Annotated in this window: 53 protein-coding genes and 1 pseudogene (1 of these 54 running past the window's edge); 29 read left to right on the forward strand and 25 right to left on the reverse strand. The window is 74.0% G+C overall.

Annotation, left to right across the window (positions count from 1 at the left end; all coding sequences use genetic code 11):
- Window position 1 precedes the first annotated feature (1 nt).
- The gene (locus tag AC07AL_RS14430; RefSeq protein WP_478317578.1) at window positions 2-484 is read left to right on the forward strand and encodes a GNAT family N-acetyltransferase; all 483 of its coding nucleotides are present in this window, start codon (window positions 2-4) and stop codon (window positions 482-484) included.
- 14 nt (window positions 485-498) lie between these two features.
- Here AC07AL_RS14430 and AC07AL_RS14435 read toward each other — a convergent pair whose 3' ends face one another.
- Window positions 499-2,565: an MDR family MFS transporter gene (locus AC07AL_RS14435; RefSeq protein ID WP_478317579.1), complete on the reverse strand. Its 2,067-nt coding sequence runs from the start codon at window positions 2,563-2,565 to the stop codon at window positions 499-501.
- 229 nt (window positions 2,566-2,794) lie between these two features.
- On the opposite strand from AC07AL_RS14435, the gene AC07AL_RS14440 reads away from it, so the two are divergent.
- Entirely contained in the window at window positions 2,795-4,264 is a 1,470-nt protein-coding gene (locus tag AC07AL_RS14440; RefSeq protein ID WP_363630566.1) for an MFS transporter, read from the forward strand.
- 27 nt (window positions 4,265-4,291) lie between these two features.
- Here the strand turns inward: AC07AL_RS14440 and AC07AL_RS14445 are convergent, their stop codons facing one another.
- Complete coding sequence (locus tag AC07AL_RS14445) at window positions 4,292-5,161, reverse strand: ABC-2 transporter permease (RefSeq protein WP_478317580.1); 870 nt, start codon at window positions 5,159-5,161, stop codon at window positions 4,292-4,294.
- Complete coding sequence (locus AC07AL_RS14450; protein WP_363589109.1) at window positions 5,158-6,069, reverse strand: ABC transporter ATP-binding protein; 912 nt, start codon at window positions 6,067-6,069, stop codon at window positions 5,158-5,160. Before AC07AL_RS14450 ends, AC07AL_RS14445 begins: the two co-directional genes overlap by 4 nt.
- Window positions 6,070-6,201: 132 nt before the next feature.
- Between AC07AL_RS14450 and AC07AL_RS14455 the strand changes: the two genes are divergently transcribed.
- Complete coding sequence (locus AC07AL_RS14455) at window positions 6,202-7,392, forward strand: sensor histidine kinase (RefSeq protein WP_478317581.1); 1,191 nt, start codon at window positions 6,202-6,204, stop codon at window positions 7,390-7,392.
- Window positions 7,389-8,129 carry a response regulator transcription factor gene (locus AC07AL_RS14460; RefSeq protein ID WP_363630561.1) on the forward strand — a complete coding sequence of 247 codons (741 nt, stop codon included), beginning with the start codon at window positions 7,389-7,391 and terminating at the stop codon, window positions 8,127-8,129. The genes AC07AL_RS14455 and AC07AL_RS14460 overlap by 4 nt, the downstream gene beginning before the upstream one ends.
- An 11-nt stretch (window positions 8,130-8,140) precedes the next feature.
- Here the strand turns inward: AC07AL_RS14460 and AC07AL_RS14465 are convergent, their stop codons facing one another.
- The 4 genes from AC07AL_RS14465 to AC07AL_RS14480 form a co-directional block, all read right to left on the reverse strand.
- On the reverse strand, window positions 8,141-8,980 hold the full coding sequence (locus AC07AL_RS14465; protein WP_363589115.1) for an SAM-dependent methyltransferase: 840 nt from the start codon (window positions 8,978-8,980) through the stop codon (window positions 8,141-8,143).
- A gap of 129 nt (window positions 8,981-9,109) precedes the next feature.
- A complete protein-coding gene (locus AC07AL_RS14470) occupies window positions 9,110-9,871 on the reverse strand; it encodes a hypothetical protein (RefSeq protein WP_363589117.1) in 762 nt (253 codons plus the stop codon).
- Window positions 9,872-9,991: 120 nt separating this feature from the next.
- Entirely contained in the window at window positions 9,992-11,005 is a 1,014-nt protein-coding gene (locus AC07AL_RS14475; protein WP_478317582.1) for a DUF1648 domain-containing protein, read from the reverse strand.
- Complete coding sequence (locus AC07AL_RS14480) at window positions 11,002-11,349, reverse strand: GntR family transcriptional regulator (protein ID WP_363589121.1); 348 nt, start codon at window positions 11,347-11,349, stop codon at window positions 11,002-11,004. The genes AC07AL_RS14475 and AC07AL_RS14480 overlap by 4 nt, the downstream gene beginning before the upstream one ends.
- Before the next feature lie 136 nt (window positions 11,350-11,485).
- Between AC07AL_RS14480 and AC07AL_RS14485 the strand changes: the two genes are divergently transcribed.
- The 5 genes from AC07AL_RS14485 to AC07AL_RS14505 all read left to right on the forward strand — a co-directional run bounded on the left by AC07AL_RS14485 (window position 11,486) and on the right by AC07AL_RS14505 (window position 18,276).
- Complete coding sequence (locus AC07AL_RS14485) at window positions 11,486-13,885, forward strand: sensor histidine kinase (RefSeq protein WP_478317583.1); 2,400 nt, start codon at window positions 11,486-11,488, stop codon at window positions 13,883-13,885.
- Between the two features lie 287 nt (window positions 13,886-14,172).
- Window positions 14,173-14,727: a universal stress protein gene (locus AC07AL_RS14490; protein ID WP_400806037.1), complete on the forward strand. Its 555-nt coding sequence runs from the start codon at window positions 14,173-14,175 to the stop codon at window positions 14,725-14,727.
- Between the two features lie 3 nt (window positions 14,728-14,730).
- A complete protein-coding gene (locus AC07AL_RS14495; RefSeq protein WP_363631936.1) occupies window positions 14,731-15,147 on the forward strand; it encodes a hypothetical protein in 417 nt (138 codons plus the stop codon).
- Between the two features lie 383 nt (window positions 15,148-15,530).
- Complete coding sequence (locus tag AC07AL_RS14500; RefSeq protein WP_400985074.1) at window positions 15,531-17,102, forward strand: APC family permease; 1,572 nt, start codon at window positions 15,531-15,533, stop codon at window positions 17,100-17,102.
- Between the two features lie 115 nt (window positions 17,103-17,217).
- The gene (locus tag AC07AL_RS14505; protein ID WP_478317584.1) at window positions 17,218-18,276 is read left to right on the forward strand and encodes a Clp protease N-terminal domain-containing protein; all 1,059 of its coding nucleotides are present in this window, start codon (window positions 17,218-17,220) and stop codon (window positions 18,274-18,276) included.
- 190 nt (window positions 18,277-18,466) lie between these two features.
- On the opposite strand, the gene AC07AL_RS14510 is transcribed toward AC07AL_RS14505, so the two are convergent.
- The 3 genes from AC07AL_RS14510 to AC07AL_RS14520 are packed head-to-tail and all read right to left on the reverse strand — an operon-like array spanning window position 18,467 to window position 20,231.
- Window positions 18,467-18,856: a roadblock/LC7 domain-containing protein gene (locus AC07AL_RS14510; RefSeq protein ID WP_063350516.1), complete on the reverse strand. Its 390-nt coding sequence runs from the start codon at window positions 18,854-18,856 to the stop codon at window positions 18,467-18,469.
- A complete protein-coding gene (locus AC07AL_RS14515; RefSeq protein ID WP_363587513.1) occupies window positions 18,853-19,875 on the reverse strand; it encodes a DUF4388 domain-containing protein in 1,023 nt (340 codons plus the stop codon). The genes AC07AL_RS14510 and AC07AL_RS14515 overlap by 4 nt, the downstream gene beginning before the upstream one ends.
- The gene (locus tag AC07AL_RS14520; RefSeq protein WP_363587515.1) at window positions 19,872-20,231 is read right to left on the reverse strand and encodes a hypothetical protein; all 360 of its coding nucleotides are present in this window, start codon (window positions 20,229-20,231) and stop codon (window positions 19,872-19,874) included. The genes AC07AL_RS14515 and AC07AL_RS14520 overlap by 4 nt, the downstream gene beginning before the upstream one ends.
- Window positions 20,232-20,372: 141 nt before the next feature.
- Here AC07AL_RS14520 and AC07AL_RS14525 point away from each other — a divergent pair, with 141 nt between their 5' ends.
- A complete protein-coding gene (locus tag AC07AL_RS14525) occupies window positions 20,373-20,738 on the forward strand; it encodes a hypothetical protein (protein WP_363587517.1) in 366 nt (121 codons plus the stop codon).
- 368 nt (window positions 20,739-21,106) lie between these two features.
- Here AC07AL_RS14525 and AC07AL_RS14530 read toward each other — a convergent pair.
- From AC07AL_RS14530 to AC07AL_RS14540, 3 genes and pseudogenes are all read right to left on the reverse strand, one after another.
- A pseudogene (locus tag AC07AL_RS14530) lies at window positions 21,107-21,237 on the reverse strand (IS630 family transposase); the annotation flags it as partial.
- A 14-nt stretch (window positions 21,238-21,251) separates the two neighbouring features.
- The gene (locus AC07AL_RS14535; RefSeq protein ID WP_363587519.1) at window positions 21,252-21,668 is read right to left on the reverse strand and encodes a DUF3592 domain-containing protein; all 417 of its coding nucleotides are present in this window, start codon (window positions 21,666-21,668) and stop codon (window positions 21,252-21,254) included.
- A gap of 145 nt (window positions 21,669-21,813) precedes the next feature.
- Window positions 21,814-22,050, reverse strand: a complete 237-nt coding sequence (locus AC07AL_RS14540) for a DUF397 domain-containing protein (RefSeq protein ID WP_363631944.1) — start codon at window positions 22,048-22,050, stop codon at window positions 21,814-21,816.
- 364 nt (window positions 22,051-22,414) lie between these two features.
- On the opposite strand from AC07AL_RS14540, the gene AC07AL_RS14545 reads away from it, so the two are divergent.
- Window positions 22,415-22,852, forward strand: a complete 438-nt coding sequence (locus tag AC07AL_RS14545) for a hypothetical protein (protein ID WP_363631946.1) — start codon at window positions 22,415-22,417, stop codon at window positions 22,850-22,852.
- A gap of 204 nt (window positions 22,853-23,056) precedes the next feature.
- On the opposite strand, the gene AC07AL_RS14550 is transcribed toward AC07AL_RS14545, so the two are convergent.
- The 4 genes from AC07AL_RS14550 to AC07AL_RS14565 form a co-directional block, all read right to left on the reverse strand.
- Window positions 23,057-24,319 (reverse strand): NAD(P)/FAD-dependent oxidoreductase, encoded by a 1,263-nt coding sequence (locus AC07AL_RS14550; RefSeq protein WP_478317585.1) that lies wholly within the window; start codon window positions 24,317-24,319, stop codon window positions 23,057-23,059.
- 142 nt (window positions 24,320-24,461) lie between these two features.
- Window positions 24,462-24,893 (reverse strand): nuclear transport factor 2 family protein, encoded by a 432-nt coding sequence (locus AC07AL_RS14555; RefSeq protein WP_363587527.1) that lies wholly within the window; start codon window positions 24,891-24,893, stop codon window positions 24,462-24,464.
- 6 nt (window positions 24,894-24,899) lie between these two features.
- Window positions 24,900-25,703, reverse strand: a complete 804-nt coding sequence (locus AC07AL_RS14560) for an MBL fold metallo-hydrolase (protein WP_363587529.1) — start codon at window positions 25,701-25,703, stop codon at window positions 24,900-24,902.
- Between the two features lie 117 nt (window positions 25,704-25,820).
- The gene (locus AC07AL_RS14565; RefSeq protein WP_363587531.1) at window positions 25,821-27,101 is read right to left on the reverse strand and encodes an MFS transporter; all 1,281 of its coding nucleotides are present in this window, start codon (window positions 27,099-27,101) and stop codon (window positions 25,821-25,823) included.
- Between the two features lie 169 nt (window positions 27,102-27,270).
- Here AC07AL_RS14565 and AC07AL_RS14570 point away from each other — a divergent pair, with 169 nt between their 5' ends.
- The 4 genes from AC07AL_RS14570 (at window position 27,271) to AC07AL_RS14585 (ending at window position 31,576) form a co-directional block, all read left to right on the forward strand.
- Window positions 27,271-28,368 carry a DUF5937 family protein gene (locus AC07AL_RS14570; protein ID WP_478317586.1) on the forward strand — a complete coding sequence of 366 codons (1,098 nt, stop codon included), beginning with the start codon at window positions 27,271-27,273 and terminating at the stop codon, window positions 28,366-28,368.
- Window positions 28,369-28,451: 83 nt separating this feature from the next.
- Window positions 28,452-29,309, forward strand: a complete 858-nt coding sequence (locus AC07AL_RS14575) for a PhzF family phenazine biosynthesis protein (protein ID WP_363631950.1) — start codon at window positions 28,452-28,454, stop codon at window positions 29,307-29,309.
- An 83-nt stretch (window positions 29,310-29,392) separates the two neighbouring features.
- A complete protein-coding gene (locus AC07AL_RS14580; protein ID WP_478317587.1) occupies window positions 29,393-30,661 on the forward strand; it encodes a phosphotransferase in 1,269 nt (422 codons plus the stop codon).
- Window positions 30,662-30,670: 9 nt separating this feature from the next.
- The gene (locus AC07AL_RS14585; protein WP_478317588.1) at window positions 30,671-31,576 is read left to right on the forward strand and encodes a LysR family transcriptional regulator; all 906 of its coding nucleotides are present in this window, start codon (window positions 30,671-30,673) and stop codon (window positions 31,574-31,576) included.
- On the opposite strand, the gene AC07AL_RS14590 is transcribed toward AC07AL_RS14585, so the two are convergent.
- The 3 genes from AC07AL_RS14590 to AC07AL_RS14600 all read right to left on the reverse strand — a co-directional run bounded on the left by AC07AL_RS14590 (window position 31,557) and on the right by AC07AL_RS14600 (window position 34,351).
- On the reverse strand, window positions 31,557-32,741 hold the full coding sequence (locus AC07AL_RS14590) for an MFS transporter (protein ID WP_478317589.1): 1,185 nt from the start codon (window positions 32,739-32,741) through the stop codon (window positions 31,557-31,559). The genes AC07AL_RS14585 and AC07AL_RS14590 overlap by 20 nt on opposite strands.
- 132 nt (window positions 32,742-32,873) lie before the next feature.
- Window positions 32,874-33,137, reverse strand: a complete 264-nt coding sequence (locus AC07AL_RS14595; protein WP_363587543.1) for a ferredoxin — start codon at window positions 33,135-33,137, stop codon at window positions 32,874-32,876.
- Window positions 33,134-34,351 carry a cytochrome P450 gene (locus tag AC07AL_RS14600; protein WP_363587545.1) on the reverse strand — a complete coding sequence of 406 codons (1,218 nt, stop codon included), beginning with the start codon at window positions 34,349-34,351 and terminating at the stop codon, window positions 33,134-33,136. The genes AC07AL_RS14595 and AC07AL_RS14600 overlap by 4 nt, the downstream gene beginning before the upstream one ends.
- Before the next feature lie 622 nt (window positions 34,352-34,973).
- Here AC07AL_RS14600 and AC07AL_RS14605 point away from each other — a divergent pair.
- The 3 genes from AC07AL_RS14605 to AC07AL_RS14615 all read left to right on the forward strand — a co-directional run bounded on the left by AC07AL_RS14605 (window position 34,974) and on the right by AC07AL_RS14615 (window position 37,218).
- Complete coding sequence (locus tag AC07AL_RS14605) at window positions 34,974-36,059, forward strand: S-(hydroxymethyl)mycothiol dehydrogenase (RefSeq protein WP_363587547.1); 1,086 nt, start codon at window positions 34,974-34,976, stop codon at window positions 36,057-36,059.
- 73 nt (window positions 36,060-36,132) lie between these two features.
- On the forward strand, window positions 36,133-36,762 hold the full coding sequence (locus AC07AL_RS14610; protein WP_400806008.1) for an MBL fold metallo-hydrolase: 630 nt from the start codon (window positions 36,133-36,135) through the stop codon (window positions 36,760-36,762).
- A gap of 54 nt (window positions 36,763-36,816) precedes the next feature.
- A complete protein-coding gene (locus AC07AL_RS14615) occupies window positions 36,817-37,218 on the forward strand; it encodes a pyridoxamine 5'-phosphate oxidase family protein (protein ID WP_063350534.1) in 402 nt (133 codons plus the stop codon).
- Window positions 37,219-37,239: 21 nt separating this feature from the next.
- Here AC07AL_RS14615 and AC07AL_RS14620 read toward each other — a convergent pair whose 3' ends face one another.
- The 3 genes from AC07AL_RS14620 to AC07AL_RS14630 form a co-directional block, all read right to left on the reverse strand.
- Complete coding sequence (locus tag AC07AL_RS14620; RefSeq protein ID WP_478317590.1) at window positions 37,240-38,148, reverse strand: phosphotransferase family protein; 909 nt, start codon at window positions 38,146-38,148, stop codon at window positions 37,240-37,242.
- Window positions 38,149-38,278: 130 nt separating this feature from the next.
- On the reverse strand, window positions 38,279-38,563 hold the full coding sequence (locus AC07AL_RS14625) for a mycothiol transferase (protein WP_478317594.1): 285 nt from the start codon (window positions 38,561-38,563) through the stop codon (window positions 38,279-38,281).
- A 153-nt stretch (window positions 38,564-38,716) separates the two neighbouring features.
- Complete coding sequence (locus AC07AL_RS14630; RefSeq protein WP_478317591.1) at window positions 38,717-40,381, reverse strand: serine/threonine-protein kinase; 1,665 nt, start codon at window positions 40,379-40,381, stop codon at window positions 38,717-38,719.
- A 239-nt stretch (window positions 40,382-40,620) separates the two neighbouring features.
- On the opposite strand from AC07AL_RS14630, the gene AC07AL_RS14635 reads away from it, so the two are divergent.
- On the forward strand, window positions 40,621-41,175 hold the full coding sequence (locus tag AC07AL_RS14635; RefSeq protein WP_478317595.1) for a TetR/AcrR family transcriptional regulator: 555 nt from the start codon (window positions 40,621-40,623) through the stop codon (window positions 41,173-41,175).
- A 203-nt stretch (window positions 41,176-41,378) separates the two neighbouring features.
- Entirely contained in the window at window positions 41,379-42,491 is a 1,113-nt protein-coding gene (locus tag AC07AL_RS14640) for an agmatine deiminase family protein (protein WP_478317592.1), read from the forward strand.
- On the opposite strand, the gene AC07AL_RS14645 is transcribed toward AC07AL_RS14640, so the two are convergent.
- A complete protein-coding gene (locus AC07AL_RS14645; RefSeq protein ID WP_363587559.1) occupies window positions 42,488-43,096 on the reverse strand; it encodes a TetR/AcrR family transcriptional regulator in 609 nt (202 codons plus the stop codon). The genes AC07AL_RS14640 and AC07AL_RS14645 overlap by 4 nt on opposite strands.
- Window positions 43,097-43,302: 206 nt before the next feature.
- On the opposite strand from AC07AL_RS14645, the gene AC07AL_RS14650 reads away from it, so the two are divergent.
- Window positions 43,303-44,502 carry an agmatine deiminase family protein gene (locus AC07AL_RS14650; protein WP_363587561.1) on the forward strand — a complete coding sequence of 400 codons (1,200 nt, stop codon included), beginning with the start codon at window positions 43,303-43,305 and terminating at the stop codon, window positions 44,500-44,502.
- A 137-nt stretch (window positions 44,503-44,639) separates the two neighbouring features.
- Here AC07AL_RS14650 and AC07AL_RS14655 read toward each other — a convergent pair whose 3' ends face one another.
- The gene (locus AC07AL_RS14655; protein WP_363587563.1) at window positions 44,640-47,759 is read right to left on the reverse strand and encodes a phosphocholine-specific phospholipase C; all 3,120 of its coding nucleotides are present in this window, start codon (window positions 47,757-47,759) and stop codon (window positions 44,640-44,642) included.
- A 268-nt stretch (window positions 47,760-48,027) separates the two neighbouring features.
- Here AC07AL_RS14655 and eccB point away from each other — a divergent pair, with 268 nt between their 5' ends.
- The 8 genes from eccB to AC07AL_RS14695 form a co-directional block, all read left to right on the forward strand.
- The gene (gene eccB, locus AC07AL_RS14660) at window positions 48,028-49,506 is read left to right on the forward strand and encodes a type VII secretion protein EccB (protein ID WP_363587565.1); all 1,479 of its coding nucleotides are present in this window, start codon (window positions 48,028-48,030) and stop codon (window positions 49,504-49,506) included.
- Between the two features lie 105 nt (window positions 49,507-49,611).
- A complete protein-coding gene (locus AC07AL_RS14665; protein WP_400472581.1) occupies window positions 49,612-49,923 on the forward strand; it encodes a hypothetical protein in 312 nt (103 codons plus the stop codon).
- 41 nt (window positions 49,924-49,964) lie between these two features.
- Entirely contained in the window at window positions 49,965-50,261 is a 297-nt protein-coding gene (locus AC07AL_RS14670) for a hypothetical protein (protein WP_363587569.1), read from the forward strand.
- 21 nt (window positions 50,262-50,282) lie between these two features.
- Entirely contained in the window at window positions 50,283-50,648 is a 366-nt protein-coding gene (locus AC07AL_RS14675) for a hypothetical protein (RefSeq protein WP_363587571.1), read from the forward strand.
- Between the two features lie 89 nt (window positions 50,649-50,737).
- A complete protein-coding gene (locus AC07AL_RS14680; protein WP_478317593.1) occupies window positions 50,738-53,143 on the forward strand; it encodes a hypothetical protein in 2,406 nt (801 codons plus the stop codon).
- Window positions 53,144-53,289: 146 nt separating this feature from the next.
- Window positions 53,290-53,742, forward strand: coding sequence for a YbaB/EbfC family nucleoid-associated protein (locus AC07AL_RS14685; protein WP_363587575.1), 453 nt, complete (start codon window positions 53,290-53,292; stop codon window positions 53,740-53,742).
- Window positions 53,735-54,037, forward strand: coding sequence for a hypothetical protein (locus tag AC07AL_RS14690; protein ID WP_363587577.1), 303 nt, complete (start codon window positions 53,735-53,737; stop codon window positions 54,035-54,037). Before AC07AL_RS14685 ends, AC07AL_RS14690 begins: the two co-directional genes overlap by 8 nt.
- Before the next feature lie 76 nt (window positions 54,038-54,113).
- On the forward strand, window positions 54,114-55,785 hold part of the coding region annotated (locus AC07AL_RS14695; RefSeq protein WP_478317596.1) for a WXG100-like domain-containing protein (this coding region is incomplete at its 3' end). Its footprint extends 6,330 nt past the window's final position; 1,672 of 8,002 annotated nt are visible.

The following is a 55,785-nucleotide window of genomic DNA, read 5'->3' on the forward strand; positions in this document are numbered from 1 at the left end:
ACTGCGCCGGCTCGGCTCCGACGACTGGGTGCTCTGGCGCGAGCTGCGCCTGGCCGCGCTGACCGAGGCGCCGTACGCCTTCGGCTCCACCCTGGCGGACTGGCAGGGCGCCGGCGACCACGAGGCCCGCTGGCGCTCCCGCCTGGAGATCCCCGGCGCCCTCGACCTGGTCGCGGTGCTGGACGGCCGCCCGGTCGCGATGGCCAGCGGAGTCCCGGCCGACGAGGGCGGGGCGGTCGCCGAGCTGATCTCCCTGTGGGTCGGCCCGGCGGCGCGCGGCCGGGGCGTGGGGGACCGGCTGATCGGCGCGATCGCCCGCTGGGCCGCCGAGCAGGGGTTCACCACCCTCAAGCTGGCGGTGAACCCCGACAACGACGCGGCCATCGCCCTCTACCACCGCAACGGGTTCGCCGAGACCGACGAGCCCGGCGACCTGATGGCCGACGGCGTGCGGCGCGAACTGATCCTGGCGAGGAAGCCCTAGGTCCTGGCGGCGGCCTAGGTTCGCGCCGCGTCCTTCGAACGCGCGTGGGCCGGAAGGCCGTTGGCGAGGTCCTCGACCATCAGGCGCCAGGCGATGGCGGTCGCCGCGGTGCGCAGCTGGGGGCTGCGCGGGCGGCCGGCGTCGGCGTCCAGCCGGGCGTTGAGCCAGTCCGACCAGGCCTGGGCGAGGACGCGAACCTCCTGGGAGCCGGTCTCGGTGGGGGAGAGTCGGTCGCCGTCGCGGGTGAGGTAGCCCTCGGCGGCCATCCGGTCGAAGACCGGCTCCAGGACCTCGGGCGGCACCCGCTTGCGGGCGGCGATGAGGTCCAGGGAGGCCTGGCCGACGGCCTTGGTGTGGCCGGCGACCTCCATCAGCGCCCAGGCCCCGGCCAGGTCGACCCGGGTGTCGGCGTCGTCGACGATCGAGCGGACGGTGTCGAGGTCCACGCCGCGCACGAGCTTGCCGACGGCGTACTCCAGGTGCGGGTCGGAGTCGCTGGTGGTCGGCTGGGCGAAGCCCTCGCCCATGTCGGTGGAGCCGGCCCGGGCGGTGTCCCGCAGCTGCACCTGCTTGAGGAAGAGCGCGACCACGAACCCGACCAGGGCGACCGGCACCGTCCACAGGAACACGGTGTGCAGGGCGTCGGAGTAGGCCTGGACGATCGGGGCCGCCTGCGCGGCGGGCAGCCGGTGCAGGCCCTGCGGGCTCTCGGCGGCCCGGGTGAGCAGCGCCGGGTCCGCGCCGGTGAGGCGGGCCGAGGAGGCCACGCCCTGGGCGAGTTCGGTCTTGAGGCTGTTGGCGTAGATGGTGCCGAACACGGCGGTGCCGAAGGAGCTGCCGATGGTGCGGAAGAAGGTCACCCCGGAGGTGGCGGTGCCGAGGTCCGCGTAGTCGACGGTGTTCTGCACGGCGATGGTGAGCACCTGCATGCTCAGCCCGATGCCGACGCCGAGCACGAACATGTAGAGGGAGGCGAGCGCGGTGCCCGTGCCGGGTTCGAGCCGGGAGAGCAGGTAGAGGCCGACGGCCATCACCAGGGTGCCGACGATCGGGAACACCCGGTACCTGCCGGTCTTGCTGACGGCGTTGCCGCTGGCGATCGAGGCGAGCAGCAGCCCGATCACCATCGGCAGCGTCCGCACGCCGGAGACGGTCGCCGAGTCGCCGTCGACGTACTGCAGGAAGGTCGGCAGGAAGGTCAGCGCGCCGAGCATCGCGAAGCCGACGATGAAGCTGAGCACCGAGCAGACCGCGAACACCGGGTTCCGGAACAGCCGCATCGGCAGCATCGGTTCGACGGCCCTGCTCTCCACCCAGCAGAACAGCCCGAGGGCGACGGCGCCGCCGGCGAACAGGGTGATGATCACCCCGGAGCCCCAGGCGTACTCGTTGCCGCCCCAACTGGTCGCCAGGATCAGTGCGCTGGCGCCGATCGCGACCAGTGCGATCCCCAGGTAGTCGATCACCGGGCGCACTGCCGAGCGCACCGAGGGGATGGTCCGGGCGGCCGCGATCACCACCAGGATCGCGATCGGCACGTTGACGTAGAACGCCCAGCGCCAGGACAGGTGGTCGGTGAACAGCCCGCCCAGCAGCGGCCCGATCACCGTCGCCACGCCGAACACCGCGCCGATCGCGCCCTGGTACTTGCCGCGCTCGCGCAGCGGGATGACGTCCGCGATCAGCGCCATGGCCGTCACCATCAGGCCGCCCGCGCCGATGCCCTGGAGCGCCCGCCAGGCGATCAGCAGCGTCATGTTGGTCGCCAGGCCGCAGAAGAACGAGCCGGTGATGAAGACGACCGCCGAGATCTGGAAGAGCAGCTTGCGCCCGTACAGGTCACCGAACTTGCCGGCCAGCACGGTGGCCACCGTCTCGGCCAGCAGGTAGGCCGTCACCACCCACGACATGTGCGCGGCCCCGCCGAGGTCCGCGACGATGGTGGGCAGCGCGGTGCCGACGATGGTCTGGTCGAGCGCGGCCAGCAGCATGCCGAGCACGATGGTGCCGAAGACGACGTTGCGCTGCCGGGCGTCCAGCACCGGCGGGGCGGTCGGCGGGGTTTCGGTGGCGGCGTTCATGTCCTCAGCCTCCGGGGCGCCGGGGGAGGCCGCGATCGGGTTCGGCCGTCCGGGTGAGCGGCGGCGCGGGCGGCGCAGCCCGGCTGGCGGCTCCGGGGCCGCGCCGTCCACGATGGCCGTTCGGAGGGGGGCCGCGCGCGGCGGGCGGGCAGCCGGACCGGGATGCCGGACGACGGCCGGCCGCCGGACGCGAAGCCAGACGACCGCCGGACGCCCGGAAGGTGCTCCCATGACGGCCCAACCCCCGTGCAGCACCCCGGAACAGCAGCCCGGCGCCTCCGCCGCGGGCCGGCGGGCCGAGGCGCGGCGCTGGCGGGCGCTGACGGTCTGCCTGGTCGCCGGGTTCATGACGCTGCTGGACGTCAGCATCGTCAACGTCGCCCTGCCGACCGTGCGGGCCGGGCTGCACATGTCCGACAGCGGCCTGCAGTGGGTGCTCAGCGGCTACGCGCTCGCCTTCGGCCTGGTGCTGGTCCCGTCCGGGAGGCTCGGCGACGCCCGCAGCCGCCGGGCCGTCTTCCTCACCGGGCTCGCCCTGTTCACCGCGGCCAGCGCGCTGGCCGGGGCGGCGCAGAACCAGGAGTGGCTGGTGCTGGCCCGGCTGTTCCAGGGCGCGGCCGGCGGGGTGCTGGTGCCGCAGGTCTCCGGCTTCATCCAGGTCCTGTTCCAGGGGGCCGAACGCGGCCGGGCCTTCGGCGCGCTCGGCGCCACCATCGGTCTGTCCACCGCCGTCGGCCCGCTGCTGGGCGGCCTGCTGATCCACCTGTTCGGCCCGCAGAACGGCTGGCGCTGGGTGTTCCTGGTCAACCTGCCGATCGGCGTGGCCGCCCTGCCCATCGCCTACCGGCTGCTCCCGCCGCCCCCGCCGGCGGCCTCGCGGGCCGGGCACCGGGACTTCGACCCGGTCGGGGTGCTGCTGCTCGGTGCCGGGACGGTCGCGCTGCTGCTGCCGTTCGTCCAGGCGCAGCAGTGGCACGGCTCGACGCGCTGGCTGCTGCTGCCGCTGGCGGCGGTGCTGCTGGGGGCCTTCGTGGGCTGGGAGCGGTACTACGCGCGGGGCCGGGAGCCGCTGGTGAGCATGGCGCTGTTCGCGGTGCGCCCGTACGCGGCGGGAGTGGCGCTGTCGCTGGTGTACTTCGCCGGGTTCACCGCGATCTTCTTCATCTTCACGCTCTACCTCCAAGCGGGCCTGCACTACTCGGCGCTGACGGCGGGCCTGGCGGTCACGCCGTTCGCGGTGGGCTCGGGCGTGTCCGCGGCGATCGGCGGACGGCTGGTGCACCGGCTCGGCCGCCGGCTGGTGCTGCTCGGCCTGGTGCTGGTGCTGGTCGGCCTGCTGGCCTCGGCCCTGGCGGTGCAGCTGTGGTCGGGGTCGGCGATCGGCTGGGCGACGGTGGCGCCGCTGCTGGTCGCCGGGGTGGGCAGCGGGCTGGTGATCGCCCCGAACCAGACCCTGACCCTCCAGCGGGTGCCGATCGCCCGGGCGGGCAGCGCCGGCGGCGTCCTGCAGACCGCCCAGCGGGTCGGCTCGGCGGTCGGCATCGCCATCGTCGGCTCGGTCTTCTTCGCCCACGCCCAGGGCCCGCACCCGGACTGGGCGCTGGCCTTCCAGCTGGGCGTGACGGTCGCGGCGGGCCTGGTCCTGGCGGCGCTGCTGGTGGCGCTGGCGGATGTGGCGGCGGGCCGCCGCGACGGGTGAGCACCGCTCCCGGCGCCGGACGGCGGGTCAGTGGTCGCGGCGCTGGACGACGGCCACGGCGACCACCACCGAGGCGAGCGCCCAGAGCGCGAACGTGGCCCAGGATCCGGCGACGGTGGCCGGGTGCGCCGAGGGCAGCGAGTGGGTCAGGTCGACCTGGGCCAGCCGGCGCCAGGCCTGGAGCGGCATGGCGTGCAGGAGGTCGGCCGACCAGCGGTAGCGCTCGTTGAAGAACGCCGGCAGGAAGAACAGCACCAGGACGGTGCCCACCACGGCTCCGGCGGTGTGCCGGATCAGCGCGCCGAGGGCGAATCCGGCGAGGGCGCAGACCGGGGCGAACAGGGCGGCGGCCGCGACGAAGCGCAGCGCGGCGGGGTCGGTGACGGAGACGCCGATGTGCGTGTCGGCGAGGACCGCCTGGCAGGCGCCGAAGGAGACGCCCGCGGTGACGGCGCCGTAGCCGAGCATGACCGCGGTCAGTACGCAGGCCTTGGCGGCGATCACGGCCCGGCGGTCCGGGACGGCCACCAGCGTGGTGCGGATCAGCCCGCTCGCGTACTCGCCGACCAGGACGAGCGCGCCGACGCTGCCCGCGACGATCATCACGACGTCGGCGGCGATCATGGTGAAGGAGTCGCCGAGCGCGACCTGCAGCATGGTCGCCGGATCGCCGTCGCCGACGGTGTAGTGGTCGTAGGTGTACCGGGCCGCCTTGAGGTTGGCGGCGATGACGAACAGGGCGCTCAGGCCCAGCACCCAGACGGTCGAACGCAGGGACCAGAACTTGATCCACTCGGCGGCGAGCAGGTCGCCGAAGCGGGCGCGCGGCCGGGGGAGGGGCCGGGGACGGGACTGGGGGTGGGGGCGGGACTGGGGGGCGGTGGTCGCGGTGCTCATCGGGGCTCTCCGGCCTGGTAGTCGACGCTGTCGGCGGTCAGTTCCATGAACGCCTCCTCCAGGGAGGCGGCACGGGTGGTCAGGGTGTGCAGCAACAGGCGCTGCTCCAGGGCGAGTTCGCCGATCCGGGTGGCGTCCAGGCCGGTCACGGCGAGCGCGCCGTCCGGGCCGGGGCGGACGGTGGCGCCCGCGGCGGTCAACACGGCCGCCAGCCGGTCGGGTTCGGCCGCCCGGACGGTGACGCCGGTGCGGTCGGCCCGGGCGGAGAACTCCGCCAGGCTCTCGTCCGCGATCAGCCGGCCCCGGCCGATCACCACCAGCCGGTCGGCGGTGTGCTCCATCTCGGCCATCATGTGGCTGGAGACGAAGACCGTCCGTCCCTCCTCGGCGAGGCGGCGGAACAGGCCGCGCACCCACAGCACGCCCTCCGGGTCGAGGCCGTTGAGCGGCTCGTCGAACAGCAGCACCGGCGGGTCGCCGAGCAGCGCGCCGGCGATGCCGAGCCGCTGCTTCATGCCCAGCGAGTAGCCGCCGATCCGGCGCCCGGCGGCCTTGGTGAGCCCGACTTCGTGCAGCACCTCCTCGACCCGCGCGGCCGGGATCGCGTTGGCGCGGGCCAGCGCCCGCAGGTGGGCCGCGCCGGTGCGCCCGCCGTGGACGTCGCCCGCGTCGAGCAGGGCGCCGACGTCGCGCAGGCCGCGCGTCCGCGCCCGGAACGGGCGGCCGTCGACGGTGGCGGTGCCGCCGGTCGGGTCGTTGAGGCCGAGGATCAGCCGCAGGGTGGTGGACTTGCCCGCGCCGTTCGGGCCCAGGAAGCCGGTCACATGGCCGGGCCGGACGGTGAAGGTGAGGCGTTCGACGGCGGTGGTGCGGCCGTAGCGCTTGGTCAGCTCGGTGACTTCGATCATGGGCTCCACGGTGCCGGGCGGGGCCGGGCCGCCGCATCGGACCGGCGCTGACACCGCGGGCCCCGGCTGTCACCCCCGGTCGTACAACCACGGTCCGATGACGGCGATTCAGGCCGCCGATACGATCTTCGTATGCTTGCGACGCCCTCTCCGCCCCTGTTCCGGCGCATTCCGCCCGAGGTCTGGGTCGGGCTCGCCTGGTGCGTGGCCGCCGCCTACCCCGCCGTCCTGCTCGGCGGCAACGCCCGGTACCACGGCGGGGCCGCCGCCCACGGCGGACTGGCCTTCACCCTGGCCACCACGGTGGTGGCCTTCGCCGGCGCCGCGCTGGTGCGCCGCCTTCCGGTGCTCGCGGTCGCCCTGCTGTTCGTCGCCGCCTTCACGGAGACCGACGGCTGGGCCGCCGACACCCAGGTGCCGCCGGCCTCCCTGCTGGCCGTGGACGTCGCGCTCTGCCTGATCACCGCCACCCGGCCGCGCCGCAGCTCGCGGACCGCGTTCGCGCTGGTGATGAGCCTGCTCGTGCTGCACATCGGCCTGGTGCACGGCAACACCGTCGGCATCTTCACCGGCACCCACATCGGCTCCGCCGACGGCGCCGCGCTGCTCGCCCTGGTCGCCTGGCTGGTCGGCCGCTCGATGCGGCAGAACCGCGAGCACGCCCGGGCGTTGAGCACCCGGGCGGCCACCGAGGCCGTCACCGCCGAACGGCTGCGGATCGCCCGCGAGATGCACGACACCGTCGCCCACACCATCGGCATCGTCGCGCTCCAGGCCGGCGCCGCCCGCCGGGTCATCGACACCCGCCCGGAACGGGCCAAGCAGGCGCTCGGCGAGATCGAGAACGCCGGCCGGGACACCCTGGCCGGGCTGCGCCGGATGCTCGTCGTGCTGCGCCAGGCCGACGGCGAGACGTCGGCGACCACCCCTCAAGGTCTGGCGAACCTCGACCGGCTGGCCGCCGCGACCACCGCCGCCGGCGTCCGGGTCGAGGTCCGGCGGCGGGGCGAACAGGGCCCGCTGCCACCGGAGATCGACCTCTCGGCGTTCCGCGTCATCCAGGAGTCCGTCACCAACGTGGTGCGGCACGCGGACACCCGCTCCTGCGAGGTCCTGGTCGACCGCCGCACAGCGGGTGAGGTGGCCGTGGAGATCACCGACCGGGGCCGCGGCACCGGCACCGACCGGGGCGGGGGCTTCGGCCTGGCCGGGCTGCGCGAACGGGTCGGCCTGCTGGACGGCGAGTTCGAGGCCGGGCCGCGCCCCGAGGGCGGCTTCCGGGTCGCCGTCCGACTGCCGATCCCCGGGGAGGTGACCGCATGACCCGCGTCCTGCTGGTCGACGACCAGCCGCTGGTCCGGGCCGCGCTGGAGATGGTCATCACCGAGACCGCCGACGTCGAGGTGGTCGGCGAGGCCGGCACCGGTGCCGAGGCCGTCCGGCTGGCCGGTGAACTGCGGCCCGACGTCGTCGTGATGGACCTGCGGATGCCCGGTATGGACGGCATCGAGGCCACCCGCCTGATCACCGGCGGCGGTGGGCCGACCAGGGTCGTCGTGCTCACCACCTTCGACGACGACGACCACGTGTACGCGGCGCTGCGCGCCGGGGCGTCCGGCTTCCTGGTCAAGGACATGGCGCTGGACGACATCCTCGCCGCCGTCCGGGTGGTGGCCGCCGGGGACGCCCTGATCGCACCGAGCGTCACCCGCCGGCTGATCTCCTCCTTCGCGGACCAGCGGCCGGCCCCGGGCCCGGCGGCGGCTTCGGGCCCGGCCGCCGCGTCACCGACCGCCGCGTCACCGACCGGTGCGCCGGTGCAGGCCCCCGCGCCGACACCGGCCGCCCGGCGGCTGGGCGCGATCACCGGCCGGGAGCGGGAGATCCTCACCCTGGTCGGCCGGGGCCTGTCCAACACCGAGATCGCCGCCGAACTGGTCCTCAGCATCGCGACCGTGAAGACCTACATGACCCGGCTGCTCGCCAAGCTCGACGCCCGCGACCGGGTCCACCTCGTCATCCTGGCCTACGAGGCGGGCCTGGTCGTCGTCCCCGGCTGACGTCGGCAGGCTCAGCGCTTGATCGCCACGCCCGCGTACATCGCGATGTCCTGGTCGCGGATCGGCGCGGCCCCGGCGTCCGGGCGCCAGTGGTGGACCAGGGTGACGCCGGGGTCGAGGAGGTCGTAGCCGTCGAAGAAGGCCGCGGTCTCCTTCTGGTCGCGGATCTGCAGCGGGATGCCGCGCGCGTTGTACTCCCGGCCGACGCCGCCCACGCCCACCGGGTCGGTGTCCCCGGTGAACACGGTCAGGGCGAGGAAGCTGCCCGGTGCCAGGGCGTCCATGAAGCGGCGCACGATGCCCTGCGGGTCGTCCTCGTCGAGCACGAAGTGGACGATGGCGATCAGCGACAGCGCCACCGGCTGGGAGAAGTCGAGGACCTCGCGCAGCCGGGGGTTCTGGATGATCGACTCCGGGTCGCGGAAGTCGGCGTCCACGTAACAGGTGCGGCCCTGCGACGTGCTGGACATCAGGGCCCGCGCGTGGGTGAGCACGATCGGGTCGTTGTCGACGTAGGCGACCCGCGCGTCCGGGGCGATCGACTGGGCGATCTCGTGGACGTTGGGCGAGGTGGGGATGCCGGTGCCGATGTCCAGGAACTGCCGGACGCCGTACTCCTCGGTGAGGTGGCGGACGGCGCGCTGCATGAAGTCGCGGGTGGTGCGCATGGAGATCGGCAGCGACGGCCAGGCCTGCACCGAGGCGTGCGCGGCGACGCGGTCCGCCTCGAAGTTGGTCTTGCCGCCGATGAGGTAGTCGTAGACCCGCGCCGAGTGCGGTACGTCCATCCGCAGATCCACCGACGGGTACTCCTCCTGCGGACCGCGCCCTGCCCGGACCTCGTTCGACATGCTCGTCCTCCCGTTGCTGGGGTTCCGTCACCGGCCGCCCTGGTGGCGGGCCTTGGTGCGCATGGTAACGGTGTTTCGGGACGACAAGATGACTATCTCTTGGGGTTAAGGTCCCCTTGAGGACGCATCCTAGGGCTGGGCCGCCGGGCTGCCGGTGGCCGGGGAGCCGCTCTGCCCCGGGAGGAGCGGATGGTGTCCGTACGATCGACCGGCGGCGGCGAGTTCGAGCGCGGCGCCGGTCCAGGCGGCACCGAAGGCCCAGGTCGAGAACCACTCGCACAGGTACAGCGGGCGGACGGCCCAGTCCGTGCCGACGCCGGCCACCCCGGCGACGACGGCGAGCAGCAGGAGCACCAGGATCAGCACCCCGGCCGCCAGGTAGGCCCGGCTGACCCAGGACGGCTGGGTGGAGCGCGGGTTGCGGAAGGAGTAGACGCAGAACATCGCCAGCACGAAGAGCAGCAGTCCGGCGAAGGCGTAGTGCAGCAGGCCGACCGCGCTCTGGAACGCGGTGGCGCCCTGCGGCGCGGTCGGGCACAGGGCGACCCCGAGCGCGAACACGCCGGCGGCGGTGCTCCAGCGGTCGTCCCGGCGGTCGAAGCGGTAGCAGATCAGGAACACCCCGAGCGCGCACAGGCCGCCCACGAAGAGGTTCCGGGTGCTGGTGTAGTACGAGCCGCTCATCGAGGCCGGCCAGAATCCCGCCGTGCTCTGGCCCCTGAGCTCGGCGAACAGCCAGTTCCCCAGGGGTAGTGCGAGCGGCAGCAGGATGCCGATCAGTCCGACGCCGAGTCGTAGGAAGGTGATGGTCCGTTCGTCCTGGTTGGTGCCTCCCCGGGCGTCGACCGCGTCGCGCTCCGGGTCTTCCGCCGTCCGCCGTTCGTGGGTCACGGACGCCTCCTTGCCCTCTGCACTTATGAGCAGCTGTCAGCTGGTGTACCCACGGTGCGGCCCCTGTCCACACCACCGGAACGGGCGGTTTGAAGACGGGCCCCAGCGGCGTGACGGGGGTCAGCCGGTGGGACTGGCGGACCTGGCGATGAGGGAGTTGAGCAGGGCCGCGCCGCGCTCGGCGTCGTCGACGCTCACGGCGAACTCGCGCCCGCGCCGGGTGCGGACCACCAGGCAGACGCCGCGGCGCAGCATCACGGTGGTGCCGAGGCCGTTGACGCGGTAGCCCCAGCCACCGGCCTGGGCGGGGGTGCGCAGCTCGGCGCGGGCCGAGTCGAGGTCGGCGGGGGACCAGCGCCGGCTGGGCCAGCCGAACGGGCCGAAGCCGACGGACAGGCCCTGCGCGGTCACCCGGGCCTTGACCGAGGCCGAGCACAGGACGATGGGGGAGGTGGTGACGAACGGCACGACCGTCGCCCAGCTGAACCCCATCAGCCCGCTGGCCGGGGCCAGCACGCCGACCAGCGCGCCCAGGGCGAGGACGGAGGCGCCCAGTTGCAGCCACGGGTTGGCGGCCTGGGAGAGCCAGACCAGCTGCTCGCCCGGCGCGGTCGCCGGCGCCGGGATCCGGGCCGCCGGGCTCGCCCCGGTCGGGGAGTCGATGCGCGGGCGGACGGCCAGCCAGGTCAGCAGGCCGGCCAGGCCCGCCGCCACGACCAGGACGACCACCTCGAAGCCCATCGGCGCGGCCTCCTGCCAGCGCGCGCGGTCCAGGTTGGCGTGCACGATGGAGGTCTGTGCCCCCGTCAGGAGCACCCCGACGGCCGCCAGTGCCGCCCCGGTGGCGCCGCCCGCCGTCCCGGCCCGGAACCGGCGGGCGGCCGCGGCGGCCAGCACCAGCACCAGCCAGACCCCCGCCGGGAACAGCGCGGCGGCCGTCAACGACATGGAGCCGTCCGGGTCCTGCCCGCTCCAGTGGGCGGCGAGCGGGTCCGGCAGCCGGTGGCGCGCGGCCCACGGCAGCGCGATCAGCAGGGCCAGGACGCCCGCCGACCAGGCCACCGCGCCCCAGAGCGCGCCGCGCCCCGCCCCGGGCTCCCGGCGCTCCTTCGCTATGAGCTTCCCGTCCGTCACGACATCCCCCTGATCATGTCCACGAGATCGTTCCTGCTGTAGCCGGCCCGGGCGGCATCGGCAACCAACTGCCTTACCCGATCGGCGAGTTCGGAGCGCGCGTCGGCGCCTTCGGCGACCGTGACGCCACGGCCCCGGCGGAACTCCAGCACGCCCTCGTCGCGCAGCGTGCGCAGCCCGCGCAGGACGGTGTTGGTGTTCACGCCCAGTGCCCGGGAGAGCTCTCGGGCCGGTGGCAGCCTGTCGCCGGGGGCGCACTCGCCCTCGGCGACGGCCCGCCTGATCGCGCCCGCCACCTGCTCGTGCAGGGGACGGGCGTCACCGGTGTCCAGCTTCAGCAACATGGTGCTAATGACGATAGCACCATCCGGATCTTGCGGCGGTCCCCTCGTGCCCCCCGGCACCCGCCGGAGCGCCCGTCCCCTCGCGCACCCCGGCGTCCCGGCGGAGCATGGACACCGAGGAGGTGGCGGCACGGCGGTGAGCGGACGACTGCGGGTGTTCCTGGGGGCTGCGCCGGGGGTCGGCAAGACGTGCGCCATGCTCGCCGAGGGCCGGCGGCTGCGCGACGACGAAGCCCTCGACGTCGTCGTCGGACTGGTCGAGACCTACGGCCGCCGGGGCACCGAGCACCAGCTCGGGGACCTGCCCGTGCTGCCCCGCCGCACCGTCGGCCACCGCGGTACCACCCTCACCGAACTCGACGTCGACGCCCTGCTCGCCCGCCGCCCGCAGCTCGCGCTCGTCGACGAACTCGCCCACACCAACGCCCCCGGCGGCCGCCACCCCAAACGCTGGCAGGACGTCCGGGAACTCCTCGACGCCGGCGTCGACGTGGCCACCACCGTCAACATCCAGCACCTGGAGAGCCTCAACGACGTCGTCGAGCAGATCACCGGCGTCGCCCAGCGCGAGCGGATCCCCGACGAGGTGGTCCGCGCCGCCGACCGGATCGAACTCGTCGACCTCAGCCCGCAGGCCCTGCGCACCCGGATGGCCCAGGGCGCGATCTACCCGCCCGACCGGATCGACATCGCCCTGGACCACTACTTCCGGGCCGGCAACCTCGGCGCCCTGCGCGAACTCGCCCTGCTCTGGCTGGCCGACCGGGTCGAGGAGGAACTCGCCGACTACCGCGCCCGGCACGGCATCCGGGCGCCCTGGGAGACCAAGGAACGCATCGTCGTCGCCCTCAACGGGGCCCCGCAGGGAGAGCACCTGATCCGCCGCGGCGCCCGCACCGCCACCCGGGTGCACGGCGACCTGATCGGCGTGCACGTCCGGCCCGACGACGGCGCCACCGTCCACGAACCGCCCGCCCTCGCCGGCCAGCGCGCCCTGCTGCACGAACTCCACGGCGGCTACATCGAGGTCGACGGCAACGACGCCGCCCGCGCCCTGGTGGACTTCGCCCACGCCGAGAGCGCCACCCAGATCCTGCTCGGCCCGACCAGCCGCAGCCGCCTGCGCGAACTGGTCTCCGGCTCGGTGATCAACCGCGTCATCCGGATGGCCGGCCCGATCGACGTCCGGGTCGTCCCCCCGCCCCAACCCGGCCTGCTGGCCGTCCCGCCCGCACCCCGGCGCCGCCGCCCGGCCGCCGTCCCGCCGCGCCGCCGGCGCCTGGCCTGGCTGGCCGGCCCGGCCGCAACGGCCGCCCTGGCCTGGGCGCTCTCCCCGCTGCGCGACTCGCTCGCCCTCCCCGGCGCCCTGCTCTGCCTGCTGCTGGCCGTCGCCGCCACCGCTCGGCTCGGCGGCCTGCCGCCCGCCGCCGCCAGCACCGCCGCCGGGGCGCTCGCCGCCGACTACTTCTTCACCGCGCCCTGGCACAGCCTCGCCGTCACCCGCGGCGCCGACCTCGCCGCGCTGCTGCTCTTCCTCGCCGTCGCCGGGATCATCGCCCACCTCATCGACGGCCTCACCCGCCGCTCCCAGCAGGCCGACCGGGCCCGCGCCGAAGCGGCGGTGCTGGCCCGGCTGGCCGGGGCGGCGGTCGAATCCGGCGCCCGCGCAGTGCCCGACCTGGTCGCCGACCTGCGCCAGGTGTTCGGCCTGGAGGGCGCCGTCGTCCTGGTCCGCACCGGCCAGCTGTGGCGCCCCGCCGCCGCGTCCGGCACCGCCCTCCCGCAGCGCCCCGAAGAGGCCTCGCTCGCCGTCGACCTCGGCCCGGACGCCGTCCTGGCCCTGCGCGGACCGGCGCTCACCGAGCAGGACACCCGACTGCTCGGCCCCTACGTCACGCAGCTGCGACTGGCCCGGGAACGCGAACGGCTGGCCGCCCAGGCCGCCGCCGCCGAGACCCTCGCCCACACCGACGCCCTGCACACCGCGCTGCTGGAGGCCGTCGGACAGGACCTGTGCGCCCCGCTCGCCGCGCTGCGTCGCGAGGCCGCCGACCTGCCGGGGCCGCCGGGGCGGCGGATCGCCGCCGAGGTGCGGCGGATGGAAGGCCTGGTCGCCGACCTGCTGGACCTCGACCGGCTGCGGGCCGGCGAGCAACCGGTGCTGCTGCGTCCGACCGCGCTGGCCCCGGTGCTCGCCGCCGCGCTGGCCGCCCTGCCCGCCGAGCAGAGCGGCGAGCAGCGCGACGTGCGCCTCGCCCTCCCGGACGGCCTGCCGCCCGTGCTCGCCGACGCCGGCCTGCTGGAACGCGCCCTCGCGGACGTCCTGGCGGGGGCCGCCGGGCCCGCCCTGGTGGACGCGGGCGCGGTGGGCGGGCGGATCCACCTCCGGGTGAGGGCCCCGGGCCCGGCCGCCGACGGCACCGGCCTCACCGTGGCGCGGGGCTTCGTCGAGGCGATGAACGGCGAGCTCACCGTCGAACCGTCTCCCGCCGGCGGCACCGCCTACACCCTCGACCTCGCCCGCGCCCCGGCCTGACGTTACGGCTGATCGCCCGTGATCCGGTATCCGGGGTACCGCGTCGCCTCCCGGTTCCTGTCTCCTGCCTCCCGGCTCCCGTCCGCCGAACGGGTGAAACCAGGTGCCGGCGGGAGGCAGGCGTATGGAGCGCGTTGGGAAGGCGGCCCGGCGCGTCAGGAAGGCGTCAAGGACGGGCGGCGGCCGGCCGGCGCGGCGGTTGGGTGGAGGACGACACACCAGGTGACGCGCCAGGTGACACACCGGGCGACACGCCGGGTACCGGAACGACGACGCGAGGACGGACCATGCACGGCAACGGGCGGCACCAGGGCAGCGGCACCGGCAGGGTGGTGGTCGGGGTCAGCGGATCGCTCGGCAGCCTCGCGGCCCTGCACCGCGGCGTGGCGGAAGCCCGCGGCCGTGGCGCCGAACTCGTCCCGGTACTCGCCTGGGAGCCGCCCGGCGGTGAGTTCGGGTATCGCCGGTCGCCGTGCCCGCCGCTGCTCGCGGCGGTGCGGGAGGCGGCCGAACAGCGGCTGCGGGACGCCCTCGACGCGGCGTTCGGCGGCGCCGACCCCGGCGTGCCGCTGCGCCCGCTGGTGATCAGGGGCGAGACCGGGCCCGCCCTCGTCCAGGCCGCCGGCCGGCCGGACGACCTGCTGGTCCTCGGCCGGAGCGGCGGCCTGCTGCGCCGCCGGCTGCGGCGCTCGGTCACGGCGCACTGCGCGCGCGAGGCGGGCTGCCCGGTGCTGACCGTCCCGGTGCCCGAGCTGCTGCACGAGCTGGAGGCGCTGCACCGGCGCACCCGGTGGCACCTGCCGGTCGGCCCGGCGCCCGAACTCGTCGCCGCGAAGGGGTAGGGCGTGCGGATGTACGCGGCCCGGCCGGGCGGGCGGCGCTACCACCCGGTCCTGGAGCGGCTCTCCGCCCCGACCTCGGGCACGGTGGCGCTGCTCGCCGGCGGCGTCCTGGCGATGGGCCTCGGCGGGCTCGGCGAACTGCACTCCGGCGGACTCGCCTACGTCGCCTACCTCGGCCTGTGCGCGATGCTCGGCGCCTTCTCCCGGCCCCGGGCGGCGCCGCTGATCGGACTGGCGGCCTGGCTGTGCTGCAACGCTTTCGCCGAGCACCGGCACGGCGAACTGGGCTGGGCCGGGACCTGGCCGGAGGGCTCGCACTTCGCGATGTTCACCGCCACCGCCCTGCTGGTGGCCCTGCCCACCACCCTGCCGCGCCGGACGGTCCGGGTGGCGCGGCTGCGCCTCGACCAACTCGGGTGAAACCCCACAGACGGTCCCTCACCGGCCTTCGGGTCGGCGGGCGGACCACGCCGAGACCAGGGCTCCGGCCGGTACTCCGGAGCCCTCGGCAACCGGTGGAAAACAGGTAGGAGGCGCGCGGCGCCGTGGCGGCGGAGCGGTCGCCGTTCGGACAGCGGGCCCGCCGAGCCAGGCGGGCACCGCCGCGACCGCACCACGGCCCGCGCCGCGCGTCGTCCGTCCAGCCCAGCAGCCCGGCAGCCCGGCAGCCCAGCAGCCCGGCAGCCCAGCGGCCCAGCGGCCCGGAAGTCCTGCCCCCGGGCCGCCCGCCGAGGGCGGCGTTACGCTGAGACGACCAGATCCGTCCTCGCGGCCCCCGCTGCGCACTCAAGGGGGTGGGGCCAGTGCCGGCGTCCCCGACCAGCCCCCCGACCGGCGGTCCCCGTGACCGTCCGACGGGTTCCGGGGCGGGCGAGAAGGGCCTGAAGAGCGGCGCCCTGGGCCTGCTGTCCTCGGTGTGCATCGGCCTCGCCTCCACCGCCCCCGCCTACAGCCTCGCCGCGACCCTCGGCATCGTCGTGGTCGGGGTCGGCCTCCAGGCACCCGTCGTCACCGTCCTGGCGTTCATCCCGATGCTGCTGATCGCCTACGCCTACAAGGAGCTCAACGCCGCCGACCCGGACTGCGGCACCACCTTCACCTGGGCCGCCCGGGCGTTCGGCCCGCGCACCGGCTGGATGGGCGGCTGGGGCATCGTCGTCGCCGACGTCATCGTGATGGCCAACCTGGCGCAGATCGCCGGGGTGTACGGCTTCCGGCTGGTCGGCCTGGACTCGCTCGCGGACAGCCGGGTGTGGACGGCCACCGCCGGGGTGGTCTGGATCGTCCTGATGACCGCGATCTGTTACGTCGGCATCGAGCTGTCCGCGACCCTGCAACGCCGGCTGCTGGCCGTCGAGGTGGTGATGCTGGTCGCCTTCTCGGTCACCGCGCTCGTCAAGGCGTACGGCTCCGCCGCGCCCCCGACCGCCATCCCCGTCGACGCGTCCTGGTTCAACCCGTTCAACGTGCCCTCGACCTCGGCGTTCACCGCCGGCATGCTGGCCGCGGTCTTCATCTACTGGGGCTGGGACACCGCCGTGTCCGTCAACGAGGAGACCGCCGACTCCGCGCGCACGCCCGGCCGCGCGGCCGTCATCTCCACCGTGCTGCTGCTCCTCATCTACGTCCTGGTCGCCACCTCGGCGCAGTCCTTCGCCGGGGTCGGCGCGGACGGCATCGGGCTCGGCAACCCGGCGCACTCGGGGGACGTGCTGTCCGGCCTTGGTGACGCGGTGTTCGGCACCACCGGGATCGGCGCGGTGCTCAGCCGGCTGCTGATCCTGATGGTGCTGACCTCGGCCGCCGCCTCCACCCAGACGACGATCCTGCCCACCGCCCGCACCACCTTCTCGATGGCCACCCACCGGGCCATCCCGACCGGCTTCGCCCGGGTGCACCCGCGCCACCGGACCCCGACCTGGTCGACGGTCGCCATGGGCCTGGCGTCGATCGCCTTCTACGTCCTGCTCACCGCGATCAGCGGCAACGTGCTGGCCGACTCGATCGCCTCGGTCGGCCTGGGCATCGCCTTCTACTACGGCCTGACCGGCTTCGCCTGCGTCTGGTACTACCGCCGGGTCCTCACCCGCAGCGTCCGGGACTTCGTCTTCAAGGGCGTGCTCCCGCTGGTCGGCGGCCTGATGCTGCTGTACTTCTTCGCCTACGGCGCCTTCGACGTCTACGCCGATCCGGACTACGGCGCCACCTCGATCGACCTGCCGGGCGTCGGCCGGGTCGGCGGGGTGACGGTGATCGGGCTGGGCGCGCTGCTGCTCGGCGCGGTGCTGATGCTGGTGCAGCGGGTGGTGCAGGGGTCCTGGTTCCGCCACCCGGACGTCCCGGTGAGCGCCGCCGACCCGGCCTCCGCGCCCTGAGTTGCCGGTGCCCCGAACCGGCTGGTTCTGACGTTTCCTTGACGCGCAGTCACGTGTAAAGGACTAGCAAAGCAGGCATATAGTTCGGGCAAAGCATCGTGGTGGGAGGGGCCGGATGGAGACGACGCTGGAACCGGACTGGCGCACGCTCGGCGTCCTGGGCGCGGCCCGGGGCGCGCGCGGCGGGGGCGACGGCCGCCTCGGGACGGAACACCTGCTGGCCGCCGTCGCCGGGGCGAAGGGCCCGGCCGGCGAGGCCCTGACGGCCGCCGGGGCGACCGCGACCGCTCTGCTCGCCGTCCTGCGCGACCGCCAGGGCGGGGCCGACGCGACACGCTGGGACTCGGACGACGGGGCCGGTGCGAGCGTGCCGGCCCGCGACGCGCTCGGCCCGACCGGGGAGCGCGGCGTGCTGCTCAGCGGCGCCGCCGCCCGCGCCCTGACCGGTGCCATGGAGCGGGCCCGACAGGACGGCGAGCGGAAGTTCAGCGCCGAACACCTGTTGCGCGCCCTGCTCGCCGATCCGCGCGCCCGGGCCGCCGAACTGCTGCGCGCGGCGGGCGTCGCGCCGGGAGCGGTGCTGGAGCGACTGGCGGCGCCCGCCGGCCCCGACGCGCCGGACGGTCCCGGTGCCCCGGGCGCCCCCGACGACCGCGACGACCTCGACCCGCTGCTGCGCCCCACCCGGGACGCGCTGCTCGGCCGCACGCCGTACCGGCTGCCGCGCTGGAAGCGGCTGCTGGTACCCGGCTTCGCCAAGGTGAACATCGCGGCCGCGCCGATGGCCTGGGTCCGGCTGGAGGCCGACGGGCAGGCGCAGCGCCTCGGCCGCCGTGCGCCCGGCACCGAACACGTGCTGCTGGCCGTTCTCGCCGTGCACGAAGTCGCCTGCCGGCACCCGCAGTTGGCCGGCGAGGGCGGCGTCGACCCGGCCGAGCGGCACGCGGGCGGGGTGCGGCTGGCCCGGCTCGGCCTGGACTACGCCCGGGCCCACGCCGCGCTCACCGCCGGGCGGGTGCCGCTCGCGGCCGACCCGCGGGCGGTCGAGGCCTACCTGTCCGGCGCGGCGGACAGGCAGGGAACCGGGCCGTTGGTGGAGACGCTGCTCTCGGAGGAGACCCGGGCCCGGCGGCTGGTCGAGGCCCTGCGCGGCGACCGGCCCGATCACCCCTGATTGCTGTAACTGAACGGCGTTGGGACTAGGGCGTGTTTCATAATTCGCGTCGGATCAGCGCGCGGCGTTGGGCGCCCGGCTGGGCGTGCCGGCGAAGCGTCCTCGTACTGGGCCGTACTTGGACGTTTCGCCGGTGCGTCCAGGCGGGATGCCCGGCGTCGCGCGCCCGGCGGGAATTATGAAACACGCCCTAGACCGCGGGGACCATCCCGAGCAGCTCGCTCAGGCGGCGGACCGTGGCGGGCGACTCGCGGTGCAGGCCGGCGACGTCGAGGCCCTCGTCTCCCAGGATCATCAGCAGCGCCTGCTCCCCGATCGCCAGCACCACGACGTAGCCGCTGTTGCAGCGGGTGACCACGTCACGCAGGCCGCCCACGCCGACCTCGGCCGCGGTGCGCCGGCCGAGGCCGAGCATGGCGGCCGACAGGGCGGCGGCCGACTCGGGGTGGACGGCGGCCGTGTCGGCGGCCACCAACAGGCCGTCGGTGGTGGAGATGACACTCTCCGAGATGCCCATGACCCGGTCGCGGAGGGACTTCAACTCGTCGACCAGTACGGCGGTCGGTGTCTGGCTGCTCATGGTGCGCTCTTCTCACTCTGCTCGGTCGTCTCGGTACGCGCGGTGTGCTCGGCGCGGTGTGCGTTCGGTGGGCCGTCGGAAGCCGCCGCCGCTCCCTCGGATCGGGCGGGCCGGCCGCCGGGGCCGCCCGGACCACCCGCGCCGCGTCCGCTGCGGACGCGGCGCGGCAGCGGCCCGGTGTCGGCCGGCGGCGGTTCGCTCGTCGCTATGCGCGGGGCCACGCTCGGTGCCAGGGGAGCCGGGTGCGCCGGTTCCCGGTGGAGCAGGTGCCGGGCGTCCATCCGTACGACGTCGAGGAGTACCGCGAACACACCGCGTCCCAGGGCGAAGCCGAGGTCGCGCGCGGTGCGGCGGCCGGTGGCGGCGGCCAGGATCTCCCGGTAGCGGACCGGGATCCGCAGCGCGCCGGATTCGGCCCGGGCGGCAGGACGGATCCGGATGCGGGCCAGTTCGCCGGGCGGTCCCCAGAGGCGGGTCAGCAGGGCTGTCCGCCGGGCGGTCTCCGTGAAGAGCCGCTCCGGCTCGATGCCCGGGCGCAGCGCGATCCTGGCAGGCGGCGCAGCCTCGGCCGTCTCCCAACTGCCGGGCGGGCTCAGCACCAGGGCGAAGGCCCCGTCGAAGGCGGCGGCGGCGCAGACGGCTTCGAGCTCGGCGGCGCCGATCGACCCCTGAGCCACCAGGGCCGCGCCGAGGTCGCCGCCCCAGGTCGGGGGAGCGTCGGTCGGTCGGCCGACGGACGCGGCCACCTCGGCGGACGCCCACTCCTCCTCGCCGACGCGCCGGGACTTCAGCAGCAGGGTCGCGGCGGTCGGGGCCCCGGGGGTCTCGATCGCGGTGACCAGACCCTGCTCCAGGTGGATCGTGCCGCCCGGTGCGCTGGAGACGGTGACCGAGCCGGTGAACTCCGTCCGGCGCAGCGCGAGCAGCAGCGCGGGCACGTTGCGCGCGGTGGGCGGAGCCGGCGTCGTGGGAGCTGCGGGGATGGCGGGCGGCGCCGTGTCGTGGGACGGGTCGGTCATGCCAGCAAGTCCTGCGCGCGGTCGGCGGTCTGGCGGACGGCCAGCGCCAGGTTGGTCCGTTCCCGGTCCAGCACGGTGGCCAGCAGCAGGGGGTCGCCCTTCCGGGACACCACCTGGACGACCTGGTGATGGCGGGTGCTGGTGACCACCAGGCTCTCCAACTCGCTCTCCGCCCCTGCCTCGTACAGCCGCTCGCCGATCAGGTTGGTCAGCTCGGCGAGTTCGGCCCCGGTCCCGAGCAGCCGGTGGTCCCCGGCGGACTGGTAGCTGAGACCTGTGACGGCGTCGACGAGCGCGGCACCGACCACTCCGGGGGAGCCGAGCACATCGGAGAGGGAAGCTTCGAGTGCGCGCACCAGTACCCCTTCACGTTCTGAACCCCGGTAGCGTACTTTATTCCATCATTTTCACGAGGCGACCACAACCGGTGACTTCTTGCTATTTTGTTCCTGCACACGGGAGTTCTGCCCGGAAGTCACGCAAAGGACGAACAGCGCATGAACATTGACGACGCACTCAAGGACGCGATGGCCATCGAGGGGGCCATCGGAGTGGCTGTGGCCGACTACGATAGCGGCATGTCGCTCGGGTTCCTCGGCGGGGGGCAGCAGCTCGACCTGGAGATTGCGGCCGCCGCCAACACCGAGGTCGTTCGTGCGAAGATACGCGCCTTGGCCGCGCTGTCGATCGACGATGTCATCGAGGACATCCTGATCACCCTCGGCACCCAGTACCACCTGATCCGCCCGCTGACCCGCAGTCACGGCTCGCTCTTCCTCTACCTGGCGCTGGACCGCTCGCGCGCCAACCTCGCGCTCGCCCGGCACGGTCTCAAGCGCATCGAGGCCGCTCTCGACGTCTAGCCGAGGCGGCCGACGGCCAGGGTGTCCGCGCCCCGTCCGGAAGGCCTGCGCGGAAGCCCTGCCTGAAGGACTGCCCGAAGGCCCGCCCGGAGGGCCCGCGCGGGCCGCGTGTCGCGCGTGGAATTCCGGGCGGAGCGAATGCGGGACGTGACGAACCGGCTACGGAGATCCGTCCGTGGGAATCGGGCCTCGAATATCGCCGGTGTGCGCCGACCATGAAAATGCGTGACTTTCCGATGACTGCGCGTCATATTCGCCCCGGCTGTTCCGGCCGGCGCCGGAGCGCCGGAATACCGTGGTCGAACCGCCGGAGCGCCGGTGTTTCGGCGGTGCCGCGGAATCGGCTCGACCACGCCGCGCGCGGCACGAAGGCGCGCCGCCGAGATCCGGCGGCGGGAGCGTCCCCGGACGCGGACGACGGGTGTGTGTGTCCGCGCTGGCCCCAGGTGCGGGCGCGCGGCGGCGTCATCGCGAACCCGGCCTCGTTCTCGAAGACGATTCAGGCGGGCAGCCTCACAGGACGGCGACCGCCAGTGTGATCGCGGCCAGCACCATCAGCAGCCCGAGCGCCACGAAGCCGTACTCCAGGGGTCTGCGCTCGCGGCCTTCCACCAGGACCTGCCGGGGGTCGGCCGGGTCGTAGCGGACCTGCACGTGGCCGCCGTCCGGCAGCGGGTGGCGCGGGGTGGACGGGACGGGGGAGAAGACCTCCACCACCCGGCCGTCCTCGGTCTCGAACTGCAGCAGCGGGCGCGGCGGCAGCGCGCGGTCCTCCGGGGCGGGGACGCGGGCGCGCACCAGGGCCAGGGCCGGGACGCCGACCCGGCGCAGCCGCCGGAGGTCGCGTAGGCCGACCACCCCGGCGAGGTAGGCGACCACGCCGCCCAGGCCGCCGAACACCACCACGGCGAATCCGGCCGTCCCGCCCACCGCGCCTCCCTGTCCGAATCGCCCCCGGACACCCCAGTATTGCCGACCGCAGGGACTCCTGACGCCTGGAACCCGCCCAGTTCACGGCGGAGCCCCGCCACTCCGGAAAAAGGGGTGACGGGGCCCTCAGGGCATCGCGCGTACGTCAGACGTCGCCGAACTCGCCGGTACGGACGGCGGCAACGAAGGCCGCGAAGCCATCGGGGGAGAAGGCGAGGGCCGGGCCCTCGGGGTCCTTCGAGTCGCGGACGGGGACAACACCGGGGACGTTGGCGGCCACCTCTACGCAAGCGCCGCCGTTGTCGCTGTACGAAGACTTGAACCGCTGAGGCTCGGTGGTCGCGGTAGATCCTCTCTTGGATTCCTGCCTGTGTTGAAACACCAGGATGAGACCAGGGTGGCCTACGACGGGATCGTCGAGCTCTGTGCGTTGATGTTCACTGGCCGACGGTCCAGAAGAAGTTGATCAGCGTGACGGCCGCTCCGCACAGGATCGCGGCACCGTACGGTCTTGCCTGGGACGCGCGGTTGGGGTCAGTATCGATCACGGCTTGGTCCTCCTGTCGGCGTGTGGACGTGGCTCGTCCGACAGGCAGGTGCACCGACCGAGTCCCTCCGCGACCGCAGACGGCGACCCCATCGGGACGGGGCGATGCGCCGGAGGTCGGGAATGGCCGCGACATACCATCGCAGTGAATACGAAGCGCCAGGCCGAGATTCCGGCACCGGTGTGAGGGAGGGCCAGGATGTTCGGTTCGCAGAAGAAGCTCAACGATCTGATGGCGCAGCTCAGGCCCGACCTGAGTCGGGAATCGCTCGGTGTCGGGCCCGACTTCCCGGGCGTCGCCCCGAACCCGTTCCTGAGCAGTGATGCACGGAAGCGCAACGCGGAACTGCGTACGGGGGCGCTTGCGCTCGGCGTTCTCGTCGACTGGCGGGAGGTCAACAGCAGTCCACGCGTGGTCCTGATGCTCGACGTGGAGACCGCCGGCGGCATCTCGTTCCGCGGTATCGCGGACGAAGGCCTCACGATCACCGAGCTCACCCGACTCGCCCCAGGACAGACGTTCCCCGTGCGCTACCGGCCGGCCGTCATGGACCACTACGTCGCCCTTGCCCGGGACGCGGACCCCGCCCACGTGCAGCAGCTCGCTGACGAGATCGCGAGCCGCAAGCGGACCTGACCCGAAGCCATTGGCCGGATCCCTGGAAGCCTCTTGAAGATCCTGCTCTGACTGCCCGACTCACCCCGGATCGCCGGTAAGTGTCGATCAGGTCGAACTGGTACAGGCCGGGCGTGCTTTCAACAGCTTCATCAGGGAGCGGTCGGCCAGGAGACCCCGCCACTCCGGAAAGGGGTGGCGGGGTCCCAGGGCAGCGCGCGTACGTCAGACGTCGCCGAGCGGGGTGTCCGGGTCGGCCAGCGCCTTCGGGTCCACCACCCGCCTGGAGCGCACCAGTTCGCGGATCGGGTCGGTGACGTCCCAGACGTTGACGTTCATCCCCGCCAGCACCCGGCCGTCGGCCAGCCAGAAGGCGATGAACTCGCGGGTGGCCGGGTCGCCCCGGAACACCACCTGGTCGTAGCCGTCCGGTTCGACGTAGCCGACGTACTCCAGGCCGAGGTCGTACTGGTCGCTGAAGAAGTACGGGATCCGGTCGTACACCGCGTCCGGGTGCCCGAGCATCGCGCGGGCGGCGGTCTGCGGCTGGTTGACGGCGTTGGCCCAGTGTTCGACCCGCAGGTGCGTGTCGAACAGCGGGTGGTAGGCGTTGGCGACGTCGCCGGCCGCGTAGACGTCCGGGTCGGAAGTGCGCAGCTGCTGGTCGGTCTTGACGCCGTTGTCGATCTCCAGCCCGGCGGCCTCGGCCAGGCCGGTCGCCGGGGTGATGCCGATGCCGACCACCACCGCGTCGGCCGGCACCGTCGTGCCGTCGCCCAGCCGCACGCCGCTCACCGCGCCGCCGGAGCCGGTCAGTTCGGTGACCTCGACGCCGAACCGCAGCTGGACGCCGTGGTCGCGGTGCAGATCGGCGAAGACCTGCGCCACCTCCCGGCCCAGCACCCGCAGCAGCGGCAGTTCGGCGGCCTCCAGCACCGTCACCTCGGCGCCGGCCTCCCGGGCCGCGGCCGCCACCTCCAGGCCGATCCAGCCCGCGCCGATCACCGCGACCCGCGCGCCCGGGCGCAGCACGGCCTTGATCCGGTCGCTGTCCTCGACCCGGCGCAGGTAGAGCACGCCGTCCTGGTCCGCGCCCGGCACCGGCAGCCGGCGCGGGGTCGAGCCGGTGGTGAGCAGCAGCTTGGCGTACTCGATCCGGCCGTCGTCGGTGAGCGTCACGGTGTGCCCGGCCGGGTCGATCGCGGCCACCGCCGTGCCCAGCCGCAGCGTGACGTCCTGCTCCCCGTACCACTGCGGCGGGTGGACGTAGATCTTCTCCCGGGGCGTCTTGCCGAGCAGGTACCCCTTCGACAGCGGCGGCCGCTCGTACGGGCGCTCGTGTTCGTCGCCGATCAGGACGATGCCGCCCCGGTACCCGGCCTCGCGCAGCGCCTGGGCGGCCTTCGCGCCGCCCAGGGACGCCCCGACGATCACGATCGGCCGCTCGCGCCCGCCGTCCTCCGCCGTTCCCGCCGTGCCCGTGCCCATGCTGAACTCCTCGCTCTCCGGCCGGAATCAGGGGCCAGCCTGCCGCCGTCCGGGTGGCGTGTCGAGGGCGTGCCGGGCGCGCCGCGCCATGCTCCCCCTTACGGGTGAACGCGAACCGCTACGGGCGCGGTCAAGGAATTCGCTACGGGGTCATGGCCTCCCGGACCAGCGCGGTGTCGGCGAACTGCTCGAAGCGGACGATCCGGCCGCCGCGCACCGTGAAGTGGTGGGCGACCCGCACCGCGAGCGGCTTTCCGGTGATCTTGTGGACGGCCGTGTAGCGGGCCAGCACCACCACGTTCTCGCCGTCGACCACGTAGGTGTCGTCGTGCGCCGTCCAGTTCTCCCAGGCGGCGGCCAGGCGCTCCATGACGTTGGCGGTGACGCCCTTCGGGGTGCGGTAGGTGCCGGCCAGCGGGAAGCCGGCCATCTCGGTCCACTCCACGTCGTCGGCGAGCGTGGCGCGCAGCGCGGCCAGGTCGCCGTGGGCGGAGGCCAGGTACTGGCGGCGGACCACGTCGGCCGGGGCGGAGGACTCGGCGAACGAGGCGGTGTCCCTCGGGATCTCGATCATCGTCGCTCAGCCCCAGGCCATCTCGCCCATGGCGACCTTGGTGCCGAGGTCGACGGCGATCTTCAGCCCCAGGTCGGGGAAGCGCCGTTCCAGCGCCTCCTTCGCGGCGGTCGCGTCCGGGGCCCGGCCGATCTCGGTCTCGAAGGCGCGCAGGTAGTCCCGGGTGTGACGGACGGAGGTGAGGTCGGTGGCCGCGCCGGCGGTGCGGTGGCCGGCCGCGACGAACTCCGGTTCGAGTGCCTCGATCCCGTCCAACAGGTCGATCCAGGCGGCGCGTTGGGCCGGTTCGGGGGTGTCGGCCGTCCACACGTGCAGGCCCTCGAAGAGCAGCACGCCGCCGAGCACGGCGCGGTGGTGGTGCTGCCAGAGGTAGTGCCGGTCGGGCAGGTGGAAGTCGGCGCCGCGCAGCTCGAACCGGTGCCCCTCGAAGACGAGTTCGTCCCCGTGCAGCAGCTCGGGCCGGACCAGCCGGGTGGGCAGCTCCGGGCCGAGGTGGGCCCAGGCCTTGAGCTTGCCCTCGAACGTCTCCTGGATGTGCTCGACGGTGGAGGCGGTGGCCAGGAACCGTGCCTGGGGGAAGGCGTCCTGGACCTCCTGGGCGCCGAAGTAGAAGTCCGGGTCCCCGTGGCTGACGAAGACCGCGGCCAGCCGCTTGCCGGCGGCGCGGATCCGCTCCACCAGCCGGCGGCCGTCGGAGCGGGTGAACCCGGCGTCCACCAGCAGGGCGTCCTTCGGGCCGGTGACCAGGACGGAGGTCTTGTTGAGCGAGCTGTCGGGGCTGTCGATGATCTCGAAGTCGAGAGCACTCATGGGTCTGTTGTCCTTCCTGCTGCCGGGCACGCCTCGCGGCCAGCATCGGCCTTGCGGGTGCGCTCCGCATCCGGAGGAGGGGCGGGGCCGGGCCCGATCCGACCCGCGCCGTGGGCGTCAGGTCCTCGGGGCCAGTCGCAGCACCGCGAGCGCCCCCAGCAGGGTCGCCCCGGCCAGCACCGGCCACAGCACCCCCGGACCGGCCGCGAGCAGCGCCATCAGCGCCGCCGGCGCCGCCGCCCGGCCCACGCCCGAGGACAGCTCCCAGCGCGCCAGCGCCCGCCCCAGCAGGTGCGGCGGGGCGGCGGCCGTCACCAGGGCCGTCCCCGCACCGGTGTAGAGGATCTCGCCCAGCGTGAACACCACCGAGACCGCCGCGACGCCCGCCGCGCCCGCCGTGCCGCCCAGCGACCCGACCGCCCAGTACCCCAGGTAGGCCAGGGCCAGCGTCACCCCCGAGGCGGCCAGCACCGCCCGCCGCGAACGGTCCGCGAGCCGCAGCACCAGCACCAGCTGCAGCGCGATCACCAGCACCGTGTTGCCCACGAACACGCCCGACGACCACGCCGGGGAGGCGTGCAGGTGCAGCACCAGCAGCGCCGGCAGCGCCACCTCCAGCACGTCGAAGCAGAACGCGTACGGCAGGTTGGCGAGGCTCAGCAGGCTGATCCGCCGCAGCGACTCGCCCTGCTCCCGCACGTCCACCGCCCGGTCGGCGGCCCGCTGCGGCGCGCGCACCCGCAGCGACAGCACCAGCGCGGCGGCGGCCAGGCAGGCCGCGCCCGTCACCCCGGCCAGCACCCGGATCGCGCCCGCCCCGCCGGTCACCACCAGCGTGGCCAGCAGCGCCCCCGCGCCCAGTCCCGCGTTGCGCAGCGACCGCCCGGCCGCCAGCGCGGCGTCCCGCAGGCGGCCCTCGGTCAGCGTGCTGACCACCGCCGCGTGCGTGGTCGGCCAGGACTGGCTGCCCACCCCGATCAGCACCGACGCCGCCACGAACCCCGGCAGGCCGTCCGAGACCAGCAGCGCCAGCGCGCCCGCCGCCCGCACCGCCAACGTGGCCGCCGCCGGCAGGGTCCGGGCGCCGCGGTCGATCCACCGGCCGGTCAGCGGCACCACCAGCAGGCCCGCCACCATCCCCGCCGACATCGTCAGCCCCGCCGCCGCCGCGCCCAGGTGCAGCACCCCGATCCCGTACAGCAGCAGGAACGGCCGCAGCAGGCCGGAGCCCACCGCGTCCACCACCAGCGCGGCCGCGTACCGGGGCCCGCCCGCTGCGGTCAGCAGCCGCAGCAGCGTGGACGGGCCCCCGCGGCTCGCACCGATCGGCGGGGCCGGCGGCACGCCGTCGCGGACGGCGGCGTGGTCATGGACGGACTTCTCCTGGATCAGGCTCATGGCCGGTACCGTCCGCCCTGCCCGGCCCGCCGGGCACGTCGATTGACGCTAACCGTCAATCGACGCGGGAGCGGATCCGGGCGGGTGGCAGGATCGCCGTCGTGAGCGAACCGATCATCGAGAGGCGCGGGTGGGCGAACGCCCCTGCCGGGAGGAGCACGGCGGGCGCATGAGCGTGACCATCGACATCACCGGCCTGCCGGACGAGCGCCTGCTCTTCACACCGTCCCCGCTGGGCGAGCTGACCGCGATGCTGGACGTCCTCGCCGAGCCCGCGCACCACCCCGCGCTGCACGGCTGGGCGTCCAGCACCGCCGCGACGATCCCGCCGGAGCTGTCCGAGCGGCTGCTGGAGGCCGACTTCCTCTGGCGCTCCTCCCGTGCCGACTTCCTCGTCCCCGGCCTGCCCGGCGCCACCCTGGCCGCCGAGCTCGACGCCGTCGACCGGATGGACGACGAGCTGTACGTCGCCGCCGCCCTCGTCACCACCTGCGGCGCCTCCCGGCCGGCCCGCCGGGCGCCCTCCCCGCTCACCGACCCGGTGGCCAACGAACGGGCCCGCGAACTCGCGCTCGCCCGGGGCCCCCGGCAGGCCGCCTTCGCGGACCGGCTGCTCGCCGACCCGCCCGCCGTGCGGGCCCTCGTCCGGCGGATGCTGGAGGACTGCGAGTCCGCGTTCTTCGCCGACGCCTGGCAGCGCGTCCTGCCCGCCCTCGCCGCCGACGCCCGGCGCAAGGCCGATCTGCTGGCCCGGCGCGGCCCCGCCGAGGCGCTGGCCGCGGTCTCACCCTCCGTCACCCTCGACCAGAGCGCCGACGGGCGGCGGCGGATCGTCATCGACAAGCTCCAGGACAACGCCACCAGCGGCACCGAGGGCGGCGGCGTCACCCTCATCCCCACCGCCTTCGGCCGGCCCCACCTCGTGGTGGTGTACACCCCCGGCTGGCGTCCCGTCCTCCAGTACCCCGTCGCCGAGGCGGGCATCCCCGAACCCGTCTCGCTGGCCCTCGTCCAGCAGCGGCTGGAAGCCCTCGCCCACCCCGTCCGGCTGCGTCTGGCCCGCACCATGGCCCGCGGCGCGCACACCACCGGCGAACTCGCCTCCACCTGGCAGCTCAGCGCGCCGGAGGTGTCCCGGCACCTGGCCGTCCTGCGCAAGGCGGGGCTGCTCAGCACCCAGCGGCGCGGGCGGTACATGCTCTACCAGCTCGACCTGTCCGGCAGCGCCCGGCTCGGCTCGGACTTCCTGGAGGCGTTGCTGCGGTGACCGGTGTCGTGGTGACCGGCGGAGCGGCGGACCGGCGACGGGTGAGCGGGAACAGCGGGGGAGCGGAACGCGTTCGTCCGGGCATGACCGACGACGCCTCACCCCGCATCCTGCGCTACGCCGCCTTCACCACCCGCCCCGAGGGCGGCAACCCGGCGGGCGTCGTACTCGACGCCGCAGGCCTGACCGACGAGCGGATGCTCGCCATCGCCGCCGAGCTCGGCTACTCCGAGACGGCCTTCCTGACCGCGGGAGCGACCGAAGGCGCCTACGGAGTCCGGTACTTCAGCCCGCTCACCGAGGTGCCGTTCTGCGGCCACGCCACGGTCGCCTCCGCCGTCGCGCTCGCCGCCCGCACCGGCCCCGGGCAGTACGTCTTCACGACGGCCGCGGGCGAAGTCCCCGTCCAGGTCGACCAGGACGCGGAGGGCGTGCTGCGCGCCACCCTGACCAGTGTCGAGCCGCAGGTGGAGGACGTGACCGAGGCCGACGTCGACGAAGTCCTCGCCCTGCTCGGCTGGGCCCGCACCGACCTGGACCCGACCCTGCCGCCCCGGATCGCCTACGCCGGCGCCCGCCACCTCGTCCTCGCCGCCGCCACCCGTGACCGCCTGGCCCGCCTCGACTACGACTTCGACGGCCTCGCCGCCTACACCCGGGCCCGCGACCTGGTGACCCTCCAACTCGTCTGGCGCGAGGCCGCGGACGTCTTCCACGTCCGCAACCCCTTCCCGGTCGGCGGCGTCGTCGAGGACCCGGCCACCGGCGCCGCCGCGGCCGCCTTCGGCGCCTACCTGCGGGAGCAGGGCGCGGCGGCGGCCCCGGCGGTGCTGACCCTCCACCAGGGCGAGGACCTGGGCCGCCCGGGCGTGCTCCACGTGGAACTGCGGACGGCGGACAGCCGGATCCGGGTGTCCGGCGCGGCGGTGGCGATCCCGTAGCGCGAACGCGATCGGCCCGGTCCCGGCCCGAGGCGTCCGGAAATTCGCTCGCATACCGGGCCCGGGTGGGCGAAGCTGCCCGGATGCAGCGAGCGAGCGAACGCACCGTCACGGTCCATCTCACCCACGGGGCCGAGTACTTCGGCCCCGTGGGCCCGTTCCAGGCGGCGGGCGGGTGGTGGTCGTCGGTGGACGGGGTGGGGGCGCGGACGGCCGAACTCGCCGGGGTGCCGGTGCTGGTGCTGCGGCTGGTGGAGGGGCGGGGCGAGCAGGGCGGGCGCGGCGGGCACGGTGGGCAGGTGTGGTACCACGCCGAGGCGCTGGAGCGGCCGACGGCCGTCGAGGCCCGGCCGCTGGACGCCGGGACGGCCGCGCTGCTCGGCCCCGCCGAGCGCCGCGCGGCCTGGGCCACGCCGGCCGGGCTGGGGGAGGCGCTGGCCTGGGCGGAGGCGGAGCTGGCCGGGGCGGGCCGTCCGGTCGCCGGCCCGGCGCGGCAGATCCGGACCTGGAACCTGTCGGGCCTCCTCCGCCTCCCGACGGCCACCGGCCGTGACGCCTGGCTGAAGACCACGACGCCCGCCTTCAACGCCCGGGAGGGCGAGGTGATCGCGCTGCTCGGCGGCGTCGACCCGGGCCTCGTGCCGCCGGTGCTGGCCGCCGACCCGGCGGGCGGGCGGCTGCTGCTGGACCACGTGCCCGGCGAGGACTGCTGGTCGCCGTCCCTCGACACCGTCGAGGAGGTGGTGCCCCGGCTGGTCGCCGCCCAGGCGGCGCTGGCCGCCGACGGGCGAGCGGCGAAGGCCGGGCTTCGCGACCGGACGCCCCGCGCCCTGCTCGCCCAGGCGCAGGCGCTGCTCGACCGGCTCCCCGGCGAGACCGACCTGACGCCCGGGGAACTGGCCGACGTCCGCCGACTGGTCGCCGAACTGCCCGCGCTGCTGGAGGAGTTGGCGGCCTGCGGCCTCCCCGAGACCCTGGTGCACGGCGACTTCCACCCCGGCAACTGGCGCTCCGACGGCGAGCGTCCGGTGGTCGTCGACTACGCCGACTCCTGCCTCGGCCACCCCGCCCTGGACGGGCTGCGCCCGCGCGCCTACCTCGCGCCGGAGCGCTGGCAGCACCTCGTCGAGGTCTGGCTGAAGGCCTGGAGCGAGCACGCGCCCGGATCCCGGCCGTGGCGCGCGCTGGAGCTGGTCGAGCCGCTGTACCACCTGTCCTACGCGCTGCGCTACCAGGAGTTCCTGGACCACATCGAGGAGAGCGAACGCCCGTACCACGCGGGCGACCCGGCCGCCGAGCTGCGCGCGGCACTGGCCTGCGGCGTTCCCGACCTCACAGGTCGGAACACCTAGACTGCCGGGGTGGATCGGACGACGCCAGGCCCCGTGCTCCCGGAGCTGCCGCTCCAGGAACTGGAGTGCTTCTCCGTCCTGGTGCGCCAGTTGCACTTCGGGCGGACGGCGCAGCTCCTGGGCGTCTCGCAGGGCCGGGTCTCCCAGCTGATCAAGCGGCTGGAGGGCCGGGTCGGCGCCCCGGTGTTCGAACGCACCAGCCGGCGGGTCGAGTTGACCGGGCTGGGGCGTGAGCTGGCCGAGCAGGTGGTGCCCGCCGTCGACCGGCTCCGGGAGGGCTTCGAGGCGGCCCGCGCCCGGGCCGCCTCGACGGACCGGCCGCTGCGCCTGGGGTTCCAGTGCGCCGTGTACGAGCCGGTGGCCAGGGCGATCGCGGGCCTTGCGGAGGGGGCGGCCCAGCTCGTCGAACTGTCCTGGGGCGATCCGTTCTCCTACCTGGGCCGGGGCGAGGTCGACCTGGCCATCGTGCTGTCCCCGTGCCGGGAGGACGGCCTGCGGGTGCTGCTGGAGTTCTCGCGGCAGCCGATGTACGTCGCCCTCTCCGCCGGGCACCGCCTGGCCGGGGCCGCGAGCGTCTCGGCGGACGAACTGGCCGGGCTGGCGCTGATCGAACCGCGTGGGCCCGCCCCGGACTACTGGCGCCGGGCGAACGCCCCGCGGCGGACGCCGGACGGGCGGGAGCTGGCCTACCCGGCGGGCGCGGCCACGCTCCAGGAGGGGCTGTCGACGGTGGCCAGCACCCGCCTGGGGCTGCTGCTGTGCGAGGCGAGCACGGCGTACGTCCAGCGGCCGGACATCCGCTATCTGCCGGTGCCGGGCCTGGAGCCGTCCACGCTGCTGGTGGTGCAGGGCGAGCGGCCGCCGCACCCGCTGGCCGGGGCCTTCGTGCGGGCGCTCACCGCCGTGGGCGCGTGACGGCGGCGAGCAGCAGTCCGGCCGCCGTGATCAGCGACGCCGTGAGGAGCACGGCGTGGGTCCCGGCCCGGTCGATGACCAGGCCGCCGGCGAGCGAGCCCAGCGCGATGCTCGCGTTGAACACGCCCGCCCACAGCGCCGCCGAGGCCTCGATCCGGGTGGGGTCGGCGATCCGGACCCAGGTCTGGGTGGAGATCGAGACCCCGCCGTACGAGGCGCCCCAGACGACGAGCGCGATCAGCACCGCCACCACGCTCCCGGTGAGGAGCGGCAGGAGGGCGGTGGCGAGCGCGACGCCCGCGAGGGCGGTGGTCACGGCCGCCTTGGGGCGCCGGCCGGCCGCCGGGCCGAGGGTGAAGTTCCCGGCGACGCCGGCCAGTCCGTAGACCAGCAGGCAGGCGGCGATGACGCCGCTGCTGAGGCCCGCGTCGAGTTCGAGCACCGGCCGTACGTACGTGTAGCCGGTGAAGTGGCCGAGCACGACCAGCGCCGTGACGGCGAGTCCGGCGGCGACTCCCCGGCTGCGCAGCGCGTCCGCGATCCGGTCGAGCCGGCCGCGCTCGTGGACGGGGAGGGCGGGGAGCGTGCGGGCGAGGACGGCGGCGGACACCGCGCCGAGCAGGGCGAGGGCCCAGAACGCGGAGCGCCAGCCGAGCAGCGCCGCGAGGTAGGTGCCAAGGGGGACGCCGAGCACCGAGGCGATGGAGACGCCGGAGAAGATCAGCGTGGTGGCGAGCGCGATCCGCGGCCCGTCGGCGAGGCGTGGGCCCAGCCCCGCGGTGATGCCCCACACGACGCCCATCGCGAGGCCGAGCAGGACACGGCCGGCGGCCAGCACGGGGTAGTCGGGGGCGAGCGCGGTGAGCGCGTTGGCCAGCGACAGCAGCAGCATGAAGGCGACCAGCACGTGCTTGCGGTCCCGGAGCCCGATGAGCGCGGGAACGAACGGGGACAGGGCGGCGGCGAGGAGCCCGGTGATGGTCAGGGAGAGCCCGGTGACGCCGTCGGAGACGCCGAGGGTCTTCGAGACGGGGGTCAGCAGCCCCACGGGCATCATCTCGGCGGAGACCACGGTGAAGGTGGCGAGGGCCACGGCGGTGATCGGTGCCCAGCGGGGCGGGCTGCCGGGGGCGGTCGGGGGCGCGAGGGTGTCGGCGTCGGTCATGGAGCCAGCCCATCAGCCGCGCCGAGGGCGGAACAAGATCGATGAGCTCATCCGTCGATTAGCCTGGCTCATCGATCCAGGGATGCCCCCGGCGCCGCCGGCCGTGGTGCGGCAGGCGGCGCCGGGGCGCGGTCACTCCGGCGGGGCGATCCGGTAGCCGCCCGCGGCCGAGTAGAGGGTCAGCGCCTCGACCGGGCAGAAGTCGACCGCGTCGGCCAGTGCCTCCGTCAGCTCGGCGCCGTCGGCCGCGTAGTCGGCCACCGGCTCGGCCAGCCCGTCGGCGCCGAGTGCCAGCGAGCCGGGGGCGCTCAGGGCGCACATCCCGGAGCCGATGCAGCGGTCCCGGTCGACCCGGACGACCACCGCGTCGGCGCCCGTCCCCGGGGTGGCCGTCACCAGGCGACCTGGAGGGTCTCGGGGCTGCGGGTGAGCAGGCCCTTCCGCCAGTCGATCTCCTCGACGGGCCCGGTCAGGCGCAGCGAGGGCAGCCGGCGGGCCAGGCGGTGCAGGGCGAGTTCGAGCTCCATCCGGGCCAGCCAGGCGCCCAGGCAGTGGTGCGGCCCGGCCCCGAAGGTCAGCATCGGCGCGGCCAGCGGGGAGAACAGCTCGGTGAGCAGGTCCCCGGTGAAGACCGACGGGTCGTGGTTGGCGGCGCCGGTGTCGGCGGCGACGACGCTGCCGGCCGGGATGACCACCCCGCCGATCTCGACGTCCTCGATGGTGCGGCGCAGCAGGCCGGGCAGGTGCTTGGCGTCGCCGAGCGGGACGGCGCGCAGGATCTGCTCGGTCGCGGCGGTCGCGCTGGCCTCGTCGGCGGCGAGCCGCTGCCAGGCCTCGCGGCCGTCGGCGAGCAGGTAGACGAGCGCGTTGCCAAGGCTGGTCATGGTGGTCTCGTGGCCGGCCACGACGAGGCCGATGACCAGCGTGACCAGCTGCCGCTCGGTGATCGATCCGTCCTCGGCGGCGGCCGCGAGCAGGCTGCTGACCAGGTCCTCGCCGGGGTCGGCGCGGCGCTCGGCGATCACGGCGGCGCCGAAGCCGGCGAACTCGGCCATGGCGGTGGCGATCTCCTCGGCCGTGTAGGCGGTGGCGGAGAGCGCGTGGTCGCTCCAGTGCGCGAGCTTCTTGCCGTCCAGGTTGTCCAGCCCCATCAGCCGGCTGATCACGTGGACCGGTAGCGGCCGGGTGTAGCCGGCCACGATGTCGGCGGGGGAGCCGTGGTCGATCAGCTCGTCGATCAGGGCCTCGACCACCGAGGCGACCCAGGGTCGCCAGCGGGCGATCGCGCGCGGGGTGAAGGCCCGCTGCACGGTGCGGCGCAGCCGCTGGTGCTCGGTGCCGTCGATGTTCAGCAGGCCCTGCGGGTCGTCGAGGATGTTGGGGATGGCGGTGATCGGCGGCGCGTCCGGCTCGTACAGCGGGGCGCGGCCCAGGCGCGGGTCGGTCAGCACCTGCCGCACGTCCGCGTGGCGGCTGACCAGCCAGACGGGCGTGCCGGTGGGCAGCGCGGCGAGCCGGGGCGGGCCGGGCTCCAGGCTGCGCAGGCAGTGCAGCGGGATGAGCGGGACGGTGCCGGTTCCGGCACCGGTCGCACTGTTCTCGGCGGACATCCGTACTCCAGACTCCAGGGCGGGGGGCCGCGCGTGACGGCCCGACGGGGGGTGGAACCGGGATGGTGCGGGGACGGGTGGGGCGGGCCGGCGGGCGGCTCGGCCCGGGCCGGGTCCGGCGGACCGGGACGAACGGCGGATCGGGTGGGACGAACGGCGGATCGAAGGCGGAAGCGAAGGCGAACGCGGACCGGAACGGGGGATGGCGCGAATCGTGCGACGGCGTACGGTCGGTACGCCTCGGCGCGGACGGCGCGCGGTGGCGCACCGTCGGGTGGGGCGGATGTGCTGAGCGTGGTCGCGTGGACCGCTTCTGCTACGACCGTACGTGGGCGGTGGTGCGCGCGTCAGCGGCACTTCCAGCCAACGGCGCTCCTTTCCGGGCACTTCGAGGCACGCTGACGGGCGCTCGGCGCCGCCCGCGCGCCCTGCCCTGCGGGCCGCGCCGGGGGCCCGGCGGATATCTCGACGGCATATGACGCCCGCGCGGCAGGTGCGGTGAGCCGGATCACCGGGCCCGCCCCGTCGGTGCCCGTCGCTACGGGCGCTACGCTTCGTGGGCAGTCGTTTGTCGCAGGTCACGCCGGTGCAGAGCCGCATCGGCCGACGGAGGTGGAATCGGATGGCCCAGCAGGTCAAGGCAGTCATCGCGCGCGCCAAGGGCGCGCCCGTGGAGGTGACCACGATCGTGGTGCCGGACCCGGGGCCGGGCGAGGCGGTGGTCAAAATCCAGGCCTGCGGGGTCTGCCACACCGACCTCCACTACCGCGAGGGCGGCATCAACGACGAGTTCCCGTTCCTGCTCGGGCACGAGGCGGCGGGCGTCGTCGAGTCGGTCGGCGAGGGCGTCACCGAGGTCGAGCCGGGCGACTTCGTCGTCCTCAACTGGCGTGCGGTGTGCGGCCAGTGTCGCGCCTGCCGGCGCGGCCGCGCGCAGTACTGCTTCAACACCCACAACGCCAAGCAGAAGATGACGCTGCTGGACGGCACCGAGCTGTCCCCGGCGCTGGGGATCGGCGCGTTCGCCGAGAAGACCCTGGTCGCGGCCGGCCAGTGCACCAAGGTCGACCCGGCGGTCTCGCCGGCCGTCGCCGGCCTGCTGGGCTGCGGTGTGATGGCGGGCATCGGCGCCGCCATCAACACCGGGGGCGTCGGCCGCGGCGACTCGGTCGCGGTGATCGGCTGCGGCGGCGTCGGCGGCGCGGCGGTGATGGGCTCGCGGCTGGCGGGCGCGGCGAAGATCATCGCCGTCGACATCGACGACCGCAAGCTGGAGACGGCCCGCAAGCTCGGCGCCACCCACACCGTCAACTCCCGCAGCACCGACCCGGTCGAGGCGATCCGGGAGCTGACCGGCGGCAACGGCGCGGACGTGGTGGTCGAGGCGGTCGGCCGCCCGGAGACCTACAAGCAGGCCTTCTACGCCCGCGACCTCGCCGGCACCGTCGTCCTGGTCGGCGTGCCCACGCCGGAGATGACGCTGGAGCTGCCGCTGCTCGACGTGTTCGGCCGCGGCGGCGCGCTGAAGTCCTCCTGGTACGGCGACTGCCTGCCCTCGCGGGACTTCCCGATGCTGATCGACCTCCACCTCCAGGGCCGCCTGGACCTCGGCGCGTTCGTCACCGAGACCATCGAACTCGACGCGGTGGAGCAGGCGTTCGAGCGCATGCACCAGGGCGACGTGCTCCGTTCGGTCGTGGTCCTGTGAGCGAGCGTAGCGAGCGAACCATCGAGAGGTGCGCATCGGGCGAAGCACCTGCCGAGCGAAGCGAGGTGGGCGCATGAGTCCGCGCATTGACCGGCTGGTGACGGCCGGGACCTTCGAACTCGACGGCGGCAGCTGGGAGGTGGAGAACAACGTCTGGATCGTCGGCGACGACGAGCAGGCGGTGGTGATCGACGCCGCGCACGACGCCGACGCGATCGAGGCCGCGCTCGGCGGGCGCCGGCTGCTGGCGATCGTCTCCACCCACGCGCACAACGACCACATCGACGCCGCCCCGGCCCTCGCCGCCCGCACCGGCGCGCCGATCCTGCTGCACCCGGACGACCTGCCGCTGTGGAAGCTCACCCACCCCGACCGCCTCCCGGACGGCGAACTCGCCGACGGGCAGCGGATCGAGGTGGCCGGCACCGAGCTGACCGTCCTGCACACCCCGGGTCACGCCCCGGGCGCGGTCTGCCTGTACGCGCCGGAGCTCGGCACCGTCTTCACCGGCGACACGCTGTTCCACGGGGGCCCGGGCGCGACCGGCCGGTCGTTCTCGCACTTCCCGACGATCATCGACTCGATCCGTGAGCGGCTGCTGTCGCTCCCGGCCGAGACGGTGGTCCGCACCGGCCACGGCGACCCGACCACCATCGGCGCCGAGGCCCCGGCCCTGCCGGACTGGATCGCCCGCGGGCACTGACGATGAACGGCCCCCGGAGCACGGCGCGTGCTCCGGGGCCGTAGCATCGCGATCATGGCCCATGATCCCCGCGACCTCGACGACGCCTTCCTCGCCTTCTGGCGGGAGCGTCACATCGCCACCCTGACCACCGCTCGCCCGGACGGCTCGCCGCACGTGGTGCCGGTCGGCGTGACGTACCAGCCGGAGACCGGGACGGCCCGGGTGATCACCAGCCGCACCAGCCGCAAGGCCCGCAACGTGGCGGCGGCCGGCCCGCAGGGCCTGCGGGTCGCGGTCTGCCAGGTGGACCGGGCACGCTGGTCGACCCTGGAGGGCGTGGCCGTCGTCCGGGACGAGCCGGAGCAGGTCGCCGACGCCGAGCGGCGCTACACCGAGCGCTACCGCGAACCCCGGGCGAACCCGGACCGGGTGGTCATCGAGATCGCCGTCGACCGCGTCCTCGGCCGGCCCTGAGAGCCCTGCTCCCGGGCTTCCTCACGCGTGGCCCGCGCCCATCCTGAGCGCGAGCTCGCGGGCGTGGTCGGCCGCCGCCGGGCCCCGGCCGGCGTCGGGCGCCTCGGAGAGGAAGACGAGCGCCAGCATCAGCGCGGCGTCCAGCCGGCCCACGACCAGGCACGGATCGTCGTCGGCCGGGGCGGTCGCCGTCCTCGCGTACCCGCTGCGGACCGCCGCCGGGTCGAGGTCGTTCTCCGGGTACCGGGCGTACTCGACGAGCCGGCCGAACTCCAGGGCCGGGGCCCCGAGCAGGGCGTTCGACCAGTCCAGCAGGGCGACCGCCCGCCCCTGGTGGCGGCGGATGTTGGCGCTGCGCACGTCGAGGTGCAGCAGGCTGTCCTCGGTGAAACCGGCGAGGTGGCCGGCGATCAGGGAAGCGGCCGGCGGCTCGGGCCAGTCGCCGACGCGGCGGCCGATCTCGGCCCAGCGGCGCCCGATGCGTGCGGCGATCGCCGCCGCCGTGCCGGTTCCCTCCGCCGCGACGGGCCTCAGCTGCGGCGGCGGCACCCGGTGGAGCCGCGCGAGGAGGTGACCCAGCTCGAAGGAGTCGAGGTCCGAGCCGTCGTCGGGGACGTAGGCGGACAGCAGTACGTCGGGGGCGGCCGGGTCGTCCGCCAGGACGAGCTCCCTCGGCTGCGCGACCGGCAGGCCGTGGGCGGCCAGGTGCTTCGCGATGGCGTACTCCTGCCGGAGCAGGGTCCGGGTGTCCACGTCGGGGTCGTTGGCGTTCGACTCGAACCGCTGGCGCGCGAGCCGCACCGCGACGGGCTGCCCGTCCCGCGCCTGCGCCCGGAACACGGAGAACTCCAGTCCCTGGCCGACGAGTTCCAGGCCGCTCAGGCCCCACCGCTCGGCCAGGTCGTCCAACGCGGCGAATCGCTCACTCATGTGCACCTTCGGGGTTTCGCGGTCGCAGGTCGGCCTGCGTCTTTCACCACCAGTGTGAAGGCGCCGGGCGGGCACGTCAGGCGTTCACCGGAGACAGCGCGGGATGGCGCGGGTGCGGCTCCTGCCCGGCTCAGCCCCGGTTGTGGTCGCCGGCCGCGCCGTCGAGGAGTTCGCGCAGGATGTCCATGTGGCCCGCGTGCCGCGTGGTCTCCGTCACCATGTGGATGAGCACCCAGCGCAGCGACACGGCGTCGCCGAACCAGGCCTTGCCCAGGTCGTCGAGGTCGAGCTCGCCGATCATCTGGTCGGCGGCGGCGGCGCGGGCGCGGGCGTAGTACGCCAGGACGTCCTCGGTGGACTCGTGCGGCTCCACCCTCATCTCGGAGGTCTCGTCGGCCTCCAGGTCGAAGGGCAGGGGCCCCGTCCCGCGGCCGAACGCCTCGCAGAACCAGCCCGGCTCGGCACCCCCCCCGGGTGCTTGACCAGGCCCGGCAGGTTCGTCCCCGACAGGGTCATCGGTCGCCGCAGCTGCTCGTCGTCCAAGCCGTCCGCCCGGGGTGGCGCCGCGTCAGGCGGAGCGGTGGTAGGAGGTGAGCGAGATCCGGACCGGGCCGTCGTCGGCCGTGGCGAGGACGCGGACGATGGCGATGTCCTGGCCACCCTGGGCGCGGACGCAGAAGCTGCGGTCGGCGCGCAGGGCGTTGAAGGGCAGGGAGGAGACCGGCTGGGTCTCGACGCCCTTGACGCAGTCGGGGAGGGTGAGCCGGCCGGTCGGTGCGACGTAGGCGTCGCTGTCCTCGGGGATGGAGAACTCGCCGGCGTGGCGGCCCAGGTACCAGGTGGAGGCGTCCTGGGCGGTGACCTTCCCGGCCTTGAGGTCGAACTCGTAGGTGGGGTCGGGGGAGGTGAGTTCGAGGTTGGTGTGGACGGAGGTGTACCCGGCGGCCGTCGTGGCGGCGGCGGTGGCCTGGCCGGGGGCCGGAGCGGTGGTGGCGGCGGCGCCGGCGGACGGGGCGAGGCCGGCGGCGACGTTCTGGTCGTCGAGGTCGTCGAGGGCGTCGAGGTACTCGGGATCGAGCAGGACGAACGCGGCCGCGGCGCCGACGAGGAGGGCGGCGGTGGTCAGGAGCACGGTGCGGGTGCGGGTGCGGGTGCGCCGGCGGGCCGGGGCGGCGGGCTCGGGTCTGTCGGGGGCCGGTTGCAGCCGGGTGGGCGGCGGGGCGGGGAGGCCGAGCGTGGTCGGGGCGTCGGCCGCGGCCCGGGCCGGGGAGAGGACGGTGGCGGGCGGGGCGGGTGCGCCGGGCGTGGTCGGCAGGTCGCTGTGGCGGCGGATCGCGCTGCTGACCCGCTGGGGCAGCCAGTCGTCGGAGAAGCGGAGCTCGCCGCCGGTGGCGGGGTGCCGGCGGGCGGCCTCGATCAGCTGGGCGGTGCCCGGCCGGTCCTCGGGGCGCTTGGCCAGGCAGAGCCGGACCAGTTCGTGCAGTCCGGGCGGCAGCTGGGAGAGGTCGGGCTCCTCGTGCACCGCCCGGTACAGCGAGGCGGGCTCGGGCCCGTCGCCGAAGGGGGGAGTGCCGGAGCCGACGTAGGCGATCAGGGCGCCCAGCGCGAAGACGTCGGTGGCCGGGGAGGCGGACAGGCCGAGGGCCTGTTCGGGGGCCATGAAGCCGGGCGAGCCGATCCGCAGACCGGTGCCGGTGAGCGGGCTGGCGTCGGCGGCCCGGGCGATGCCGAAGTCGATGACGCGGGGGCCGTCGGCGGCGACGAGGACGTTGCCGGGCTTGAGGTCGCGGTGGACGACGCCCGCCGCGTGGATCGCCTGGAGGGCCTCGGCGATGCCGGCGAGGAGCAGCAGGACGGCCCGTTCGGGCAGCGGTCCGTAGTGCTGGACGACCTGCTGGAGGGAGGGGCCGGGCACGAAGGTGGTGGCCAGCCAGGGAGTGGCGGCGTCGGTGCCCGCGTCGACCACCTGGGCGGTGTAGAGGCCGTGGATGCGCCGGGCGCTGGCGACCTCCTGGGCGAAGCGGTGCCGGAACTCGGGGTCCTCGGCGAGTTCGGGCCGGACGACCTTGAGCGCGACCGGCCGCCCGCCGGGGGTGTAGGCCAGGTAGACGAGGCCCATGCCGCCCGCGCCGAGCCGCGCGCAGAGGCGGTAGCCGCCGACCTCGCGGGGGTCGTCCGGGGACAGCGCCTGGAACGCCGTGGGCGACGGGGCGCCGAAGGGCTCTGCGGTCATGCTGGCTCCCAGCGGGTCGTGCGGGTGGGACGGGGGAGTGGCGGAGCGGGGGCGGGGCAAGGCGGGGCGGGGCGGGGCGAGGGTGCGGCGGGTGGGCCGGGGCCCGGGCGGACGCCGGTGTCGTGAAGCGCACCGGATCATACCCCGACTGGGATTTCAGTCAGGAATGGGGTCCTCCGGTCGGTCGGTGCCCCGTCCGGGTAAGGTGATTCCTTGTGGCTGACCGTCGAACCTTGATCATGGAAGCGGCTGCGCGGGTCATCGCCCGGCGCGGCGTCCGCGGGCTGCGCGTGGAGGAACTGGCGGCGGAGGCGGGTGTGTCCACCGCGCTGATCTACTACCACTTCAAGGACCGCGCGGGGATCCTCCGCGCGACGCTGGAGTTCATCAACGACCGGGCCGAGCGCTACACGACGGAGCGCGCGGCGGACGCGCCGCCGCTGGACGTCCGGGGCGAGCTGGAGCAGACGCTGCTGCTGGAGCTCCAGGACACCCCCGAGGTGCGGGAGAACAGCACGGCCTGGGGCGAGCTGCGGGCGAGTGCGGTGTTCGACCCCGAGCTGCGGGAGGACCTGGCCCGGGCCACCCTCGTCTGGGTCCAGGAGGTCGCGGAGCTGCTCGGACAGGTGCGGCCGATGAACGGGGCCGCCGCCCTGGCGGCCTCGGCCGAGCGGCTGACCGCGCTGCTGGAGGGGCTGAGCGTCCGTTGGCTCAGCGGCAGCCTGCCGGTGGCGCACGCGCGCGAGCTGATGGCCGGCGCGATCGAGGCCGAAGTGGAGCGACTGCGCGGGTAGCGCGCGTCGCGTTCCGGCCCCGGGCGAGGCGGCCCGGGGCCTTCTCGCGCGCCGGGCCTCTTCCCGGGCCGGGCCTTTTCCCGTGTCGGGGCCGGCTGGGCAGTTCCATGATCTGGAGCTTGACTGAAAATTCAGTCAATGTCAGAGTTGCGGCTGCGGGGCCACCGGTCACTCGGTGGGCAATACTTGATTCGGAGATCGTCATGAGCAACACCCACGGTGACAACCGCTCCCTGTTCGACCGCCTCTTCGGGGCCCCGCCCCCGCACCAGGCGGAGCACGGGCTGCCGTACGCCGGCGAGGCCGGGCTCCCGCAGTGGTGGGTGGACCGCGACGACGTCCCGCACGCCCGCACCTGGATGTCCTGGCCGTCCCGCAAGTCCGTCTGGGGCCGGCAGCTGGCGGGTGTCCAGCAGGACATCGCGCTCATCGCCCGGACGATCGCCCGATTCGAGCCGGTGGTCATGTGTGCCCCGGACGACTACAGCGTCCGGGAGGCCCGGTCCCTGTGCGGATCCGCCGTCACCGTGACGGACGCCGTCCCCACCGATGACCTCTGGATGCGGGACACCGCCCCGGTGTTCCGGTGCGACGGCTACGGGCGGCTCGACGCCGTCGGCCTCAACTTCAACGGCTGGGGCGGCAAGCAGACCCACCGCGACGACGCGGAGGTCGCGCGCGGCATCGCCGAGATGCTCCGACTCCCCTTCTCCTACGCGGAGTTCGTCGGCGAGGGCGGCTCGGTCGAGACCGACGGCGACGGCACCCTGATGGCCACCGAGAGCAGCCTGGTCAACAAGAACCGCAACCGGGGCATGAGCCGGGACGAGATCGAGGAGGCCGTCCTGGAGGTGTACGGCGCGGACAAGATGATCTGGGTCCCCGGGATCAAGGGCCGGGACATCACCGACGACCACATCGACGTCACCTCCCGGTTCGTCCGGCCGGGCGTCGTCCTGGTGCAACTGCCCCCGGCGGACCGCCACGACGTCTGGGCCCGGGACGCCCGCGAGCAGTTCGACATCCTCTCCCGGGCCACCGACGCCAGGGGCCGCCGGCTCCGGGTGATCCGGGTGGACGGCCCCGACACCGTCCGCTCGCGCGACTCGAAGTTCGTCGACTCGTACCTGAACTTCCACGTCGTCAACGGGGGCGTGATCGCGGCGCAGTTCGGCGACGTGTACAAGGACGAGGCCGCCCGGCGCACCCTCGCCGAGGCCTTCCCCGGGCGTGAGGTCGTCCAGCTCGACGTCGACCGCCTGATGGCCGGGGGCGGCGGCATCCACTGCTCCACGATGCAGGAACCGCTGCCTTAGGGCCTGTCCGGTCGGCCCGGGAGACGTTCGGCCCGCCAGCCCGCGATCTCCGTGCCGATCGCCTCGCCGAGCAGGCTGCGCGCGCGGTCGAGCGGCAGCGAGCCGCTCAGCCACCGGATGGAGAGGCCCTCCAGGAGTGCGGTGAGGCGTTCGGCGGAGGCCGCGTGCGCGGGCGCGGTGCCGAACGGGTGGGCGCGGCCGAGCAGGCCGGCGATCTCGTGCACCCAGGTGTGGGTGGCCCTGGCCAGGTCCTCGCGGAGGCGGGACTCGAAGACCGCGCTGGCCCGCAACTCGCCCCAGGCGGTGCTGTTCTCGCGGACCTCGGTGGAGTCCTGGAGTTCCAGCAGCAGGGCCTGGGCCAGTTCGCTCCAGGGGTCGTTCGCGGGCGCCCCGGGCTCCGGTTCGGCGGTGTAGCGGTCGGCCCGTTCGCCGATGAACTCCAGGGTCTCGCGGAGGATCCCGGCGCGGTCGGTGAAGTGGTAGTAGATCAGCGAGGTCGACACCCCGGCCGCGGCCGCCAGTTCCCCCACCCGCAGTCCGCGTACGCCGCGTCGCGCGATGAGTCTCGTGGCCGCTCTCAGTATCTCTGTTCGACGGTCTGGCATGGTGGTCCACTGTACTCGAATTATTGACTGAACTTTCAGTCTCTCCCGGGAGGCGCCCACCCGGCCCACCCGGCCCACCCGGCCCGGCGGATCGCCCGATTCGCCCGATCGGCGCCGCGCGGGCTCGCCGCCGGACCCGCCGGCCGCCCCTACTGTCGGATATCGCCCGTTTCGGGGTGGAATCCGTGTCAACGAGGGGACCTGCCGTGAGAGAACCCGCCCTGTCCCGCCGGGCCGTGCTGCGCTCCGGGGCGGCCGTGGCCGTGGTCGCGATGGTGGAAGGCTGCGGTTCGTCGGGGGCCTCGTCCCCGAAGGACGAGCCGACCACGGCCGCCGGCACGGGCACGGGAGGAGCCGCGAGCGCCGCGGCGTCGTACGCGATGCCGGCCGAGTGGCGTCCGCACACCAGGACGTTCATGGCCTGGCCGGCCCTCGACTCGGTGTGGGGCGACCAACTGCCCGCCGTCCGCCAGGACATCGCGCACGTCGCGCAGGCCGTCGCCCGGTTCGAACCGGTGGTGCTGATGGCCCGACCGGACCAGAGCGCCGCGGCCCGGCAGCTGTGCGGCTCCAGCGTCGAGGTCCTCGACCTGGCGGTGGACGACCTGTGGGCCCGCGACACCGGCCCGACCTTCGTCACCGGCCCGGCAGGGCTGGCCGGCGTCGACCTCAACTTCAACGGCTGGGGCGGCAAGCAGACCCACGACAACGACGCCAAGGTCGCCCGGAACCTCCTCGACCACTACGGGATCCGGCGCATCCAGGCGCCGATCACCGGCGAGGGCGGCGCGATCGAGGTCGACGGCGAGGGCACCCTGATGGCCACCGAGAGCTCGTGGGTCAACTCGAACCGCAACCCGGGCACGAGCCGCGACCAGATCGAGGGGGCCCTGAAGGACCTGTTCGGCGTCCAGAAGGTCATCTGGTTCGCCGGCGTGGCCGGGCAGGACATCACCGACTGCCACATCGACGCCCTGGCCCGGTTCGCGGAGCCGGGCGTGGTCGTCATCCACCGCCCCGGCCCCGACACGCCGCCGGACATCTGGTCCCGCGCCTCCGACCAGGCCTTGCAGGTGCTCGGCTCCACCACCGACGCCAAGGGCCGCAAGCCGCGGATCGTGGAACTCGCCGAACCCGACCTCACCGGGCAGCCGGACCGGGGCAAGGACTTCCTGGCCACCTACCTCAACTACTACGTCGTCAACGGGGCCGTGATCATGCCCCAGTTCGGGGACAAGGCCTCCGACGACCGGGCGGCGGGCGTGCTGGCCGACCTCCACCCCGGCCGCGAGATCGTCCCGGTGAGCATCAACGCCATCGCGGCCGGCGGTGGCGGCATTCACTGCTCGACCCAACAGCAGCCCGAGGCCGCCGGGGCCTCCGGCGGCTCCTCGGGCCCGGCCTGACCGATCGGTCCGAGCGGCCGGGCCCGACCGGCCGACCAGGCTTGACCGAGCGGCCGGGCCTGACCGAGCGGCCGGGCCGCGCCGAGCCCGGAAAGCAGGGGCGGCGCAGCACGGCCGATCGGGCCGTTCCCGGACGGTCAGCCCGTGATCGGCCGGCTGTCCAGGCGGACGTGGTCGACCGCCCAGTACCAGTTGTTGCCCGCGTCGTACATCCGGAACTTCAGCGTCACCGCCTGCGCCCCCGCCGGGACGGCGAGGCGGCGGGTGACGAGGGCGTTCTGGACGTCCTTGCCGGCGTTGTCGTTGCCGGTGGCGTCGGCGCTGTAGAACACCAGGCGGGTCTCCGTGCCGTTGTCGAACACGGCGGTGACGGACGCCTTCTGCGGGGCCTCCTGCCGGTAGTGCGAGTCGAAGGCCAGGTACAGGGTGTCGGCGCCGGCCGGGAGGCGGACGGCGGGGGAGACGAGCGTGGAGTCGAAGACGCCCTTGCGGGAGGGGGAGCCGGTGTCGTCCCAGTCGTCCGGGTCGGCGACGGCGAGGACGCCCAGGCCGCGGGTGAAGTTGCCGCGGTCCTGCCCGGCCGGGGTGGACCACTCCCGCTTGGTGTGGAAGGTCCAGCCCTGGAGACGGACGGTGCCCTGCGGCATGCCGGGGGCGTTGACCACCGACCAGCCCTGCGGCGCCTGAGCCGTCCAGCCGAGCACGCCGTCCTGCGGCTGGAGCACGCCGGCCAGCGACTCGAAGTCCTCGCCCAGCAGGTGGCCGGCCATCACGGGGGCGGGGCGGGCGGCGAGTTCGCCGTCGGCGATCGCGAAGCGGTCGCCGGCCAGCGCCCGGGCGGTGACCAGGATCCGGTGGGTGGCGCCGTCCGGCAGCTGGGCGGGCGGGGTGACCTCCCAGACGGCGGTGGCGGTGGCGCCGGCGGCGAGCGAGGCGGGCGGCGCGGTGACGGCGGTGACCGTCCAGCCCGGCGGGACGACCGGCTGCGCCTCGACGGCGGTGAGCGCGGCGGTGGCGGTGAGCACGGCCGAGACCCGGGCCGGGCGGCCGGGCAGCAGGACGGGTTCGTCGATGGTGCTGGAGGCGGCCCCGAGGGCGACGTCCACGGCGAGCGGGTCGGCCAGGCCCAGGGCCGGGTCGGTGACCGTCCGGTCGTCCCAGGGGAAGCGGCCGGCGATCCGGCGGCGGAAGGTGAGGTCCCCGCGGACGGCCACCGCGACGTCGTACCAGCCCTCGGGCCGGACCGCGAGGTTGACGGTCCGGTCGTCGCCGGCCGCGACCCGCACCTCGCGCAGCCCGTCGCCGTAGGCGAGGTCGCCGACCAGGAAGGTCTGGGCGGTGCGCGAGCGGTTGATCACGTCGACTTCGAGGACCTTGCCGTCGCGCTCCTCCGACAGCGACACCTCGTACGTGGCGGCGGCATCGCCGCGCAGGTGCCACAGCGCGCCGTTGGGGCCGTGGACGCGCAGGTCGTAGCCCTCCGGGCCGACCGTCCAGACGTCGGAGAGCCGGCTCTTCGCGCCGACGGTGTAGTGCCGGGGCGCGCCGCCCGGTGCCGGGTAGACGGCGAACACCGCGCCCTGGCGGCCCTGGTTGACCAGGTCGAGGGTGAGCTCGCCGCCCTTCAGCCGGGGCTTGACCAGCAGGTCGTAGGGCGCCGGGCGGGCCGAGCGGGTGCCGCGCTGCTGCTGCGGGAAGGCCTGCGGGCTGGGCACGGTGGGGGCGGGGAGCTTGCCGGTGTCGACCACCTTCTGCCGGTTGCCGCTGGTGTCGGGCAGCTGCGGCCAGACCGGGTTGCGGCCGGAGAAGTCGAAGACGTTGGTGAGGTCGCCGCAGACGGTGCGCCGCCACGGGCTGATGTTGGGCTCCTGGACGCCGAAGCGCTGCTCCAGGAAGCGCAGCACCGAAGTGTGGTCGTAGACGGTGGAGTCGACGACCCCGCCGCGGGTCCACGGCGAGACCACGACCATCGGCACCCGCACGCCCAGACCCATCGGGTACGGGCCGGAGACCAGGGTCTCGCCGGCCGGCAGGGTGTCGGACCAGGTGAGCGAGCCGTCCGCGGCCTTGACCCGGTACTTGCCGTCCTGACCGACGACCCGGTGGTAGGTGGCGGAGCCCTTGCCGACGCGGACGACGACCTCGCCGTCCACCGGCACGGTCGACTTGCCGCGCCCGGTGGCCAGCGGCGGGACGGGCGGCAGCTGGTGGTCGAAGAAGCCGCCGTGCTCGTCGTAGTTGAGGATGAAGACGGTCTTCTGCCACACCTCGGGCTTCGCCGCCAGGGCGGCGAGCAGCCGGGCGGTGAGGTGCTCGCCGTTCGGCGGCGCGTAGTTGGCGTGCTCGGAGAGCGCGGCCGGGGCGACGATCCAGGACACCTGCGGCAGCTGGTCGGCCTGGACGTCGGCGGCGAAGGCGTCGACCAGGGCGTCGCCCATCGCGAACGGGTCGTTCTTCTTCGCCGGGTCGCCGACGGCCCGCATGCCGCGCTCGTACAGCGGCTCGCCGGGCTTGGCCTTGACGAAGGGGGCGAACCAGGCGAGCGCGTTGTCGTCGAAGTTGTCCAGCGCCTGGTAGGTCTTCCAGCTGACGCCGGCCCGCTCCAGGCGCTCGGCGTAGGTGGTCCACTCGTAGCCGCCGGGGATCTCGGTGTTGTCGGTCACCGGGGTGTCCCGTACGGTGCCGCCGCTGGTCCCGGTCATCAGGTGGTCGCGGTTGGTGTTGGTGTTGCACTGGACGGACGCGTAGTAGGCGTCGCAGGTGGTGAACACCGAGGCGAGCGCGTGGTAGAAGGGCATGTCGGCGCTCTCGTAGTAGCCCTGGCCGAGCCAGCCGCCGGAGCGGCGGGTGACCGAGCCGTCGGCGAGGCCGTCGTTCCAGGCCTTCATGGAGTCCACGAAGCCGAAGGCGGGCGCGCCCTGCTGGTAGGCGCTGGTGTGCGCGGCGTTCATCGGGAAGGGCAGCAGGTGGCCCTCTTTGCGGCCCGGGTCGGGCTGGTGGAACACCGAGCGCCCGTTGATCCCGCGCACCGCCGTCCGGTCGCCGAAGCCGCGGACGCCCGCCAGGGTGCCGAAGTAGTGGTCGAACGCGCGGTTCTCCTGCATCAGCACCACGACGTGCTGGATGTCCGCCAGCCGTCCGGGCTTGGCCGGCGCGGCGAGCGCCTCCTGGACGCTGATCGGGAGGGCGGACAGCACGGCGGCCGCCGCCGCGCCGCCGAGCAGGCTGCGGCGCGACAGTTCGGGCATCGGACTCATCGGGTGGGGCTCCTTGCTGACGGGCGCCGGACCATCGGTTCGACCCGGACCAGTCATGTTTCTAAGTGACCGAGGTGACCGGGGCCGGGGAGTTCGATGACGATCCGATGGCCGCCAAGGGGCCCGGAGCTGTACAGACAACTTGACTTGACGCCGAGCCACGGAGAACCGCGGTCGACGAAGCCCGGTGAACTCTCGCGCCCCTCCGGGCCGTAGCACCGGGGTGGGGGCGCGGAAGCGGCGCGCCCGGACACCGGGGAGGAACTGGATGCAGTCCCGACGCGACCAGGTGCAGGCGCACCTGTTCGTGATGAGCAGGCTGGCCTCCGGCATGCTGCGGGCCGAGCCCGACGCGCCGGACACCCCCACCGGGCGGACCACCCGGGGCACCACGACCGGACTGGCCGTGGCCGTCCTGATCGGGCTCGGGGTCGTGGTGTACGGGGTCATCAAGCCCGGCGGCGACGCCGGCTGGACCAAGCCCGGCACGCTCGTGGTGGTGGAGGAGACGGGCGCCCGCTACCTGTTCGTGGGCGGGCAGCTGCACCCGGTGCTGAACGACACCAGCGCCCGGCTGGTGGCCGGCGACCAGATGGCGGTCGCCCAGGTCGGCCGGGCGTCGCTCGCGGACGTGCCGCGCGGCGCTCCGGTCGGGATCGTCGGCGCCCCCGACGGGCTGCCGCCGGCCGCCGAACTCGCGGGCGGCACCTGGCTGGTGTGCGGGACCGTCCAGCCCGGCCCGACCGGCGCCCCCGCGCCCCGGCTGGGCCTGCTGATGGACCCGGTCAAGGAGGGCAAGGCGCTGACCCCTGGTCAGGCCGTGCTGGTCTCCCTCCCGGACGGGACGGTGCACCTGCTCTGGCAGGGCCAGCGACTGCGCGTCGACACCGCCAACCAGGCCCTGCAGGCACTCGGCTACGGCGGAGCGACGCCCTTCCCCGTCCCGGCCGGGGTGCTGAACGCGCTGCCCGCCGGACCGGATCTCGCCTCCCCCGCCGTCCCCGGGCGCGGCGGCGACGGCCCGGTGCTCTCCGGGAAGCCGACCCGCATCGGCCAGCTCTTCGACGTCGCCGGCGGTGCGCACTACCTGCTCACCAAGGACGGCCTGGTCCCGCTCACCACGACCCTGTACGAGCTGCTGCGCGGCGATCCGCGCACCCAGAAGGAGGCGTACGCGAACAACGCCCCGGCGCCCGCGCTGATCGGCCCGGTCGACCTGGCCGCCCACACCGCGCCGGGCGGGGCTCCGGCCACGGGACTGCCCGAGACGCCGCCGACCCTGGTCACTCCGCTGCACGGCGAGGGGGTCTGCGCCGACCTGCACACCGGCGCCGGCTCCCCGGTCACCGCGATCACCCTCCTGGACGCGGCCGCGGCGGACACCGGCCGCCCGCCGACGGTCCCGTCGGGTGCGGCGGGCGGCACCTGCGCGGTGGCCGACCGGATCTCCGTCCGGCCCGGGCGCGGGGCCCTGGTCAAGGCGGTCTCCGGCGCGGGCACGGGCAGCACCGAGTACCTGGTCACCGAGGCCGGGGTGCGGTATCCGTTGCCCTCGACGGCCGTCGCCAAACAGCTCGGCTACGGGGGCGCCACGCCGGTCTCGGTGCCCGCCCCGGTGGTCGGGCTGCTCCCCGCCGGGCCGCTCCTCGACCCGGCGGCGGTGGCCGACGGGGCCGCCGCCACGCCGACGGCCGCCTCGACGGCCGCCGCCGCGGCCGCCGCGCCCGGTTCGGCCCCGTGCAGCTGAACCACCCGGTCTCGCGGGCCCGTTGAGTCGGTCAGGAACGTGTGCGGGGTCGCAGTCGCGCCCCCGCTCGTGCAGGGAAGGGAGCATGCCGTGGGCACACCGTCCATGTTGACGAAGGAAGACGAGGCGATCCGCCAGGTTCTTTCGAGCCTGGAGCAGCAGATCGAGAACATGGTGACCGCCGGCCGCACGGTCGAGCGGATCAAGGAGGAGCTCGCCGCCGGCTACATCTCCGGGGCGAGCAGCATGTTCCAGTCGAGGGTCGACGACTGGATGCAGCGCTACCAGCAGGTCATCGGTGCCTTCGAGCACTTCGTCCAGTCCACCCAGGGCGCCAACCAGATCCTCACCCAGGCCGAGGACGACGCCCGGGCACACGCCGCGGACGGCATCTACAACGGGCTCCAGGGCGCCTGAGGGCGCGTCGGAAGAGCAGGAAGACTAGGGAAAGCGAACCGATGGACTTCGGAAACATCCAGCTCCACCACGAGACGGTCGAGCAGTCGGCGGCCGAGCTCCGGCAGGCCGGCAACCTGATGCGCAGCAACCTGGACGAGCTCATGGGCAAGCTGAGGGGCGTGATCGACGGCGGGCACTTCCAGGGTGTCGCCGCCACCGCCTTCGAGGAGCTCTCCCGGGTCGTCGCGGCCAACGAGTCGAAGATGGACGAGGACATCGAGGGCGCGGCGGGCACGCTCACCAAGATGCACGACATCATGATCGAATCGGACTACAACGCCGGCAAGCAGTTCTAGTCCGGGCGGGGGCACGCGACCATGGGTGAATCGACGATCAAGGTGACGGTCGAGGGTCTTGAGACCTTCGTGAAGGACCTGAACGCCTTCGAGCAGGACGTCAACGGCCAGAAGACGTCCTGGAGCGAGGTGCCGGCCCTGAAGCCGGGGCGGGAATCGTTCCCCGCGACGAAGGCCTTGAAGGCCAACTTCGACGCCTTCTCCAAGAGCGTGGGCGAATCGATCGAGGCCATCCGGGGCGACGTCGACAAGATCGTGCTCGACCTGATCAAGGCGCGGGAGAAGCTTCACCTCGGAGACGGTGAAGCCCTGACGGAGGCCCAGATGATGGACGTCCTCAAGGACGTTCTCGGCGGAGTCACCGGAGCTCCCGCCCCGCCCAAGTGAGGGCCGTCGTCGGATCGGACGGTTGTGGGGCCGCCCGATCCGACGGCACACCGATGTCCTGACCCGTGTCACCGCGTTCGGAGGAAACCATGGCGGACGAGCCGCCCAAGACAGAGGCGCCCAAGGTCACGTACACCTGGGAACAGATGCTGGAGGCGTTCGCGGGGTCGGACCACAGCGCCATCGTGAAGCGGGGGGACGTCACGGGGCAGCCGTGGATCACCGGGCAGGAGCTGGTGACGGACTCCCGGTACAACAACAACCTGCGCAAGAAGAAGGACGGCCTGTCCACCCACAACGCCGGCTACGACATGTGGGCGGAGTGGGACTACGGTGACGGCAACGCCACCACCGCGTTCACCACGATCCTGGGTGTGACCTACAACTGGCCCTTCTTCGACGACAAGCCCTCCGGTAAGACGGGGAGCGTGCTGCACCTGTTCCATACCGACCCCGGAGAGATCCTCGGCGGGGCCATCTTCCAGGGGGGCCCGGGTAACGACAACACGAACTACAAGACGCTGACCGAGGCGGCGCGGATCCTCGCCCTGGTGGACACGTTCTTCGCGGACAACCGGGCGAAGATCCACCAGTGGGCCGAGTCCGTGGACGGCGCGGGCAGCGATTTCCAGGGCAGTGCGGCCGGCCGGTTCAAGGAGGTCCTGGTCGGGCTGCAGAACGAGTTCAAGACGCTGCACTACCGACTCAGCGGCGACCTCGACGCGTTCAAGGACGACGCCCCCGCGCCGGCCGCGGGCAGCAGCATCGCCGACAAGCTGAAGGCGGCAGGCGATGCGCTGGTCAAGGTCCAGCAGGACATGTACAACAACGGGTACAACCCCTGGCGCGGGTACAGCGCCTTGACGGACCCCACGGGCTCGTGGGCGTACAAGAAGAACGACGACCCGGACAAGCACGCCACGTACGCCTGGCCGGACCTGTGCATCCACTACGCGTTCACGCAGGAAGTCCAGAAGCTGACGGCGACCCGCTACCCGACGAACGACGCCTCAGGGGATTCGTACGAGGCCACGGTCACCGGCGGCTCTACGACCATGACGAGCGGTTCCACCGGAACCGCGTCGGTCGCCGCCTTCGCCACGGTCCTGAACAACGCGGCGACCAAGCAGTGGACGGACGAGGTCGTCAGGGTGCTCGACAAGGCGGCCACCGACGCCGGGACCGCCCTGGCGACCGCCTACGAGGCCGCGGCCAGGGTCCTGATGTCGTTCGCGGCCCCGGGCATGGACCTGGCGCCGGACAAGGTGGACCCCCCGAAGGACGGCCCCGACAAGGGGCCCGGCGGTCCTGACGGCCCGAAGGACGACACCAAGGGCCCGCCGAAGGGCGGCGCCGGTGCTCCGCCGCCGGGCATCGCGCCGCCCCCGCCGCCGAAGCCCGGCGGGATCGGCGGCGGGGGCGGTGGCAAGGGCGGCGGCACCGGGACCGGTGGCATCGGCGGCATCGGTGGCATCGGGGGGATCGGCGGAGGCAACGGCCAGGCGCCGCTGCTCGACAAGAACGGCAAGCCGGTCCTCGACAAGGACGGCAAGCCGATGTACGTCCCGCCGGGGACGACGGTCAACGGCAAGGGCGAACTCATCGGCCCCGACGGCAAGCCGCTGCTCGGCCCCGACGGCAAGCCCCGGCACGTGCCGGTGGGCACCGTCGTGGGCCAGCCGACCACGGGGTCGGGCGGCTCGGGCGGTTCGGGCGGTTCGGGCGGGTCGACGTCCAATACGCCGTTCAAGGTGCCGCCGGGCTCGAAGATCAACGACGACGGCACGGTCACCACCCCCGAGGGCAACCTGCTGAAGGACTCCAACGGCAACCCGGTGGTGCTCCGCAAGGACGACAAGATCGACGCGGACGGCACCGTCCGCACCGCGAGCGGTCGGCCCGTCTCGCAGTTCGAGCAGCTGCTGTCCGACGAGGAGCACGCGCTCTCCGGGCGGGGCGGCGGGCTCGTCCTCGGTGGGGGAGGTGGCAGCGGCGGCAGCGGCAGCAGCTGGACCGGCCTGCCGAGCTCGCTCGGCGGCGGCGGAATCTCCTTCGGCGGTTCCGGCGGTTCGAGCTCCCTCAAGAGCGGCACCGACCTGTTCGGCGAGCCCTTCAGCGGCCAGGGCTCCGGCCCCAAGACCATGGGCGGCATCGCCGCTCAGGGGCCGCCGCGCATCGGCGTCAGCGACCGCCTGGCCTCCGCCCTGGGCATCGACAAGGGGGCGACGGCCGCCGAGGAGGCCATGGCCTCCCGCACCATGGCGGCCGAGCGGGCGTCAGCGGCCGGGCTGGCCGGCGAGGAGGCCCAGCTGATGGGCCGGGGGGTCTCCACCACCGGTGGCGGCGGCCCCATGATGCCGCCTATGGGCGCCGGTGCCGGCGCGGGCGCGGGCGGTCAGGGGGAGAAGGAACGGCAGCGCACCACCTGGCTGGCCGAGGACGAGGAGGTCTGGGGCACCGACTCGGGCGCCGTGACGGGCGTCATCGGCCGCTGACCGGGCGATTCGCGTCGGCGGTCGAACCGCAGGACCCCGCCCATCCGTAGAGAGAACCGTACGACCCCACGAGCCGGCGCGTCCCGGGCCTCACCCCCGTAGGCCCGGGACGCGTCATCGGGATTCGGGACGAGACGGAAGTGCGGGTGAAGGCGTTGTCGTACGCCGAGCAGATCGAACAGGCCATGGCCGCTCTGGAGGAGCAGCAGGCCAAGATGGCGGTGGCCGCCAAGGAGTTGCAGGCGGCCACCGCCTCGGTGACGTCCAAGGACCGGATGGTCACCGCGACGGTCGGGGCGCAGGGGCAGGTGGTGTCCCTGGTCTTCCACACCACCGCGTACCGGTCGATGGCACCGGCCCAGCTGGGGCAGGTCCTGGCCGACGTGCTGAATACCGCGCGGGCCGACATCGGCGAGCGGGTCGCGGAGACCATGGGCGCGTTCAGCGGCCTGGGCGAGGCCCTGCGGGCCTCGATGACCGGCGGGACCGAACTCGACGACCTCTTCGCGCCGCTGCGGGACATGCGGCCCGGCTACGCCGACGAGGCCGCCGCGGCGGACCGCCGCAAGCGCGACCGGCAGGAGGAGTTCCGTGGCTAAGCCCCAGCTGACCGCGATGGCGGACCTGAAGGACAAGTTCGCCAAGTTCGGCCCGCTCTCGGACACCATCGAGGAAGTCCGCCGGTGGACCGACGAGATCAACGAGTTCAACAAGAGCTCGGCGGGCAACGACGACATCGGCAAGGAGTACCACAAGAACGTGGACGGGCCGACCGCCGATCTCGACGACCTGTTCAAGAAGGTGCGCGACCAGGTCGAGGGCGCCGGAACCAAGGGTCAGAAGACCTCCGAGATGCTGAAGAACGCCGACGAGGAAGCCAAGAACCAGAACTGACGATCCGTCAGGTTCTCGGTCCGGCCCGCTTCGCCCAACCCTCGACGAACGCCAGGAGTACGCCCCCGTGTCGATCATGCTTCCCCCGGCCCTGGCCAAGCTGTTCGGGTTCGTGACCGGCATGAAGTGGCCCGAGGCCAACGAGGACCGGCTGCGCACGGCCGGTGACGACTACCTGGAGATCTACAAGAAGGTCCCCGAACTCCGCTCCTACCTGCTGGAGTTGGTGAACTACGTCAAGGAGGAGTTCGAGGGCGAGGCGGCCGACCGGTTCGTCCAGCAGATGGGGCAGCTGATCGGCGCCGACGGCGGCACCGACTACGTGACGGCCTCCGGGGATTCGGCGAAGGAACTCGGCGACTACGCCCACAAGACCGCCAACCAGGTCGAGTACGCCAAGTGGATGATCATCGCCCAGCTGGTCCAGCTGGCCGCGCAGATCGCCTGGGCCATCGCCAACATCCCGCTCACCTTCGGGGCTTCGCTGGCCACCATCTTCGCCGCCGAGGTGGCGACCAGGGAGCTGGTCAAGCAGGTCTTCATCTGGCTGTTCAAGCAGATCGCCCTGCACGAGTTCCTGAACATCACCACCTCCATGATCATGGACGGGATCATCCAGGGCATCCAGATCGGCCAGGGCCACAAGGACCACTGGGAGAAGGACACCTTCCTCCAGGCGATCGAGTTCGGCGCGATCAACGGCCTGCTCACCGGCCCGCTGGAACTGTTCACCTTCGGCTTCGGCAAGCTCTTCGGGAAGATGTTCGGCGGCGGCATCGGCAAGGAGCTGCAGAACAACCTCAAGAACCTGGCCGGCGCCGAGCTGAAGACCGCGGCAGACCTCGCCAAGGGCGCGGGCCGCTCGCTGGAGAACGCGGGGCTCAACACCCTCAAGAAGACCGGCGAGGGCGGGCTGGCGGGCCTCGGCAAGACCGGGGTGAAGGACGGCCTCAAGGGCGCGGCGGAGGGTGCGGCCAAGACCACGGCCAAGGACGCGGTCGAGGGTGCGACGAAGACCACGGCCAAGGGCGCGGCGGAGGGCGCGGCCAAGACCACGGCGAAGGACGCCGTGGAGGGTGCGACGAAGACGACGGCCAAGGGTGCGGCCAAGGACGCGGCGGAGGGTGCGGCCAAGACCGCAGGCAAGGACGCGGCCAAGGGCGCGGCGGAGGGTGCGGCCAAGACCACGGCCAAGGACGCCGTGGAGGGTGCGGCCAAGACCGCAGGCAAGGACGCGGCGGAGGACGCGGTCAAGGCCGCCGAGAAGAAGCTGTCCAACGTCGAGAAGTTCACCCAGGAGATGGGCAAGTCCTTCGAGGAGCAGCTCGGGAGCCTGGGCATCTCCAAGGACCTGGCGAACGAGGCCGGGCGGAAGGTCGCCGAGACGATCGCCGGCAGCGGCGCCCGCTACGCCGTGGACCTCGGGACCGTCCGCAAGCTCCTGGACGCGGCGGTCAAGGACGCCGGCAAGGGCGGCGAGCACCAGGCCGTCAAGGACCTCGCGGACCGGACGCTCCACCTGATGGACGGTCTGCGGCCGCAGACCGGACTGCAGATGCTCTACAAGTTCGGCGAGGGCATCGGCGGCTACCTCAAGGGCGGCGTCCAGAACATCCTGACCGAGGGCACCTACAACTCGATCTTCGGCGACGGCTCGTTCTCGGTCACCGCCGAGACCTTCTTCGCCGGCGTCGCCATGGGCGCGATCGGCCACGCCGGGCACACCCTCACCGGCCCGGCCCGGCTCC

The organism is Kitasatospora sp. NPDC043949 (assembly GCF_056435365.1).

Bases quoted from the DNA above. Each gene is read 5' to 3' on its own strand.
- AC07AL_RS14490 (WP_400806037.1), top strand. From the start codon at position 14,173: ATGCACGGCAACGGGCGGCACCAGGGCAGCGGCACCGGCAGGGTGGTG.
- AC07AL_RS14555 (WP_363587527.1), bottom strand. From the start codon at position 24,893: ATGATCGAGATCCCGAGGGACACCGCCTCGTTCGCCGAGTCCTCCGCC.
- AC07AL_RS14515 (WP_363587513.1), bottom strand. From the start codon at position 19,875: ATGACCGACCCGTCCCACGACACGGCGCCGCCCGCCATCCCCGCAGCT.
- AC07AL_RS14525 (WP_363587517.1), top strand. From the start codon at position 20,373: ATGAACATTGACGACGCACTCAAGGACGCGATGGCCATCGAGGGGGCC.
- AC07AL_RS14605 (WP_363587547.1), top strand. From the start codon at position 34,974: ATGGCCCAGCAGGTCAAGGCAGTCATCGCGCGCGCCAAGGGCGCGCCC.
- AC07AL_RS14545 (WP_363631946.1), top strand. From the start codon at position 22,415: ATGTTCGGTTCGCAGAAGAAGCTCAACGATCTGATGGCGCAGCTCAGG.
- AC07AL_RS14620 (WP_478317590.1), bottom strand. From the start codon at position 38,148: ATGAGTGAGCGATTCGCCGCGTTGGACGACCTGGCCGAGCGGTGGGGC.
- AC07AL_RS14680 (WP_478317593.1), top strand. From the start codon at position 50,738: ATGGCGGACGAGCCGCCCAAGACAGAGGCGCCCAAGGTCACGTACACC.
- AC07AL_RS14665 (WP_400472581.1), top strand. From the start codon at position 49,612: ATGTTGACGAAGGAAGACGAGGCGATCCGCCAGGTTCTTTCGAGCCTG.
- AC07AL_RS14655 (WP_363587563.1), bottom strand. From the start codon at position 47,759: ATGAGTCCGATGCCCGAACTGTCGCGCCGCAGCCTGCTCGGCGGCGCG.
- AC07AL_RS14590 (WP_478317589.1), bottom strand. From the start codon at position 32,741: ATGACCGACGCCGACACCCTCGCGCCCCCGACCGCCCCCGGCAGCCCG.
- AC07AL_RS14580 (WP_478317587.1), top strand. From the start codon at position 29,393: ATGCAGCGAGCGAGCGAACGCACCGTCACGGTCCATCTCACCCACGGG.
- AC07AL_RS14455 (WP_478317581.1), top strand. From the start codon at position 6,202: ATGCTTGCGACGCCCTCTCCGCCCCTGTTCCGGCGCATTCCGCCCGAG.
- eccB (WP_363587565.1), top strand. From the start codon at position 48,028: ATGCAGTCCCGACGCGACCAGGTGCAGGCGCACCTGTTCGTGATGAGC.
- AC07AL_RS14450 (WP_363589109.1), bottom strand. From the start codon at position 6,069: ATGATCGAAGTCACCGAGCTGACCAAGCGCTACGGCCGCACCACCGCC.
- AC07AL_RS14445 (WP_478317580.1), bottom strand. From the start codon at position 5,161: ATGAGCACCGCGACCACCGCCCCCCAGTCCCGCCCCCACCCCCAGTCC.
- AC07AL_RS14560 (WP_363587529.1), bottom strand. From the start codon at position 25,703: ATGAGTGCTCTCGACTTCGAGATCATCGACAGCCCCGACAGCTCGCTC.
- AC07AL_RS14480 (WP_363589121.1), bottom strand. From the start codon at position 11,349: ATGTTGCTGAAGCTGGACACCGGTGACGCCCGTCCCCTGCACGAGCAG.
- AC07AL_RS14600 (WP_363587545.1), bottom strand. From the start codon at position 34,351: ATGTCCGCCGAGAACAGTGCGACCGGTGCCGGAACCGGCACCGTCCCG.
- AC07AL_RS14670 (WP_363587569.1), top strand. From the start codon at position 49,965: ATGGACTTCGGAAACATCCAGCTCCACCACGAGACGGTCGAGCAGTCG.
- AC07AL_RS14550 (WP_478317585.1), bottom strand. From the start codon at position 24,319: ATGGGCACGGGCACGGCGGGAACGGCGGAGGACGGCGGGCGCGAGCGG.
- AC07AL_RS14645 (WP_363587559.1), bottom strand. From the start codon at position 43,096: ATGCCAGACCGTCGAACAGAGATACTGAGAGCGGCCACGAGACTCATC.
- AC07AL_RS14570 (WP_478317586.1), top strand. From the start codon at position 27,271: ATGAGCGTGACCATCGACATCACCGGCCTGCCGGACGAGCGCCTGCTC.
- AC07AL_RS14510 (WP_063350516.1), bottom strand. From the start codon at position 18,856: ATGAGCAGCCAGACACCGACCGCCGTACTGGTCGACGAGTTGAAGTCC.
- AC07AL_RS14435 (WP_478317579.1), bottom strand. From the start codon at position 2,565: ATGAACGCCGCCACCGAAACCCCGCCGACCGCCCCGCCGGTGCTGGAC.
- AC07AL_RS14675 (WP_363587571.1), top strand. From the start codon at position 50,283: ATGGGTGAATCGACGATCAAGGTGACGGTCGAGGGTCTTGAGACCTTC.
- AC07AL_RS14640 (WP_478317592.1), top strand. From the start codon at position 41,379: ATGAGCAACACCCACGGTGACAACCGCTCCCTGTTCGACCGCCTCTTC.
- AC07AL_RS14440 (WP_363630566.1), top strand. From the start codon at position 2,795: ATGACGGCCCAACCCCCGTGCAGCACCCCGGAACAGCAGCCCGGCGCC.
- AC07AL_RS14635 (WP_478317595.1), top strand. From the start codon at position 40,621: ATGGAAGCGGCTGCGCGGGTCATCGCCCGGCGCGGCGTCCGCGGGCTG.
- AC07AL_RS14615 (WP_063350534.1), top strand. From the start codon at position 36,817: ATGGCCCATGATCCCCGCGACCTCGACGACGCCTTCCTCGCCTTCTGG.
- AC07AL_RS14610 (WP_400806008.1), top strand. From the start codon at position 36,133: ATGAGTCCGCGCATTGACCGGCTGGTGACGGCCGGGACCTTCGAACTC.
- AC07AL_RS14465 (WP_363589115.1), bottom strand. From the start codon at position 8,980: ATGTCGAACGAGGTCCGGGCAGGGCGCGGTCCGCAGGAGGAGTACCCG.
- AC07AL_RS14575 (WP_363631950.1), top strand. From the start codon at position 28,452: ATGACCGACGACGCCTCACCCCGCATCCTGCGCTACGCCGCCTTCACC.
- AC07AL_RS14630 (WP_478317591.1), bottom strand. From the start codon at position 40,381: ATGACCGCAGAGCCCTTCGGCGCCCCGTCGCCCACGGCGTTCCAGGCG.
- AC07AL_RS14565 (WP_363587531.1), bottom strand. From the start codon at position 27,101: ATGAGCCTGATCCAGGAGAAGTCCGTCCATGACCACGCCGCCGTCCGC.
- AC07AL_RS14460 (WP_363630561.1), top strand. From the start codon at position 7,389: ATGACCCGCGTCCTGCTGGTCGACGACCAGCCGCTGGTCCGGGCCGCG.
- AC07AL_RS14505 (WP_478317584.1), top strand. From the start codon at position 17,218: ATGGAGACGACGCTGGAACCGGACTGGCGCACGCTCGGCGTCCTGGGC.